Source organism: Lactococcus nasutitermitis (assembly GCF_018403765.1).
Classification (GTDB): domain Bacteria; phylum Bacillota; class Bacilli; order Lactobacillales; family Streptococcaceae; genus Lactococcus; species Lactococcus nasutitermitis.
Genome location: NZ_BOVQ01000001.1, coordinates 57,672 through 115,342, shown reverse-complemented (window position 1 = coordinate 115,342; position 57,671 = coordinate 57,672). Strand labels below are relative to the sequence as shown.

Genomic DNA, 57,671 nt, shown 5'->3' with positions numbered 1-57,671 from the left:
ATCAGTTACATTTAAATACAACAGCAGCAAGTCTACAACATAAAATTAAGTTGAGTACAGAGACAAATTCTCAAGTAATTACACTATCAGTAAATGATAAAAGTAAATTTGTAGCGAAAGATATTGCAAATACGACCGTTGATGTTTTTAAGACAGAAGTTACTAAGATTATGAATATTGATAATGTGGTGGTTTTAGCTCCTGCAATTGTTAGTGAGAACACAGCTCCAATAACCCCAAATAAAAAAATAAATTTAAGTATAGGAGCGTTTGTTGGGCTTGTGATAGGGCTGATTATAAGTCTCTTGCGTTATTTTTTGGATACAACTGTAAAATCATCAGAAGATATTGAAAAACTCGTTGAGTTCCCCATTTTGGGAGAAATACCAGTTATTACTATGAATGAAATGGAGAAATAAGATGTTAAACAAAAATAAGCAGCAATCAACTCGTAGAGGGAGGGACAAACGTTTGATTGCATATATTAATCCAACTTCTTCCATTACAGAGCAGTATCGTTCTCTAAGGACAAATATTGAATACACGCAGATTGATAGAGAGCTTCAGACAATAACAATAACTTCGGCAGGTCCTTCTGAAGGTAAAACAACAACGATTGCTAATCTTGCAGTAATTTATGCTCAGCAAGGAAAAAAAGTTCTTATGATTGATGCAGATCTCCGAAAGCCTAGCTTAGAAAAGATATTTAGAAAGGATAATGTTAATGGATTATCCGACGTCTTAATGAAAAAAATAGATATAGATAAAAGCATACAATCTGTTCAAGAAGCTCAAGGGTTATTTATAATGCCAGCAGGTTTTATTCCTGTTGATCCTTCTAGGCTACTTGGTTCACAATCAATGTGTGATTTAATTTCTATGTTAAAAAGTTCCTACGATATTATCCTTATAGATACACCGCCTATTTTGGTTGCAACGGATGCACAAATTATTGCAGCTATTTGTGATGCAACAATTTTGGTGGTAAAATCAGAAAGTACAGAGAATAAGGGACTTGTTCAATCTAAAAAAAAGTTATTACAGGTTAATGCAAATGTGATTGGTGTAGTACTAAATCAGATAAAAAAAGTAAAAAACAATAGCTATTATCAGTATAAATAAAACCAACTAGACCTAATACTGCCAAAAATAAAAATGGAAGAGAATAATATCATAAATGATTGATTTACATTGTCACATATTACCAGGGATAGATGATGGGCCAACAAATCAAGAAAATAGTTTGATTATGTTAAATCAGGCCGTTAAAGAGGGAATAGATACAATTGTAGTTACACCACATCATAATAGTAAGTATAAAGCGACTGTGGAACAAATTATTTTAAATAGAGATACACTGCAAAGCATAATATATGATAATAAAATTCCAATCACATTATTACTTGGACAGGAAATTCGAATTTATGGTGAACTACTGGAAGATTTTTTGTCGGGAGAACTTTTTAGTGTTAATAAATCGAGTCGATATATACTTGTGGAGTTTCCTACTTCTGATGTACCTTTATATTCTGAAAATTTATTTTATGAAATGCGATGTGAAGGCTTGGTCCCCATTATTGTTCATCCAGAAAGAAATATAAAAATAATGAAACATCCAGAGCTACTTTACCGTTTTATAGAGAATGGAGCTCTGTCTCAAGTAACGGCTTCAAGTATTACTGGACATTTTGGAAAAAAGATACAAAAATTTACATACCAATTATTAGAAGCTAACTTAGCACATTTTGTTGCCAGTGATGCACATGATGTTTCTTATCGTGATTTTCGTATGAAGGAAGCTTTTAAATTGTTAAGAAAGAAGTATGGTTCCAAATATACGAAGGAACTTGATGATAATGCTAGATCTATTTTATTAAATAAAAAAGTTTATGTGGATAATCCTCATGCAATATCAATAAAAAAATTTTTCTGGAAAAGACTAAACAAAAAATAGTAGGTAGAGAATAATTCATTAATGGAGTTGTCCCTATAAAACTGGACTAAAACTCAAGTAATATTATTGCTTGAGTTTTTTGTTATTGTATCATTTTTAATTGATATTCGGTTATTTAACCATAATAAAACTCCCCATATTTTGGATATTTAGCCCAGTTTATGGAGAGCACGATATCAAAAGTCTAGCTTTGGGATGCCTGCCAAATAGTTCTTGAATATTTTTTATTTACCGCTCAATTATACAATCAATTTTTGAATTGCATATTATTTTGAATTTTTTTAATAGGAGTTTAAAATGATAATATAAGTTTCAGATAATTTAAGAAAGGAAGAATTTAATTGTCAATATTTATTCGTGGAACCCCTAATATTTTATAGTTGACGTTTTTAATACAAGCAAATGAAAAATTGAAAGGGAAATATAATGAGTACTAACTATAATTTAGACGATGAACAAGATTTTGAACAAATATTTGATATAGTAAAACCAACTATTGTGAAATCTATGAAGCAGTTGAAACTTCACTTATGGGATTATGATGAATATCTTCAAGAGGGACGTATTATCTTATTTGAAATTTTACAGAATGGATGCAAAAAAGAAAAACTGTTGGTTTATTTTAAAGTAAGATATCGTCAACATCTTATTGATGAACTTCGACATATCAATACTCAAAAACAAGCAATGAATTGTATTCCTTCTGCGCTTGATGTTTATGAACAAGCAGATGTTTTAAATGGTAATTACACAACCCCAGAGGATGAAACACTTTATCATTTATTGGATAGTGAGTTAGCACAAAAATTATCACCTAGCTATCAGCGCTTATTGCGTTATCAGTTAGAAGGAAAGAAATTGACACGAATGGAAAAATACCGATTAAAAGAAAAAATAAAGGAAATTCTTTACGGTGATGAATAAAATAAATAATTTTTTGTGACAATTTTACGTAAATTTCGTATATAAAGATAGAGAGATTTATCTTTCAAAAATAGTAAATGAATGAAAAAGATGAGGAAAAATTAAATGTATAATTATCAGGCAGATTTTGAAGAAATGTTTCATAAAGTAAAACCAATTATTATAAAATCCATGAGTCATGTTAAAATTCATTTTTGGAAGGATAATGATTATCTTAAAGAGGGACGAGTAGTATTACTTAAACTTTTACAAATTGAATATCCCAAAGAAAACTTACTTATTCATTTTAAGTTGAAATATCACCAGCATCTCATGAATGAACTACGTCATTTCAATTCTCAAAACCGAATGCAAAGTTGTATGACTTATACTTTATTTGCATTAGACACTCAGGAACGAGAAAACAAAAGAAATTCAGATGATGATTCAGAACCAATGAATGGAAATTATCCTTTACCAGTTTAAACAAATAGTTTCATTGATTTATAGTGAGATTCTGAGTAACAGATTTTAAGAAAAAAAGTAAAGCAGAACTGCTTTACTTTTTTATGTATAAACGGATATAATATTAAAGAATATCGTTTTAATATGCTTTGAAACATGGTATAATAAAAAAATTGAGATAAGGATAAATCGAAAAGATAAAAAGTTGGAAAAAATGAGGGAGAAAATAAAAATGAAAATTGCGGTTGTAGGAACAGGATATGTTGGATTGTCTATTTCAATACTTTTAGCACAGCATCATGAGGTAGTCGCATTAGACATTGTAGCGGATAAAGTAGCATTGATTAATCAAAAAAAATCTCCTATTTTAGATAAAGAAATTGAAGATTTTTTAGAAAATAAAAAACTTAATTTATTGGCAACAACAGATAAAAAAGAAGCATTGGCTGATAGTGATTTTGTAGTTATAGCTACACCTACAAATTATGATGATGAAAGAAATTATTTTAATACGAATTCAGTTGAAGAAGTTATTCAAAGTGTTATGGAGATAAGTCCTCAAGCAACAATCATCATTAAATCTACAATTCCTGTTGGTTTTGTAAAATCAATGCGTCAAAAATTTTCTACAGATAATATTATTTTTTCTCCAGAATTTTTACGAGAAGGACGAGCTTTATATGATAATCTATACCCTTCACGAATTGTTGTGGGAGAACGCTCAGAACGTGCAGAAACTTTTGCCAATCTTTTAATTGAAGGAGCTATTGAAAAGGATATTCCTTTGCTATTTACGAATCCAACAGAGGCAGAAGCCATTAAACTTTTTTCTAATACCTATCTTGCTTTACGTGTAGCGTATTTTAACGAACTAGATACTTATGCTGAAATACGTGATTTAGATACAAAACAGATAATTGATGGTGTCGGACTTGACCCACGTATTGGTAATCATTATAATAATCCTTCTTTTGGTTATGGTGGATATTGTTTGCCTAAGGATACAAAGCAGTTGTTAGCAAACTACGATGATGTTCCTGAAAATATCATTGAAGCTGTAGTTAATGCAAATAGAACTAGAAAAGACCATATCGCAGAAATGATTTTAAAACGTCGCCCAACAGTAGTTGGTATTTACCGTTTGACGATGAAATCAAATTCAGATAATTTTCGTTCTTCATCTATCCAAGGAATTATGAAAAGGATTAAAGCCAAAGGAATTGAAGTAGTAGTTTATGAGCCTTCATTACAGGAAGAAGAATTTTATCACTCACGTGTAGTACGGGATTTGACAGAATTTAAAGCTATTTCTGATGTTATTGTTTCTAATCGTTATGTACACGAACTTGATGATGTTAAAGAAAAAGTTTATACTCGAGACTTATTTGGGAGAGATTAAAATTTTTGCATATCATTTTAGAAATCAGAAAGAAAATAGTATAATAAAAATGAAAAAAAGAAATATTTATAATTCATAGTGTTATTAGGGATATTAAAAGTTGGTTATAGAAAGAGCGAGGTATTACAGACTTCGCTCTTTTTAGAACTTTTTAACTCAAGATGAAGAACATCACTTTTTTGCAATTTTTGTGAAATAGTGATAAACTAAGAAAGGAATATTTTCGGTGAGACTGAATGGCAGCCTCTTTTATCTCACTATTCGTGAGAAATAAATAATTTAAATGTGCTTTTTGCATGAGCATGTTTTAGAATTTAATAATAAATAAAATTTGATTGAAAAATGTCCCACTCGACCGATTATCGAGAGTGAATAAGGCAAATAACAAACAAGTACAAAATACTAACTCATCAAAATAGAGTGTTTTTTGTGTTGGAAATTAACAAGAGAAAAAGAAAGGTCAAAAAATATGATAAAACTTAAAGTGACAACTCTAGGAGGAGTCCGCGAATTTGGGAAAAATATGTATATAGCAGAAGTTGATGAACAGATTTTTGTTCTTGATGCTGGACTGAAATATGCGGAAACAGACATGCTAGGAGTGGATTTTGTTATTCCTGATATTACATATTTAATTGAAAATGCAGATAGAGTTGCAGGAATTTTCTTAACGCATGGACATGCAGATTCTATTGGAGCATTGCCTTACATCATTTCTGAGTTACAAGTGCCTGTTTTTGCCAGCGAATTAACAATTGAACTAGCAAAAATCAATGTTAAAAATTATGAAGGAAGCCGTAAGTTTAATGATTTTCATGTTGTGAATGAAGAAACAGAGATTGATTTTGGTAGTACTGTCGTATCATTCTTTACGACAACTCATACTATTCCTGAAAGTCTTGGAATAGTGCTTTCGACTGCTGGAGGAAATATTGTTTATACAGGTGATTTTCGTTTTGACCCTGCTGTGACAGAAGGCTATCGAACAAATATGCGTCGTTTGGCTGAAATTGGTAATAATGGTGTGCTTGCTTTACTTTCTGCATCACCAAATGCTTTATCAATGAACCAATCAGCAAGTGAACATGAAATCTATGATAAAATTTATGATTACATTGATGATTGTGAAGGACGTGTTATTGTTGCGTGTAATGCGGGTAATCTTGGACGTATTCAACAGGTTATTGATGCCACAATCAAATGTGGACGTCGTTTAGCATTTACTGGCGAAGATATGGATCAAATCATTGAAACTGCAACACGATTGAAGAAGTTACACATCGTAGATCAGAAATCAATCATTAAACCAAAAGATATCAAAGAATTTGCAGATGATGAACTGGTTATTCTTGAAACAGGACGTATGGGAGAACCTCTGAAAGTTTTAGGAGATATGGCACACCACCGACACCCTCATGTTCAAATTAAGGACGGAGATCTCATCCTTGCTGTGACAAGTCCATCAGTTGCTTATGAAACAACGATTGCTCGCATTGAAAATGATATTTACAAAGCTGGTGGTGTTATGAAAATGCTATCTTCAGATTTAAAAATTTCAGGTCATGCGAATGCTCGCGATTTGCAATTTATGATTGATATTTTACGTCCTAAAAATCTGATTCCAATTCAGGGAGAGTATAGAGAATTACGAGCTCACGCAGAATTGGCAATGGATATGGGAATTTTGCCAGAGCATATTTTTATTGCAAAGCGTGGGGAAAGCGTTGAATTTGAGGGTGAAGATATGCTTCCTGCTGCTACTGTTCCTGCAGATAATGTCATGATTGACGGCTCTGGAGTTGGAGATATTGGTTCGATTGTACTTCGAGACCGTAAAGTTCTTTCTGAGGATGGTATTTTTATTGCTGTTGTCACAATTAATAAAAATGAACATAAAATTGTTAGTAAAACAAGAGTTCATACACGTGGTTTTGTTTATGTCAAGGCATCACGTGATTTGATGAGAGAAGCATCTGAATTAGTAAATACAACAGTTGAAAAATATTTGGCAGGTAAAGAATTTGACTGGGCTGAGATAAAAGGGACAATTCGTGATGTTTTAGGAAAATTCCTGTATGAGCAAACACGTAGAAGACCAGTTGTTCTACCCGTTGTCATGGAAGCTCGGGCACCTCAAAGCCTTAACAATAGACGACATGGAAAGAAATAATTTATAATATCTGAACAGTTCTAAAATAAGAACTGTTTTTTATTTTAGAAAATGTGACATTTGAAGAAAAATCTCGTATAAAAATATAGGAGGATTTTTCATGTCAAAATATATGGCACCTAAAATTGTTGTGGGATTGGGATTGTTAACCCTACAAACTTTTCCTGCTGGAAAATGTAACTGCGGTTTCACACCACTCATAGCACACGCGGCAAGTAATACAAGTAGTTATACAGATAGTCAAAATGTAGTTTATACGCTTGATTTGACAGGAAAAACGGCGACTGTTTCTTCTTATACTGGAGAAGCAGGAGCAAATATTGTTATTCCTGATAAACTTGTAGTTAATGGAATTGATTATTCAATAACATCAATAGGAAGTTACGCTTTTTCAAATACAGGTATCCAATCGGTTATTATTGGAAATAATGTCACAGATATTTCTACCAGTGCTTTTCAAACAACAACAGCTTATCCCAATTATTATAAGCAAGCACTGACAAAAGTTATATTAGGTCAAAATGTTCAAACTATAAAAACAGATGCTTTTGCAGGGAATGCCATCACACAGATTGAATTTCCAAAAGGTTTAACCAAGATAGCTACGAGAGCATTTGCTAATAATTTTCTTACAGAAGTTTCTTTTGGCTCAAACTTGATAGAGATTTCTTCTAAAGCCTTTCAGAGCAATACAATTCAAAGAATAACTTTTGCAAATGATGCAAATACACTTATTAATTCTGAAGCTTTTTCTGGAAGTCCAGTAATATCATTGACTCTTGGTGCAGGTGTTACTTGGACAAGTGATGCGCTTAATAAAGTTAGTCCGTTTTTTAATCAACTTTCAGATATGCCAGCAACAGGTATTCGTATAGTGAGTATTGACAGTAAAGGAATGATACAAAAAAGTTGGATTAATTCAGTAACTACAGGAGAAACAGAGCAAGAAAATGTAGATACGTCCAGTGGAACTGAGAGTTTCTCTGAGAATGATAATCAAGTACCACAAAGTGATGCAAATTCTCCTACTTCTGAGTCATTAGAAAATACTAGCGATGTGAGTAATTCAGATAATCCAAATACATCAGAGATATCTGATACGGTGAAAAATATGGATATGCCGGAGGTTTCAGATACGTCAGAAATATCAAGTGGGCCAGAAGGTTCAGATACGGCGGAGGTTTCGGATACAGAGAAAGCTCCTGATACAACGAAAAGTTCAGATACAGTGGAAGTTCCAAATACGTCGGATAATTCAGATATTACGGAAGTTCCAGATACAGCGGAAATTCAGGATACAGTGGACATTCCAGATACGTTAGAGATCCCGAATGCGGCTGAAACCTCGGATATGGAGGAAATTCCAAATACGTCGGATAATTCGGATATTACGGAAGTTCCAGATACAGCGGAAACTCAGGATGCAGTGGACATTCCAGATACGTTAGAAATCCCGAATATATCTGAAACCTCAGATATGGAGGAAATTCCAAATACGTCGGACACCTCGGATATTACGGAAGTTCCAGATGCAGTGGACATTCCAGATACGTTAGAAATCCCGAATGTGGCTGAAACCTCGGATATGGAGGAAATTCCAAATATGTCGGACAATTCGGATATTACGGAAGTTCCAGATACAGCGGAAACTCAGGATGCAGTGGACATTCCAGATACGTTAGAAATCCCGAATATATCTGAAACCTCAGATATAACAGAAATCCCAAATGTGTCAGACAACTCGAACACAACGGAAGTTCCAGATATAGTGAATATTCCAGATACGTTAGAAATTCCGAATATATCTGAAACATCGGATATGAAGGAAATCCCAAATATGCCAGACAATTCGGATACAACAGAAGTTCCAGATACAGTGGAAATTCAAAATACCTCGGATAATTCAGAAATCCCAAATATGCCAGACAATTCAGAGACCACGGGAATTTCAAATACAGTGGAAACTCCGGATACAGTGAGAAATCTGGAAATGCCAAACAATACAGATATGACGGAAGCCCCGGATATATCTGAAAACTTAGATATACTGGGACTTCCGAATATGGTAGAAAATACAAATATGGCAAAAGTTCCAGAAGTGGTCAAAGATTTGGAAATTATAAGTAGTGATACTTTTGGTAAGAAGGACATCACTTTACCAAGGGAACGGATTTCTGATAAAGCTGTTGATAGTATAGTGTTAACGAAAGAAACAAAATTCATACCACAAAAGAAAGTAAAGAAACAAGATGGTGATATTGCTACTACGGTGATACGTGGAAAAAATGATATAAAGAAAAATTATACGATACAAATAATCTCATGTAAGTATTTTAAAATCGTGAAAGATAGTAAACTAAGGAACTTTCAAATTTTTCATAAGGAAAAACTAGGAAGCAAGTATATACCAGAACAAAATTTGGATAATAAATCTTTTTTATCTTTCCAAAATAATAAGACTACCAAAATGGATAATAACCAAATGGAAAAATCAAATGATTATGTAGGAAAGGGAATTTCTGGAGTAAATCAAAATGAAAAAAATGGAGGAACAAGTGGATTAAAATCTCCTCATAAATTGAGTAAACAAAATTCTCATAAAAAATTTAATATAAATGGTAAATTACATTCAGGTAAAAAGGCTAAAACAAGTAAAATAAATGTATCACTTGTTTTTGGAGGAATAACATTTATTTTGGGGATTCTATTAGGTAGAGTAATGCAAAAATTTTCTAAAAATAAGAAAGAAATATGAAAAATCATACTTGAGCTTGATTTTATTTTACTGGAAAAAATGCTATAATAGAGCGATATAAAAAATGGATTAGGAAAAATTATGGCATTTGAAAATTTAACAGAACGTCTGCAGAACGTTTTTAAAAATCTGCGTGGAAAACGCAAAATTACTGAAAATGATGTGTTAGAAATCACGAAAGAAATTCGTGTTGCATTGCTTGAAGCTGACGTTGCGCTTCCTGTTGTTAAAAAATTTATCAAAGCTATTCGGGAACGTGCGATTGGTACAGAGGTTTCTGAAGCTTTGAATCCTGCACAACAAATTATTTCTATTGTTAATGAGGAATTGACAGTGATTTTGGGAGGAGGAGAGGCTGAGCTATTAAAGTCTCCTCGTATTCCAACAATTATCATGATGGTTGGGCTTCAAGGCGCTGGTAAAACAACTTTTGCGGGAAAACTGGCAAAAAAACTTAAAGAAGAAAAAAATGCACGTCCTTTGATGATTGCAGCTGATGTTTATCGTCCTGCGGCAGTTGAACAATTAAAAACTTTGGGAGAACAGCTTGATATTCCTGTTTATGATGAAGGAACAGCTGAAAATCCTGTTAATATTGTTCGTAATGGTCTGGAAAAAGCGCGTGAAGAACGTCGGGATTATGTGCTTATTGATACAGCTGGTCGTTTAGAAATTGATGATAAGTTGATGGATGAACTTCGTCAAATCAAGGAACTTGCAGAACCAACAGAAATTTTGCTGGTTGTTGATGCGATGACGGGGCAAGTTGCGGCACAAGTTGCAAAAACTTTTGATGAACAGTTGGATATTACAGGTGTTATCATCACAAAACTTGATGGTGATACACGTGGTGGTGCGGCGCTTTCTATTCGAGAGATTACGGGTAAGCCGATTAAATTTACTGGTACAGGTGAGAAACTGACAGACTTAGAAGTTTTTTATCCTGACCGTATGAGTTCGCGAATTCTAGGTATGGGCGATATGCTTACCTTGATTGAAAAAGCTCAGGCACAATTTGATGAGGAACAGTCTGTAAAACTTGCTGAAAAGATGGCAGAAAATCGTTTTGATTTTTCAGATTTTGTGGAGCAGTTGGACCAAGTGCAATCTATGGGACCGATGGAAGAAATCATGAAAATGATTCCTGGGATGAGTAATGTACCTGGTATGGACAAGGTAAAAGTTGATCCAAAAGATGTAGCACGTAAAAAAGCGATGGTATTATCAATGACGCCTGCCGAACGTCAACTTGAGGTTGAACTTTCTCCCGCACGTCGTCGTCGGATTGCTGCTGGTTCTGGGAATACTTTTATTGAAGTGAATAAGTTCATTAAACAATTTAATCAGAGTAAAGATATGATGCAGGGAATGATGAATGGTGATATGAATGCAATGATGCAGAAAATGATGGGGGGAGCAGGTAATGGTAAAATGCCTAATCTACCAGGAAGAATGCCAGATATGTCTGCTATGGGAGATTTACAAGGTATGATGGACGGTGCTGGAAATCCTGATATGTCTGCAATGTTTGGTGGAGGACTCAAAGGAAAAGCCACAGAATTTGCTATGAAGCAGGCAATGAAACGTGCACAAAAGAAAATGAAAAAAGGACGCAAGAAAAAATAATCTTGCTCATAATTGATATACTAAAAAGAGAAGTGGATTGTTTATTCATTTCTTTTTTTCTGATACTTGTAAATTGTAGAATAAAAAATTATAATAATTAGTAACTAAAATTCAGAAGATGATGTAAAAATATGAATGATATTCTCAGTTTTCGGCAAGGTGTTCGAGATACTTTGCCTACAGTTTTTGGCTATATTGGTATTGGCTTAGCTTTTGGTATAGTAGGACACGCCGCGGGGGTAAATGTACTCGTGATTTTTTTACTTTCTACGATTGTTTATGCTGGTTCTGCACAATTTATCGCGGTTTCAATGTTGGCTGTATCTAGTCCAATTTTGTCAATTGTTTTATCTGTTTTTTTGGTAAATTCACGAATGATTTTGATGTCAATGACTGTGGCATCTTATTTTAAAGAGGAGTCAATTTTAAAAAATATTTGGATTGGGACTTTGTTGACTGATGAGAGTTTTGCATTGGGAATGTCAAAAAGAAATACAACTGGGAATAAATTGAGTGTTTCTTGGTATAGTGCTTCAAATGTGATGGCATACATTGCATGGGGAATTTCGAGTGTGCTTGGTGCGCTTTTAGGAGGTTTGATTCCTAATTCAACGAAGTTTGGACTTGGTTTTGCAATTACTGCGATGTTTATTGGGCTGTTATATTTACAAATCAATGCGGATAAATCTCTTTCTCAAAGATTGCAACTTATTATGGTTCTTGTGACACTTGGTTTAGTATTTGTTGGGATGATTTTTATTCCTTCAAGTATTTTGGTGCTTGTTGTGACACTTATTGCTTGTGGTTTGGGGGTATGGTTGAAACGTGCTTATTTCTAATTATCAGATTTTAACGATTGTGGGGTGTATGCTGGTGACTTGGTTATCAAGAATACTTCCTTTTGTCTTGCTTAAAAAATTTACTCTTCCCAAATCTTTGGTGGAATATCTGAGTTTTGTTCCTGTTGTTATCATGTCAGCACTTTGGTTTTCTAGTCTTTTTACGCAACATTTGGGACATTTGCCGAGTGTTAATGTTGAGAATTTATTGGCTTCGTTTCCTACAGTAGTTGCAGCTATTTTGTCTAAAAATCTTTTTGTGATTGTTATTGTTGGGATTTTTTCTCTTGCTTTGATACAGCTAATTTTTTGAAAAATTTTGCTTGCGATTTTGGTAAAACTTTGGTAGAATAATAGACGTTGTTTTGCTTGAAATAGCGATAATCCTCAGGACTTATAGCCTTTGCCTGAGCATATTAAACTCGTGGACGGATAGTCACACGATAAAGGAGATATTTTGAAAAAATTGACTGCTTATGATTTGGCAACAATCGCTCTTGTTGCTACGCTTTATGTTGTTCTGACAACACTTCCTGTGTTGAGTGCAATTAGTTATGGTCCGATACAATTTCGGATTTCAGAGATGCTGAATTTTCTTGCTTTTTATAATCGAAAGTATATTATTGCTGTGACGATTGGTTGTATGATTTCTAACTTTATGAGTTTTACAATCGTGGACGTGATTGTTGGTGGTTTATCAACATTGGTGTTTTTAAGTCTTGGTATTTGGTTGTTTGACCGTTTTAAGAATGAGTACTTTTTTAAAGGGGTGTTAAATAAAGGATTTTTGTTCTTCTCGTTGTTCTTTTCTGCAAGTATGGTGACGATTGCGATTGAACTTGTAATTATTGAGCGTTTGCCATTTTTTGCTACTTGGCTTAGTTTGGCAGGAGGAGAGTTTGCTTCGTTGATTATTGGTTCAATTATTATTGATAAATTGAGTAAACGCGTTTCTTTTGCTCGATAAAATATAGTTTGACTGGGATTAAGAATTTTTTTGACCCTAGTCGAACTTTTTTGTTATAATAAATTGAATGCGATTACAGAGAGAAGAGGAGTAAATGAAAAAATATATTTTAGCTATTGACCAAGGGACAACGAGTAGTCGAGCGATTTTATTTGATAAAATGGGTAAAAAAGTTGAAGTTGCCCAAAAGGAATTTACTCAATATTTTCCAGAAAATGGTTGGGTAGAGCATGATGCAAATGAAATATGGCAATCTGTACAATCTGTGCTGGCAGATGTTTTTATCCAATCAGATGCAAAACCAGCGGAAGTTGCGGCGATTGGAATTACGAATCAGCGGGAGACAACGGTCATCTGGGACAGGAAGACAGGATTGCCGATATATCATGCGCTTGTCTGGCAATCACGACAATCTGCTGAAATTTGTGAAAAACTTATTTCTGATGGTTATGAGGAATTTTTTCATGAAAAAACGGGACTTGTCATTGACCCTTATTTTTCTGCAACTAAAATTCGATGGATATTGGATTGTATTGAGGGCGCTCAGGAACGTGCTGAAGCTGGTGAACTTTGTTTTGGCACGATTGATACTTGGCTTGCTTGGCGTTTGTCTGCGGGGGAAATTTTTGCGACAGATGTCACGAATGCAAGTCGGACAATGCTGTATAATATTAGTGAGGGTTCATGGGATAAGGAAATTTTAGAGTTATTAAATATTCCTGAAATAATGTTACCAGAAGTGAAGGGAAATAGTGAAATTTATGGTTACACAAAAAGCTTTCATTTCTTTGGGGAGAGAGTCCCTGTGGCAAATCTGATTGGGGATCAGCAGGCGGCCTTGGTTGGACACTTTGCTTTTGATGAGGGAATGGTTAAAAATACTTATGGTACAGGTTCTTTTTTGGTAATGAATACTGGTGAGAAACCACATTTTTCAGAGCATAAGTTGTTGACAACTGTCGCTTATCAACTGAGTGGAAAAGTTACGTATGCTTTAGAGGGTTCAATATTTATTGCTGGGTCAGTTGTTCAGTGGTTGCGTGATGGTTTGGGGATTATTCGGAAATCTTCGGAGACGGAACAGATGGCAAAACTTGCTCAAAGTCATGAAGATATCTATTTTGTTCCAGCATTTACGGGGCTTGGCGCTCCTTATTGGGATTCGGAGGTGCGAGGTGCAATTTTTGGTCTCACCCGAGGAACGAGCAAAAATGAAATTGCAAAGGCTGCCTTACAGGCGATTTGTTACCAAGTTAAGGATGTTCTGGATACTATGGTTGTAGATACTCAAATTGATATTCCACGTTTAGTTGTTGATGGTGGGGCAACGAAGAATGATTATTTGATGCAATTTCAAGCGGATATATTGCAGACTTCTATTATTCGACCTTTTGATGCTGAGGCTACTGCGTGGGGAACTGCAATGTTGGCTGGACTTGCTGTTGGTTTTTGGGAGGATTGGTCCGTACTAAGAGAACTTCATCAGAAAGAAATGATAGTCTTTGAACCCAAAATGGAAGCAGGAGAGCAAGAACAACGTTATCAAAATTGGCAAAAAGCGGTAGAAGCTAGTCGTATTTTTAAAGTGTAGTCCAATCAAAAGTTGGACTTTTTGATTAGCAAAGAGAAATTATTTTAATACAAAAGTAATTTAAAGAATACGAATGTGTAATGTATTGACGAGAAAAAAAGGTATATAATAGGTGAAGAGTGTAATAAATATGTATTTTTCAAAAAGGAAGCTTCCTTTGTTCTCTGTTGTTTACAACAGAGAATATTTGTTTGTTTAGAAAGTCTCTATGGATAGAAAAACTTCTCGTTATATAAAAACGTTTTTGATGTTATTACTTTGCTTTATCATCATATTTACTCCAAATAGTTCTATTTTGAGCTTTTTTGTGCCTGTTACAAAAGTGGCTAAGCAGGTTTTACCAGATGAATTAAATCCTTTTAAAGAATTAGGAAAAAGTGCGTTATCAGCTGGAAATAGAGTTTATGCTGCAAGTGATTTTCCAGCAATGACTTTGGCAACTAATAGTTTTGGTTATGCTAATTCGATAAATAGTTTGAACTTGCCAAGTTCTGGTTTAGCGGTCATTTCTGGAACGACTGTAACAGCTGAAACGAGTATTTCAGCAGCAGTGAATGCGATGACGTCTGGAACAACGGATTATGTTATTTATCTTGCTAGTAACTATAATCTGTCTGCTGCGGATGTAAGTGCGCTTTCGTCAGTTACAAGTGCAAAATCAATTACTTTTGTAGCGGACAATAGTGATAATCTGTCTACTCCGTCAACGCAAGATAGTTCTGCAAAAACTCTGACTTTGTTTAGCACTTTAACTGTTAATGTACCAACTGTTTTTCGTAATATTAACTTAGCTGGAACTGCGACTATCTATGCTAATGGTAAAAACTTTGCTGTTCGTGGTGGGGCTTATTTTACAGGAAATGTTAGTCTTTATGGAGGTTCAGCGACTGGAACGGTTACGTCAACAAATCTTTGGATTGGCTCAACGGGTTCTGGAACGTTGACTATTTATGGTGGTGGAGCCTCTGGAACTGTGGTTTCAGAAAATACTGCGGTAAATGTTAGTAATACATCAGGGAATACTGTGACTGTTTATGGTGGAGGAAATGGTGGCACGGTATCTGGAAATACTAATGTTGCTTTTGCAAGTTCAGTGGCTGGTGGGATTTTTGCTGTCTATGGTGGTGATGCAAATAAGGGAAAGGTGACAGGTGCGACTTATGTGGATGTAACTGGCACGAATGGTGGAACACTTACTCTTTCAGGGAACTCAACATCAGGAGCAGTGAGTGGAAATATAAATTTGGGATTATCTGGTCTATCAGCGACAACAACTGTGGCTACTATTTATGGTGATGCAAATAGTATGGCTCCTGCGCTGGTGGCTGGAAGGCTTATTACTGTCACTGTGAACTGTCCAGGGGATACATTTCAAAATCCAATCGTTGCAACGGCTTATAAACTTGCTACAAGCGCAGGATTAGTGGCTTCAACGGTTATGAATATCAATGTTGGTACTGTTCCATTTATTTCTGGTGGGACGAACGGTGTGGATGCTTTTACAAATGCTAATACGACAACGACAAATGCGAATACTAGTAGTTTGGCTAGTAATCCACCTGTTAATTCAGCGGTGCTGAATTTGGGTTCTACGACAGCGAGTTCAAGCAATGTTGGGAGTTTGAATTGTAGTCAAATCTATAACTTTACAACTTTAAATCTGGAACCTAATAATCAGCTGACGATGTCTGCTTCTGGAAGTTATAATGGTTATATCTATAATTCTGGCGTGGTGGCGACAAATAGTGGTTCTGGTCCGTATGCAAATTATCAAAGTAACTATTCGACATTTGGAAACATTAATCTTTGGGAAAATAGTGTGCTTGATTTAAATATTGGTGTGGGAGATACAGGAAATAGTTCTTATAATGGGACAAGTCCGCTTATTCAAGCTTCGACATTAACGGTTTCTCCAAACTGTGATTTGGAAACGCCTTTGTTTAATTATAATTCTAGTAATTTGAACCCTGGTTGGAGTCCAAGTAATACTTTTTGGATTACTTTGTCGGGATTTATTTTGGCGAGTGCTGACCAGTCGGGAACGAGTTATACAAGTGTTTCTAGCTTAACTTGGGAACCAAATACGGCTCCAAGTAATAATAACAATACATCTTATCAGGGAACTTGGTGGGGAGCTGGAAATCAGGCTTATCCTATCATGATTTTGGTGCCTTCTACTTCTGGAAATACAAAACCGAATATTACTCCTGCAAGTATTCAGGGGTATTCGTCATCAAATGGTTATGGATTTATTTCGGATTATTATTCTTTAAATGTTAATCCGAGCAATGCAAGTGATATGGGTTCAGTTGTTTATATGCAGTATGGGGGGATTCGTCAGTTTGAATTTAATGGGAGTAATAGTACAGATGGTTCTGGTACTTGGAACTTAAATGGAGAAACAGCGGGAGGAACTGTTGCACCAAGTGCAACTTATGCGGTCAATGGTGTCAATGTTACAACGGGGATTTCTGGAAGCTCGCCAGCACCTGCAGGAGCGTTATCGGCTTATGCTTCTTATTTTAAAAATACGGTTAATGGAACAACTTTTTATAATCTTGCCTCGCTTATCTATCCCACAAGTGCTTGGAGTGGAAAAACAGATATGAATCCTGGATTTTTCCAAACAATTGGCTCAACAAACTATATCACGCACGCAGATGTTCAGACGCCAGATGTTTTGGGACAAAGTACTTATATTCAGTGGGAATGGCCTCAATCTAGTACAAGTCCTGGTGGAACACAAACGACAAAGCCAGTGACGCTTGCGAGTGACCCTGCAAAGCTTAATACTAGTACAAGCTATACAGATTATGCTCCCGGTTCAACAGCGACAGCTGGCTATGTGCCAGATAGTGCGACAGGAACAGGTGCTTGGCCTTATCCTAATCTTGGATTTGGTGGAATGCCAACAACTGGAAATTATGGGTTTTTTCCTTCGAATTATTTTAATGGAACAAATACAATCAATTATAGTCAGGGCGCTTTGAATGAAATAAATTGGACAAGTAGTCCGTTGAATTTGTCTGGTAATGCGCCAAGTTTTCTGGTTTATAATACGGCGACTTACTATACAAATGATGATGGTTCTACGGCTTCACCTCCGTTGACTTCTGCAACTGGGAGTGTGTCAGGTGGTGGAATTACGGTGCAACAAGAAGCGGAGATTGCTGCTGCTTCAAGCGCTAATCCATACAATGGTGCAACGGATACTTATCTTGCTTTGAGGGCTATTTATGCGCCTACTTCGACTCTTGGAAATGGTGCGGCGACAATGACACCAGCGGAGATTGTTATTGCTAATGGTTCAAGTAGTGTGACGGTTTATTATAATCAGACGGGAACAAATACGGCAACGGCGATTTATACATCAACGGAAGCAGACTTTGCGAAGGCAGTTTCGACAACTTTGTCTAATAGTAGTTATGCGACGACTGGGACGACGATTTCAGTGACTTATCATTCGTCTAATGGAAATGATTATTCGGGGACAATTTCGGTGCAGTCGGGTTCGCTTACTGCATCAAATGCAACGACGGTCACTTCGGTTGTGAATGCTTATGCGAGTGATATGGCAAGTGGGCTTAATGCTGGTAATACGGGAAATCAAATAGCACAAGATTTGATTGGACTTACTGCTGCGAGTGCAACGGATGTGAATAATATGAGTCAAAATTCAAATATTTTGATTACAGGCTGGAATGATGGCACGCAATATAGTGTTTCTTCAAGCTATACGAGTACGCAGCTTTATCAGCAAATCATCACGGATTTGTCTCAGAGTTCGATAGCTCCGGGTATGGTATTTACAGTGACTTTCTCTGCTCCTAATGGTTTAGGTGGAACAAATACGGCGACTGCTCAGATCACGATTATTCCGGGGACAATCTCAGCAGAAAATGTGACCTTAACGATGGCGCAAGCGGTAGCCATCTTGAAAAATGATACAACAGATGTGGCTCTTGCGAGTGATTTGATGGCAAGCCCGACTTATACGAATGGTGTGCCAAGTAGTTATCCTTTGACTTCGGTAGGTGCTGTGGGGGCTAATGTTTCAGCGACTATTGGAACGGATGCGGCTGGCAATCCTATTCCTGCTGGGACGCAACTTTCTGCTTCTACAAGTATTAGTAGTGATGGAAAAACATTGTCTGCTTCAACGAGTATTATGAGTTCTTTGAATAGTTTGATTGCGGCGGTGAATAATACGATGCTTGCTCAAACATCTACGATGACTTTTTCGACAATCAAATATGGAATTGCTACGACGGTTAATCTGACGGTAATGGCAGCTGGGACGTTGAGTTTGCAATCGGTACCTTCTAATATTGACTTTGGTTCTTATAGTTCAGTCAATCCACCGAATTGGTCAGATATTCCTGAGAAGATGAATACAACAAGTGTTGCGGTTATTTTGGATACGCGGGCAACGGCTAGTCCATGGGAATTGACAGTTTATGATGATACGAGTGGTGGGATTGCTGCTGCTGGGGGGACACTTAATTTGCTTGGTTCGACAGCTCGTTCGGATAGTAGTGCGGAACTTTCTGATGAACTTGAAACGAATGGTGAAACTATCATGGGAGCTAAAGAAGCTGCTGTTGTGTATAACTATGCGACACCTTTGGGAAGTAATACATCCAAAGGTGAGGAGACGGTGACAATTAGTCCTGAGTTTTATCTGTCATTTCCGGCGACAGGATTGACAAATAGTGTGTCCAAGGCGACAGATACTTTGCATTGGACTTTGGAAGATGTACCAACGAATTAAGAGATTTCATTAAAAAAAGGAGGAGAGTTTGAAACGTGTAAGAAAGATAAGACGACTGCTTGTTTTGATGAGTTTTCTCCTTTTTGGAGGAAATGCGGTGCATGGTTTTGCGACAACTTATGGTTCGGATACGGGGACGGCAACTTTTACTTATTTGGCTGCTTCTAGTATGCCGACGGTTAATAGTGGTAATCCAATCATTGAGGGAACAAGCTCGGTAATCGTTAGTGGTGTCGCAAATTCTCAGGTTGTTGTGAGGGTTTTAGCGAGCGATGGTCAGACAGTGCTAAATACTGTTACAGCTTATTTTGATACGAGTGGAAATTATGTTTATACACCTAGTATTGTTTTGCTTGCAGGGGAAACAGTGACAGCTGTTCAGACAACGGTCGGAAATGGGGCTTCGCAGACTGCAAGTGAGCCTGTTGTGGCGAAGGGATTGGTGAGTAAGGGTTCTAATCCTCCTGTTATCAATCCTGTGAAAGCAAAGGATACAAGTGTGACGGGAACAGCTGATTCGGCTGGGGCGACGATTACAATTACTTTGCCTAATGGTATTGTGGAGCAAACTGTGGCGGATACAAGTGCGGATGATAATGGGCTATATGATTGGAATTTATCTGTGCCAGCTACACAAATGGTTTTGACTGCTGGACAGATAATCAGTGCGACACAAACGAATCTTCCAACGGATACGACACTTTATACTGTAAGTGATGCTACAAGTTTAACAGTGCTGTCTGATTCAAGTCAGGAAACACAACTTGCGACACCAAAATTTGATGATGTATACGCTGGGGATAGTCAGATTTCTGGTAGTGGAACGGCGGGAAGTACGGTTAGGGTAACTTTTGCTAATGGTTCAACGGCTAGTGCTGTTGTTGATAGTGATGGAAGTTGGGTGGTTAATGTGCCAACTGTTGTCACTTTGAGTAAAGATGATACTTTGACGGCTGTTTCTACGGAGACGGGGTATTTGGATAGTGAGTTAGCTACGACTACTGTATTGGCGAAGGAGACAGGAATTAAAATGCTTTTGCCGTTTACTGGTGGTCGTGGGAAGTTGATTGTGCTGAGTTCAGCTGCTGCTTTGTTATTGCTTGCTTTTGTGCTTAGAGTTTTGCGTTTAGGTAGAAAATCTGATTAAGTTTGGTTAAAAATGAGAAAGTGCTACATGTTTTGTGGTGCTTTTATTATTTTGATTTTGATGTGGGGATAGTGTGTATTGACTTGTGATTGTCATGCTTTTCCCCGTTTGAGATGATTTTTTGATATAATAAAGAGTAAAAATAAAAAGGAGTATTATATGGATAAGCTTCAAGAAAAACTCAAAAATGAATTTGAAATTGTCTTTGATGATGATGAGTTGTTACGTAAAGCTTTTACTCACTCGTCTTTTACCAATGAAGAACGCTTGCCAAAAATTGCAAATAATGAACGTTTGGAATTTTTGGGAGATGTGGCTTTGTCACTCGTGGTATCAGATTATTTGTATCGGACTTACCCTGAGAAGTTGGAGGGGGAATTGTCGAAGATGCGGAGTTCGATTGTGCGGACGGAATCTTTGGCGAATTTTTCACGTGTTTGCGGTTTTGGCGAATTTTTGAGATTGGGACATGGTGAAGAAAAAACAGGTGGGCGAAATCGAGAGACGACGCTGGAAAACTTGTTTGAGGCTTTTTTGGGTGCTTTATTTTTGGATCAGGGAATGGAAGCGGTGAAAAAGTTTATCTATCAGGTGGTTATTCCTCATGTGAAGGCGAACGATTATGTTAAAGTGGTGGATTATAAGACGGAACTGCAGGAAATCTTGCAGACTAATGGTGATACTTTGATTGAATATCGGATTATTGAGGAATCAGGTCCAGCGCATGAACGTGCTTTTATAGCGGCTGTTTATAACAATGGTGAGGAACTTGGGCGCGGTGTTGGAAAATCAAAGAAAGTTGCTGAGCAAAATGCGGCGGAAGATGCAATAAAGGGTCAAATTCATGTATCTTAAGAAAATGGAAATTGTCGGTTTCAAGTCTTTTGCTGACCGAACGAAGATTGCATTTGACCAAGGAATTACAGCGGTGGTTGGTCCGAATGGTTCAGGAAAATCAAATATTGTCGAAGCTTTGCGTTGGGTTTTAGGCGAGCAATCGGCGAAAGCTTTACGTGGCGGAAAAATGCCTGACGTGATTTTTTCTGGTACGGAAAAACGGCGTGCGCTGAATTATGCTGAGGTTATTGCGACTTTTGATAATCAGGATAATTATTTGCTTGGACATGATGACGATGATGAGGTTGTGATTTGTCGGCGTTTGTATCGGACGGGAGATTCGGAATTTTTGCTAAATGGTCATAAATGTCGTTTGCGTGATATTCATGATTTGTTCACGGATACTGGGCTTGGTCGGGATTCTTTGTCGATTATTTCTCAAGGACGGATTGAGTCAGTATTTAATTCGAAAGCTGAGGAACGGCGTGCGATTTTTGAGGAAGCGGCCGGTGTACTGAAATATAAAAATCGAAAGAGCGAGACGGAGTCTAAATTGCGAGGAACGCAGGATAATCTGGACCGATTGGAAGATATTATCTTTGAGTTGAATGGTCAGCTTGTGCCTTTGCAGGCGCAGCGTGATGTGGCTTTGCGTTTTCGTGAATTGGATGGACGACGTGAAAAATTGGCACTTTCTGTTTTGGTGGGTCAGTTAATTTCCGAAAAAGAGAAGTATGAGCAGACGAAAATTTCGCTGTTAGAGGTTTTGGAAAGTTTGACAGAACTGTCAAAACGGCAGGAGACTTATGATGCGGAATTGACAGGCTTGCGGACGAGGCGTGGAGTTGTGGAAGATGAGCAGGAAAAATTGCGTGCGGAATCGTTGGCTTTGACGGAATTAAAAGCAGAACTGACGCGGAAAATTGAGCGTTTTGATTTGCAAAAATCTTCTTCGGAAAAATCGGAGACTGAGCGTTTGGAACGTGTGTCAGAGCTGAATCAGAAGCTTTCTGACTTGGAAAAATCCTTGGCTGAGGCTGAGAAAAATTTGACAGAACTGTCAAAAGAAAAATTGACTGTTGATGATGAAATTGAGCGTTTGACAGCAGTTTTGACAGATTTGTCAGAAAGTCCTGAAGTGGCGATGGAACGTTTGCGTGAGGAATTTGTCCGTTTGGTCGCTGAGGAAGCGGAATTGTCCAACCAAATGGTGCGTAATAAATCTGAGGCTGAAAATTTGACACGGCAGTTGGCAGAACGGGACGAAAATTCACGTGAACGTTCTGAGAAATTGACTACAGTCAGTCAGGAATTAGCAGAAGCTGAGGCAGAATTGGCAGAGTTGGAAGCTGAGATTTATAAGCTCTTGGCAGAATTTGATAAGAAAACGCAGGAAGAAAAAAATCTAGCTGTTCAAGAAAAAACGGCGCAGGATACAATGTATGCTCAGATGAATGAATTGAGCACGAAAAAAGCGCGGTTGAGCAGTTTGGAGAATATTCGCGATAACCATAGCAATCTTTATCAAGGTGTGCGTTCAGTCATGCAACATCAAGCGGAACTTGGTGGTATCATTGGCGTAATGGCAGATTTGCTGACTTTTGACACGAAATATACGGTGGCGATGGATATTGCGCTAGGTGGCGGAAGTCAAAATATCGTGACTGAAGATGAAAATGCGGCAAAAGGAGCGATTGCCTACCTGCGACAAAATCGTCTGGGACGTGCAACTTTTCTGCCTTTGACGACGATTAAGGCGCGTGAATTTAATGCTTATCAGCGTTTGCAGTCGATGACGGGATTTGTGAATTTGGCGATAAATCTTGTGAACTTTGATAAACGCCTTTATAATGCGGTTTCTAGCCTACTTGGCTCGACGGTAATTGTTGACAGCGCAGACCATGCGACAGCGATTGCGCGCGAGATGCGTTACAGTGTGCGGATTGTGACACTCGACGGAACACAGATTAACCCTGGTGGTTCCTATGCTGGTGGGGCTGGTAAGCGAAATACAACGACTTTCACTTCGGCGGAAATTGAAGCGCTGACTGGGCAAATTGCTCAGGCTGAAAGTCAACTAAAATCGGCTGAACAGGCGGTTCAAAAGGCACAAAACGCACGGAAATTATTGACAGACGATTTATCAAATCTCCGTGAATTGGGAGAGGACAGACGCTTCGCACAAAAAACAGTTGCGCTCAAAGTAGAACAGCTGTCAGAAGAAAAAAATAATTTGACAGAACTGTCAAAAATATCTGCTGGCTCAGAAAATGCAGAAATTTTGATAGAATTGACAAATAGCAATGAAAAAATCACTGTTCAACTGGCAACGATTGCCCAGCGTAAAATAGAAATTGACCAGCAACTTGATAGCATCAAGAGCGACAGTCAAGCGCAAAATGAACTCAAAGTGACTAAGCAAAATCAGCTGACACAAGCGAAACTTCGTTTGTCAGAAATCACGAGCGCACTCAGATTTGGCAATCAGGAAAAAACGCGTCAGCAAGAAGAATTTGCTCAACTGACAACTGAAAAATCACGTCTCGATATTTTTGACAGTTCTGTCAAATTTGATGAAGCAACGCGGACAAGTCTGTCAGAACAACTCACGCAAGCAACAGATAAGCTACAAGCGGTCAATGTGCAACTGGTCAGTCTGAAATTTGAGCGAGAAGATTTGACAGCGCAAATGGAAGATTTTGAGCAACATAATCACGAATTTATTGCCCAAAATCAGGATTTGAACACACAAAAAACACGTCTTGAAATGCAAATTGAACAGTCAGAAAAATTGCTTCATGACAAGCAAAATCAGCTCGCAAGTGATTACAATATGAGTTTTGAAGAAGCAAAAAATCAAGCAAATATTGCACAAGAAGCAGATGAAAATATAACTGATGGACAAATTTCTCTTGCAGATTTGTCAGAAGCAGAGCAGCAACTCAAACAGCTAGAACGCCAGATTCGCGCGCTCGGAGCGGTCAATTTGGACGCAATTGAGCAGTTTGATGAAGTCAATACACGTTTTGAATTTTTGACGAGTCAAAAAGAGGATTTGACAGAGGCAAAAAATCTCCTGCTTGCCACGATGGACGACATGAATGACGAAATCAAAATTCGCTTTAAATCAACATTTGAAGCCATTCGTGTGAGTTTTCAGACAACATTTTCACAAATGTTTGTTGGCGGACACGCAGATTTAGAGTTGACAAGTGACAATCTTCTCGAAGCAGGTGTTGAAATCAATGTTCAGCCACCAGGAAAAAAACTCGCTAGCCTCAATCTGATGAGTGGTGGAGAAAAAGCTCTGACAGCTTTGGCGCTGATTTTTGCAATTTTGCGCGTGCGCACGGTCCCCTTTGTCGTTCTTGATGAAGTTGAAGCCGCGCTAGACGAGGCAAATGTCAAACGTTTTGGCGACTATATGAACCATTTTGACAACAGCAATCAGTTCATTGTTGTCACGCACCGTCGTGGCACAATGGCAGCAGCAGGAACCATGTATGGCGTGACCATGGCAGATGCCGGAGTTTCAAAAATTCTCTCTGTCAAACTTGAAGAAGCATAAAAAATTTTTGACAGAACTGCCGTAGGGGCTAGAGAATTTATTCTCAGTCTGTCAAAAACATAACTTATCTCACATTTTCATAATTAAGTCAGATTTAAAAAAATTATGGTAGAATTAAGCCATAGATAAAGACTAGATTTGCGACTTGTAAAAGTCAAAAATTTAGCGTATAATTGTAACTTATTAAAAATTATCTAACAAGAATAAGCCACTTATTTTTAGCTAGACTAATGACTTTAGTAGTGTATATGTGCTTTGCTTTTAGCCAATGCACCTGAACATTTATTGAATAAGTTACTATTTTTTTTAATAGGAATTTTCATTAAAAAAATTATCAGAAAGAAGATTTTTGCAAATCAGAAATCTGGTATAGGTTTTAAAAATGAAAGAAATGCAAAACACAGCACAACTTTCTATAAAAGTATTGATTTGAGGTTTATCATTGAAAAAATTACTTTCTGCCTTTAACACTCGTATAGGCTTATTAGGATTTCTAGTCTTCTTTGTTTGGGTCAAAACGATGATTGCTTATTTTGGCGTTTTCAATCTCCAAGCATCTGGACCAGCAGAAATTACATTGATGATTGTCAATCCGATTGGTTTTACCGCCACTTGTTTTGCAATCCTTCTTTTTATCCGCAGAACATCTTTGTTCTATCTTGCGACACTCGTTTTATCAATTTTGGCAAATTTTCTGCTCTATTTAAATATTCTTTATTACCGCGAATTTACTGATTTCATCACTATTGATACGATGACTGGTGGCGCAGGAATGTTTCAGCATGGTTTTGATTTTGGTTCTATTCCTTTGCATCTGATGGACTGGATTTACTGGATTGACCTCGTTGTTATCATTATTTTGATGATTACCAAAAAGATAAAACTTGACCAGCGTGCCATTCCAAAAGTGAAAGCATTTACTATCTTTTCTTTGGGATTAGCATGGTTTGGGCTTAATTTCTGGGCGGGAGATTCTCTCAAACATCAACTTATCTTACGTCGTGCGCAATCAAATAAAACATACGTTGTGCGCTATCTTGGCTTAGGACCGTGGATGCTGACGGATACTTATTATACCGAACTTGCCAATCAGCAACGTAAAGATGCGAAACCACAGACAATGACCGAAGTTCAAAAGTATATTGAACAAAATCGTTATCTTGCCCCAAATGTCAAAATGTTTGGTACAGCAAAAAATAAGAATGTCATCGAAATTCACTTGGAATCTTTCCAACAAGATTTGATTGACCTGAGTATCAAAGGGACGGACGGCAAAGAACACGTTGTTACACCATTCCTAAACTCGCTCTATCATTCGCAACAAACTTATGCTTTCAGCAATTTCTTCAATGAAGTCGGACAAGGAAAAACGTCAGATGCAGAAAATATGCTAGAAACATCAACTTTTGGTTTGCCAGCAGGGTCACTCTTTGCAAAACTTGGCTCAACGCAGACTTTCCAAGCCATGCCAGCTATTTTAAATCAAACGGAAGGTTACAGTTCAGCCGTTTTCCATGGTAATGTCGGTGCTTTCTATAACCGTCTGAATACTTACAAACAGATGGGCTATCAAAACTTCTTTGACCAGAGTTTCTATGATAATTCGCAGGCTAATATGTCGCCTTGGGGAATTAAAGATAAGCTTCTCTTCCATGACTCTGTTCCAGAATTAGAACAGCTACAACAGCCATTTTATGTGAAATATCTGACGGTTACCAACCATTTGACTTATACAATGGATAAAGAAGATGAAGACCCGAACTTTGCAACAGTTGACTCAGGAGATAAGCTCGTAGATGGTTATTTTGAGACCGCTCATTATCTTGACCAGTCCGTACAACAGTTCTTCGCTTATTTGAAACAGTCAGGACTGTACAATAAATCAATTATCGTTCTTTATGGTGACCACTATGGTATTTCTGGTTCAGATTTGAAATATTATGCGCCCTATATTGGGATTGATGCAAAAAATTTCAATGATTTTGATGATACAATGCTTCAACGTACACCATTCATGATTGTTGACCCAGATATAAAAAATGGGCATATTAGCAATACTTATACAGGTGAGATTGATGTTATGCCAACATTGGAACATTTACTTGGTATCAATACGCAAAAATATATCCAGTTTGGACAAGATATGTTTGCAAGTGGCAGACAAAACTTCGTTGCTCTACGAAATGGAGGCTTTGTAACGCCAAGCATAACATTGACCAGCCTCAATGCGAAAAATTATTATAATACGCAAACAGGACAGCCAATTCAAGAGCTGACAACAGAGCAAAAAGCTTATGTCAAAGAAATTGGGGATAAAGTTTCAACAATGCTTTCAATGTCTGATAAGCTCAATAATCAAAATCTCTTGCGTTTCTATACACCAGTAGGATTTACACCAATCAATGCCAAAAACTACAACTATTCTGTGAAGCCAACTGAAAAACGTTTGGCAACAGAAAACAAAGAGTTAGCAGCGAAATCGACAAGTTTATTGTCACAAAATGATGGTAAATCAACGCTGAGTGATTATACAAAAGATATCCCTGAAATCGCTAAAGGACAAGATAAACTAAAATCTATTCTTGACGACAGATAGCATTTAAACAGAAAATGAACGCTTGTCAGTCATTAACAAATGGCAAGCGAGAATTTTCGGATAAAAAAACAAATAAACGAGGAAACAAATGAAATCAGGATTTTTTCTCCCCTTTTCAAATGGTTATAAAATAGCCTGGATTTGGTGTGTAATAGTATTTTCTTTTGAACGAATCATTTTTTATGAGTTAAATAAACATGGCAACTGGTTTTTAACCTTGTTGACATTCATTGTTTATGTGACTGTTGTGGTTCTCATCTGGCCTCATCGCTTTTTTGTAAGTGATGGACATTTAAATTTTCCCACTTTTCCAAGATTGAAAATGCGTGATTTTGACTTGAAATATGTGACTGCTGTGCGCAAAACTGTCTTAGGTTTAGAATTTAGTTATGCTGGGAAACGTTATCAGTTTATTACTTTTGGTAAATCAAAAGCAATTCTGGCAGGACTTGAGGAGAATAAACATGAAGAAATGGCGCAAGTTAAAGCCTAATAAAAAATGGACGGCAATTTTTGCCGTTCTTTGGCTATTATCAAATATAATCGCGATTGTGTTGACTGATAATTGGAATACAGACCATATCGTAGGACTTTTCTTGGGAAATCTGATTTTTATAGTCAGTCTGCTTTATTTTACCCTGCTTTTTCGACTGATACAAAGACTTTCGCTATTTACGGTAGATAGGGTGAAACATTTTTATCGCTGGAGTTTTTGGATTTTAGCTGCTGTGATGTTCTTGCTTCCTTTCTTCTTTATTATTCATGTACCAGATAGTGCGCATAATTGGGATTTCTTTGTTATTTTTGATAGTACGACGCTACTTCGTGGTAGATCTTTTAGTCATTTGCCGATGACGGTTTCACGTTTAGGATATTTCTTACGTTATTCAAACAACCAGTTCTTTGGAATTTTGTTTAATCAGTTTTTTGCTCCTTTTGCAGGCAATATTCAGCTAAAAATATGGGTTATGACGGCTGTATCATCATTTTTTACAAGTGCAAGTGTTCTTGGTGGTTCGCTCATTACGAAAAAAATGGCAAGTAGGAAGATTGCTTTGCTTTATAATGCAGCAGCTGTTGGTTTTATTCCTTTTTATTTTTATGGAGCGCAACTTTATACAGATACGATGACTTTACCTTTTGTTATTTTTGGACTTTTATTTGCGATTTATGCTCTAAAAGCTGAAAATTGGCAAAAACGTGTTTTCTGGTATTTTCTATCATGTCTTTTTATCGTGATTGGTTATGAATTTAAGCCGACGGTGGCAATTATCTTGATTTCTGTATTGTTTTTTCTCTGTATCAATCGAAAATGGAAACAAGTGTTGTTGATTGTTCCGCTCTTTGCAGTCCTTTTTCTTGCTGGACATGAAGTAGTAAAAACAACAGTAACAAGTGAACCAGCTTTTTCTCAAAAGGCTAATAATGCGCATAATTTACCGCTGATGCACTGGATTGCGATGTCTTGGGCGCCAGAAAATAAAACAGGTGGATTTGATGTGAAAATCAGGAAGTATTCGGCTTCATTCCCTACTTATGCAGCAAAAAATAAGGCTGATAAAACATTATTTTTGAATAATTTAAAGAAAATGGGACTTGTGGGGGTTCTAGTCCAAATAGGTCGTAAACTGGCTTATACATGGACTTTTGGTGATTTGAATAGTAGTTTTTATACTTATCATCATGAAAATCCTTTGGTTAATCGTTATTTTGATTATTTAGATATGGGTTCACATCGATATGAGGGAAATATCACAGGTTGGTTCATGCTCAAAGTGGCTGAAACACTTTATTGGATAGTTCTTGTTATTTTTATGTGGCGCGAGATTTTCCAAAGTCTACGTAAGAAAAATTGGGGAAATCCTTGGTTTATTCCAGCTTTGGCAATGCTTGGTTTAACTTTATTTTTAATTCTTTGGGAGGCAAATTCACGTTATCTGTATAATTTTGCACCATTGATGATTGCTCTGGCAAGTCTTGGAGCTTTTAGAACGCTGAAAGATAAAAGTGTATGATACTATGAAAAAAATGTTGAAAAAAATTATTTTTCCTATTTTGGCGGCATTATTTGTCTTTATTCTTGTGAATAATGACGCTTTTTTGTATCATTTACCAGTTGGAAAAATCATTGCGGTCAGAACCATTTCCAAAGAAGATGTGACGGATAATTTTAAAAATGAAGATCGTCAAATTACTCAGAAATTGACTGTGAAACTTCTTAATCGTAATAATGAAAGAGTGACGTTGGAAAACTCGGTAGTTCAATCACAAACAACGGGACAACTTTATCGGAAAAATGAGCAGATCATTTTGCAAAAAACAAGTGGAAATTGGCAAATTCAGACTTTAAAGCGAGATGCGCTTATTCTTAGTTTATTTACACTTTTTATTGGATTTTTGCTGAGTTTTATTCGTTTGCGAGCGAGTCTTTTATTGCTTCTTTCGCTTTTACTTAATCTGATTTATTTTGTGATTGTGATTGCTTTTAATGTTCAGTTCAATCCGCCTGTTATTGCACTTTTTGCGCTACTTTCGGTGATTTTTGCAGGAAGTTCGTTGTTGTTTGTGCTGGGGCGAACACGGCAGATGCTGTTTACTTTTTTGACAACTGTGTTGACTACGGCAATAACTTTTGTCGTGACTTTTGTTGTGCTTCATTTTACGGGAAATGCGGGCGTGCATTTTGAATATTTGAATTATGTGACACAAAATCCTTCACAATTTTTCTTTGTTGGTGCGATGGTTTCTGTCCTTGGTGCGATTATGGATGGAACGGGCGATATTGTTGCGGGACTTTTTGGACTTTATCGACAAAATCAACTGAACCATTTTGAAATGTCTTATAGAAACTATGTCTTATCTGGTATTTCGATTGGGCAGGAAATCATTGGTACTTTGACAAATGTTTTGTTTATGATTTTTATGGCTGAGGCTTTTCCGATGACTTTGTTACTTTTGAGAAATGGCAATACTTGGGGCTATATTGCGACGGTTGGGCTCAATCTGGGGCTTTTGCAGACGGTTATTTCAGCGATTGGAATTGTTCTTGCGGTTCCTGTGACAGCTTTTGTGACGAGTTTGGTGCTGGTTAATCATCATCAAGAGGAGGTCAAATCATGAATGCTTTATTGATTTTGTTGATTATTCTCGTTGTGCTTATGCTTTTGGTGGCGCGTGGCGAAGGTTTGCGTAATTTGATTGGTTTAGGACTGAATTTTATTGCGATTTTTGCGCTGATAACGTTGATTGCTTGGGGATTTAATGCGATTTTGGTGTTGATGATTTTATCAGTGATTATCTTGGCGCTGGCGATTTTTATGTCTTCAGATGAGGGGGAAATCACGGCTATTGCTTTTAAAACGAGTTTGATTGTTGTGTTTTCTCTCTTGATTTTGGTGGTTTTGGTGCAGGTGATTGGGCAATTTCAAGGATTTGCGGCGGAAGATGTGGATGAATTGGAAAATCTTTCACTTTCTGTGGGACTGAATTTTTCTAATGTGGCGATTGCTGTGATGGTTATTTCGATGCTTGGTGCGGTTGCGGAATCAGCTATGGCAATCGCTGCGAGTTTGTCGGAAGTGATTGAGCAGGATGAAGCGATGACTTTGCTGCAATTTCGTAAACAACGTGAGATTATTTCTCAGCAAATCTTGGGAACAGCTGTAAATACGCTCTTTTTTGGTATGCTTGGTTCATCTATTGGATTGATTTTGTGGTTTGTACGCTTGGATTATAGTCTTGCTGAAATATTGAACTCAAAACTTTTGATGGCAGATGTTGCTACGATGTTGCTGGGAATGCTGGGAATTCTTTTTTCAATCTGGTTGGCGGGACATTTTGTTGCCCAAAATTTTGAAAATAAGGATGAAAAGGAAAAATAAGCAGACGAAAGTCGGCTTTTTTGCAGGTTGGCAGAAAATACGATGGATAGTGTTGCTGCTCAATGACTTGTGGTATAATTAAATCATGAATTCTGAAATTAAATTGATTGCCCTTGATTTGGATGGGACAGTGCTGAACTCTGAAAAAGAGATTCCACAGGAAAATATTGATGCAATACAGGCAGCGCGTGCAAAGGGAATACACGTTGTGATTACGACGGGGCGTCCTCTGGTGGCGATTGAACATTTTTTAAAAACGCTTGATATGACTGGATTTGATGATTTTTCGATTACCTTTAATGGTGGATTGGTGCAGCGAAATACGGGTGAGATTATGTCGAAAAAACCATTTTCAATGGCGGAAGCACAGGATTTGAAAGAGATGACGATGGCGCTCGGTATGCCTTGTGATATTTTGAGTGAGCAGTATGTTTATATGACAAAAAGTGCGCGGGAATCGCTCTATCCGCAGTTGAATAAGCTGTTGACTTTTCGGAAGAAAGAATTGGTAGATTTGCCAGAGGATTTGGTAATTAACAAGATTGTTTCTTGTACTGATGGGGACTTTTTGGATACGCAAATTCCGAAAATTCCAGCTGAGTATTTTGAGAAATATAGTATTTTTAAATCACAAGCACGTTTGGTGGAATTTATGCCAAAGGGGATAAATAAGGCTTTTGGCTTGTCACAGCTGATTAAACTTTTGGACTTGAAGCCCGAAAATGTAATGGCGATGGGCGATGAGGAAAATGATTTGAGTATGATTTCTTGGGCTGGCTATGGTGTGGCGATGGGAAATGCGGTGCCAGCTGTGAAAGAAGCGGCGCGGATTGTTTCGGAGTTGACAAATGAAGAATTTGCTGTAGCAGATGTCATCAAACGTTATGTACTCTGATTTTACAACTTTTGGTGGAGTTTTTTTGTTGAAAAATGTGTTAAACTATTTTTGACAGCTTTGTCAAAAAATAATTGATAGGAAATGAAGATGAATTCAGAGAAAAATCAAGTGAAATCAGCTATTTTGAGTTTTATTTTTGCGATTATTTTGCCTGTTTTTGCTTATTTGGCATTGAAAATGATGGACTTTTCAGATACGCTTGCTTTGGGTGTGGCGTCTGCATTTCCAGTGATTTTGACTCTTTACAGTGGCTTAAAACGGCGCAAGATTAATCCGATTGGAATGGTGGCAATTTGTGGCTTTCTAATTTCGATTTTGGCGGTTTATTTGTCACATGGAAATGATATGGCGTTCAAACTTTGGCACCCGATTTTGACTGGAACGATTGGGATTGTATTGCTTTTTTCATTGGCAATCAATCGTCCATTGTTAGGGATTTTGAGTAAGACAAAAGCGATTGCGCAGGAAATTTCAAATGAAAATCCTGAAGAAATGCGGCTACTTTTCATGTTTTTGACGCTTTATACGGGGCTTATTTTCGCTCTTCATTCGACGTTGACGATTGTGCTTGCCTTGATTTTGTCAACGACGGAGTTTGTGGTGATTTCTAAAGGTGTTGATATTTTGGCAATTATTTTGTTGATTGCTGGGATTTATTTGATACAGAAGCGATTAGTTATAGAAGATTAGAAAAAAATAAATAGGAGATTAAAAATGGGACTATTTGACCGATTATTTGGTAATAAAAAGCAAGAAAAAGTTGAAACAGAAGAAGAAAAAGTTTTGACCGAACTGTCAGAAACTGAAAATAGTGCTGACGAAGCTGTCAAAAATAATGAAAATGTGCCGTCAGAAGAAATCACTGTCTCAGAAAATTTGACAGAACAAGCAGTAGCTGCGCAAGAAGCTGAAAGTGAAGATTTGCAAGAAAATTCTGTTCAGGAAAATTTGACAGGACTGTCAAAAAAAGAAAATGAGCAGACAGAAGCAATTTTACAGGAAAATTCTAGTTCAGAAGCTTTGACAGGACTGTCAAAAAATTTATCAGCAGAAAATGACCTTTCGAGCAATGAAAATGCGCCTGAATCAGAAACGAATGTAGAGCAAAAATACGAAAAATCACTTGAAAAAACGCGCAAAACATTTGGAATGCGATTCAATGAATTTTTGGCAAATTTTCGCACAGTTGACGAAGAATTTTTTGAAGACCTCGAAGATACGCTGATTATGTCGGATGTCGGCGCTGATTTGGCGATGACGATTTCACAAGAATTGCGCCAAGAAGCCAAACTTGCCAATGCGAAATCGCAAGATGCCCTGCGCCAGCTGATTGTCGAAAAAATCGTCGATAAGTTTGACGAGGATAAATTACCCTCAGAACTCAATGTTCAAGCAGGTTTGAGTGTCTTTCTCTTTGTCGGTGTCAATGGTGTTGGCAAGACGACAACGATTGGCAAACTTGCCGCCCGTTATCAAAAAGAGGGCAAAAAAGTGCTGCTCGCGGCAGCCGATACTTTCCGTGCGGGCGCGATTGACCAGCTCGTCGAATGGGGAAAACGTGCGAATGTGCCAGTCGTGACAAAAGCTGCCGGCTCAGATCCAGCGAGTGTCGTTTTTGATGCGATGCAAAAAGCGAAAGCTGAAAATGTGGACATTTTGCTGATTGATACCGCGGGACGCCTGCAAAATAAAGATAATCTGATGAAAGAACTAGAAAAAATCGGCAAAATCATCAAACGTGAATTGCCAGAAGCACCACATGAAACAATCCTCGCCGTTGATGCAACAACAGGGCAAAATGCGATTCAACAAGCCAAAGAATTTAGTCAGGTCACACCGATTACCGGAATTGCTCTCACAAAACTTGATGGTTCAGCAAAAGGTGGGATTGTCCTCTCGATTGTTCAAAGCCTAAAAATCCCCGTCAAACTCATCGGACTTGGCGAGCAAGTTGATGATTTACAAGATTTTGACGAAGAATTTTTTGTACGCGGACTTTTCAAAGAATTACTGTGATAAAATGTTTTTGACAGAACTGTCAAAAACATTTTTTTAGAAAAATCAGCTGAATAATTTATCCACACTTGAAAAAACAACAAAATCAAGGTAAAATAAAACTATCAAGAATGTTTTTGGACTTATAGAAAGGTTCTCATGTCGTACTCAAATTTGAAACTGTTTGCACTCTCTTCCAACCAAGATTTGGCAAAAAAAGTCGCCAAAGAAATCGGAATAGAGCTTGGAAAAGCGACCATCACCACCTACTCTGACGGAGAAACTGAAATTCACATTGACGAAAGTGTCCGTGGAGAGCATATTTTCATCTTGCAATCTACAAGCGCCCCTGTCAATGAAAATCTCATGGAACTCCTGATTATGATGGATACCTTGCGCCGTGCTAGTGCTGCCTCAATCAATATTGTCATGCCTTATTACGGTTATGCACGTCAGGACCGCAAAGCCCGCGCGCGCGAACCTATCACATCAAAACTCGTGGCAAATATGCTTCAAATTGCTGGAGCTGACCGTCTGATTACCTTTGACCTTCATGCGCCACAAATTCAAGGATTTTTCAATATCCCAGTGGACCATTTGATGGGCTCACCACTGATTGCTGACTACTTCAAGCGCCACTTTGTATCAGCAAGCGATGATGTCGTTGTTGTTTCACCTGATCACGGCGGCGTTGGACGTGCTAGAAAATTAGCAGCTTTTCTCAAAACGCCACTTGCGATTATTGATAAACGTCGTCCACGTGCCAATGTCGCAGAAATCATGAATATTATCGGCGATGTCAAAGGGAAAAAATGTATCCTGATTGATGATATGATTGACACTGCAGGAACGATTACTCTTGCGGCAAATGCTTTGAAAGAACTCGGAGCAACAGAAGTTTATGCTTCATGTACTCACGCAGTGCTTTCAGGCCCAGCGATTGACAGAATAAATGCCTCAGCAATCACAAAACTCGTTGTGTTGGATACCATCCAAATTCCTAAAGAGCGTCAAAGTGATAAAATCGTGCAACTCTCGATTGCTTCACTCCTTGCTGATGCCATTATCCGCATCCACGAAAAGCGACCATTGTCACCACTTTACGAGCTTCGTCGTCCTGCTGAAAATATCTAATCCCTATCAGCTTTAGTTCATACAAAATGCTGATTATCAAGCGGCCAGCGGTCGCTTTTTTAAAAAATGGAAACAGAAAAACTAGAAAAAATTCGTAAACTCTACGAAAATGTAGCAATTTCAGAACTTACTGAACGTGAAAAACGATTAAAAAAATTATTAAGTGCTGAAAATCATGATAATTTTAGCGCACTTCCTGCAGGTAGCTATCGAATTTTACAATTTGAAAATTCTAATTTCCCAGAACTAAGAAATACATTAGAATTACTCTTACCAGATTTTGTAACTGCCAACAAAGAAGAAAAATATGTCGTTGAACGTTTTTCAGGTGATAATCTGACAAAATCAGAACTTTTTGACGTCCTTCAAACCTTGTCGCAAGATATGGCACAGGAAATTTCCGCCTACATAGGATTTTTTGTAGAAAAATCAGAGTTGAACAAGATGTACCAAGAAGAACGAAAAGCTTTCAGTAAAAAACAGACTTTCAGCGAATTTATCATCGCTCAATCTCTTGAAAAAAATGAAAGTACAATCCTGCAAAAAATCCGCAGCGCACTTCTTGCAGACTCAGAGAATATCGAACTTGTCCGAGCGCTCTATCAGACGAATGGGAATCAAGCGCAAGCCGCAAAAATTCTCTACGTTCATCGCAATACCCTTCTAAACAAAATCAAGAAATATGAGCAAAAATACAGTTTGCAACTTATAGGAAGCGATCTGATACTCGCTTACAATTTGCTCTGAAAAATGCTATAATATTAGAAAATAATTAGGAAGTCAAAAATGGAATACAATCACAAAGAAATTGAAGCCAAATGGCAAAAATACTGGGCAGAAAATCATACTTTTCGCACAGGAACAGATAAGACAAAGCCTAAGTTTTATGCGCTGGATATGTTCCCATATCCTTCTGGCGCTGGACTTCACGTTGGACACCCCGAAGGTTACACAGCAACAGATATTCTCAGCCGTTTCAAACGTGCGCAAGGATACAATGTCCTCCATCCAATGGGCTGGGACGCTTTTGGCTTGCCTGCTGAGCAATATGCGATGAATACTGGACATGACCCAGCAGATTTTACCGCTGAAAATATCGCCAATTTTAAACGTCAGATTAACAGCCTCGGATTTAGTTATGACTGGGAACGCGAAGTCAACACCACAGACCCAAGTTATTACAAATGGACACAGTGGATTTTCACGAAACTTTATGAAAAAGGACTTGCCTATGAAGCACAAGTGCCTGTCAACTGGGTAGAAGAACTCGGCACAACGATTGCCAACGAAGAAGTTCTGCCAGATGGCACGAGCGAACGTGGTGGTTTCCCTGTTGTCCGTAAACCCATGCGCCAGTGGATTTTGAAAATCACAGCTTATGCTGAGCGTTTATTGAGTGACCTCGATGATTTGGATTGGTCAGAATCCATCAAAGAAATGCAACGTAACTGGATTGGAAAGTCTGTCGGTGCAGATGTCACGTTCAAAATTGCCAATACAGACAAAGATTTTACTGTCTTTACGACACGTCCTGATACACTTTTTGGTGCGACTTATGCTGTCCTTGCGCCTGAGCATGATTTGGTTGATACTATCACAACATCAGAACAAGCGCAAGCTGTCGCTAATTATAAACGTCAAGCCAGCTTGAAATCTGACCTTGCTCGCACCGACCTTGCCAAAGAAAAAACAGGTGTTTTCACAGGTGCTTATGCAGTCAATCCTGTCAATGGCAAGGAAATTCCGATTTGGATTGCGGACTATGTGCTTGCAAGCTACGGACACGGAGCAATCATGGCAGTTCCAGCGCACGATACACGTGACTGGGAATTTGCTAAAGTCTTTGGGCTGGAAATTATTCCTGTATTAGACGGTGGCAATGTCGAAGCAGAAGCTTACACCGAAGATGGTTTGCACATCAATTCTGAATTTTTGAATGATCTGGACAAAGCTGAAGCGATTGAAAAAATTCTTGCTTGGCTCGAAGAACATCAGGTTGGTAAGAAAAAAATTACTTATAAACTCCGCGATTGGCTCTTTAGCCGTCAACGTTATTGGGGTGAACCGATTCCAATTATTCATTGGGAAGATGGCACGTCCACAGCTATTCCAGAAGAAGATTTGCCACTTATTTTGCCAAAAACAAAGGATATTAAACCGTCTGGCACAGGCGAAAGTCCATTGGCTAATCTGACAGATTGGCTCACAGTTACGCGTGCTGACGGTATCAAAGGACGTCGTGAGACCAATACAATGCCACAATGGGCAGGGAGTTCATGGTATTATCTGCGTTATATTGATCCGCACAATGACAAAGCGCTTGCCGATCCAGAATTACTCAAACAATGGTTGCCAGTTGATATTTATGTCGGTGGGGCAGAACACGCTGTGCTTCACTTGCTTTACGCGCGTTTCTGGCACAAGGTGCTGTATGATTTGGACGTTGTGCCAACGAAAGAACCTTTCCAAAAACTCTTTAATCAGGGAATGATTTTGGGGACAAGTTATCGCGATAGCCGCGGTGTACTTGTGGCGACAGATAAAGTTGAAAAACGTGATGGCGGATTTTTTAATATTGAAACAGGCGAAGAACTTGAACAAGCACCGGCTAAAATGTCGAAATCATTGAAAAATGTTGTTAATCCTGATGATGTCGTTGAGCGCTACGGTGCAGATACCTTGCGGGTTTACGAGATGTTCATGGGACCACTTGATGCCAGTATTGCTTGGTCTGAAGAGGGACTTGAGGGCGCACGGAAATTCCTTGATAGAGTTGTTCGTTTGATTGATTCTGACAAGATTTCTAATGAAAATGATGGAACGCTTGATAAAGTTTACAATGAAACCGTGAAAAATGTGACAGAGCGCTTAGATGATATGCTCTTTAACACGGCGATTTCTCAGCTGATGATTTTTGTTAACAGTGCCAATAAGGCAAAAAATTTGCCAGTTGACTATGCGAAAGGTTTTGTACAGCTTTTAGCACCATTTGCGCCACACATCGCTGAAGAACTTTGGCAGACTTTAGGCAATGAAGCAGGAATTTCTCATGTTGCTTGGCCTGAATGGGACGAAAGTAAGTTGATTGAAGATGAAATCGAAATAGTTGTTCAGGTAAATGGAAAACTCAAAGCAAAAATCACCGTTGCCAAGGATTTGCCACGTGAAGAACTGGCTGCTATTGGACAAAAAGCGGTGACAGTTGAGGGAAATATTGTCAAAGTGATTGCTGTACCAAATAAATTGGTCAATATTGTAGTGAAATAAGATGATAAGTTTTATAGCTGAAAAGGTTCAAAAATTAAATGAATTAGAACATCTGGCTTTTGATTTTATCTTGCAACATACAGATGAAGCACAAGCAATGAGTGTTCGAGAATTGTCTGAAAAAGTACACGTGTCAACGGCTACGGTCATGAGAATGACGAAAAAGTTAGGTTTCAGTGGCTGGTCAGAACTTTGCTTTTATTTGAAGAACAAAGAAGAAGAACTTCAAGATTTGCCAGTAAGTTATCATGAAAATCTCTTACAGTTGAATATTTTTCTAAAAAATATATCTGAAAAGGATTATGCAAAAAGACTGGAACAGGCTATTTCCTTGGTTAAAAGGGCACAACGTCATGTTTTTATCGGTGTCGGGACGTCAGGCTCTTTGGCTGTCTATGGAGCGGGATATTTTGTGAATAGCGGCTTGGAAAGTTATGCTATTACAGATTTGCATCAGTCGATGAGAGGAAAATCAGCTGATGGGAGTTTGATTATTGTGCTTTCTGTGTCAGGAGAAACGGAACTCTTGATTAAGTCACTTTTAGTTCTAAAAAGTGAAGGAGCAAAGATTATTTCAATCACTAATCATGAAGATACAACGATTTCCAAACTTTCGGATATTAATCTTTCTTATAATTTTCAAGATAGATATTCTGACTATGATATTCAGGAAAATCTTACGTCACAGCTTCCTGTGGTTGCTTTGATTGAAATGCTGGCACAAGAAGGCGTGAAAAAATAGCTTATTTTAATAAAAAACGTAACAACTCTTGTTATTTGTAACAGAAACTTCAAAACCACTTGTATTATTTGATACTTGTGGTATTTTTGTATTAGAAATAAAATTTTGAAGGAGGTTTATTGATGAACGAGTTCATGAATAACAAGGTGTTGACACCAATTATGAAATTTGTCAATACCAAGGCGATGACCGCTTTAAAAAATGGGATGCTTTATGCGATGCCCTTTATTATTGTCGGTTCTATTTTTCTTATTTTAGCTAATATTCCGATTACTTCGGTTGCAAATTGGCTGAGTGAGAATGGTTGGTCTGCTGTCTTTAATCAGGCGTTTTCTGTTTCTTTTGGTATTATGGCGATTTGGGCGGTGGTAGGAATTGCTTATTGTTACGTAAAAGAAGAAGGCTATGCAGATGTATCACTTTCAGCAGGTTTAACTGCTTTGGCTGCTTTTCTGATTGTCCAGACACTGTCAGTCGTTAGTCCTATCACCACAGCTTTGGGGGCTGGAAAAGGGGCTTCTGGGATTGGAAGTCTTACTGGAAATCAAGTCAATACTGCTTTTGATAAATTGCCCGAAGCAATGCAAGTTTTTCTGAATAATCCTGTGACAGGTGTCATCAATCTTTCTTGGCAAGGCGGTCAGGGAATGATTGCGGCGATTTTGATTGGTTGTTTGACAGGTTGGGCTTATAGTGCAATGATTAGAGCGGGCTGGAAGATTACATTGCCTGAGCAAGTACCTTCTAATGTTGCGAATCAGTTTACTTCGATGATTCCAACTGGTGTGATTTTAATTGGAGCAACAGCGATTTATGCTTTGTTCAATAAAGTGGGTCATACAGATTTGCTTTCTGAGATTTATCGTGTCTTGCAACAACCTTTGCAACATCTCGGAGATTCTTTCTGGGGAATTACGATTATTGCTTTACTCATTCCGTTTTTCTGGTTCTTTGGTGTTCATGGTGGAATTATCATGGGAGCAATCAGTTCAGCTTTCCTTATCCCGAATACTTTTGAAAATGCACAACTTTATGCGGATGGAAAATTGAGTTTGGCTAATGGTGCGCACATTGTAACCAATGAATTTTATAATAATATTATTCAGATGTCGGGTTCTGGTGTGACTTTTGGCTTGATTATTTTTACTTTGTTTATTGCAAAATCGCAACAGATGCGCTCAATTGGGAAGATTGAATTGGTGCCAGGTTTGTTTAATATCAATGAGCCTTTCCTGTTTGGTTTGCCTTTAGTGCTTAATCCTGTGATGGCGGTTCCATTCTTCTTGACACCTGCGATTGTAGGAGCAACAGCTTATGCGGCGATTGCTTGGCATATTGTTCCACCAATGAATGGTGTGGCTGCTCCTTGGACGACACCACCGATTATTTCTGGCTTTTTGATTGGTGGTTGGCAATATGCGCTGTTACAAATGGTTGGTTTGCTTGAAAGTGTTATCATTTATTTGCCATTTGCACGTCGCTATGATAAAATTTTGCTAAATCAAGAGCAAGAAATGGCAGCAGAAGAAGCAAAATAAGTGGTTTAGAAAGTTGGAATTATGGTTGAAGCATTAAAAAAAGATTTTTTCTGGGGAAATTCGTCGTCGTCGATGCAGACGGAAGGTGGCTGGAATGAGGGCGGAAAAGGATTATCAGTTTATGATGTGCGTCCTGAGACGGTGGACAGTATGAATTGGCAGGTCACGATTGATAATTATCATGATTTTGAGACGGATTTTGACTTGATGCAGGCGATGAATATGAACATGTATCGTTTTCAGATTTCCTGGTCGCGCGTTTGTCCGGATGGCGATGGTGCGTTCAATGAGGAAGGAATTGCCTTTTACAGTCGAATGATTGATGCGCTGATTGCACGTGGAATTGAGCCGATGATTTGTTTGTATCATTTTGATATGCCACTGGCGCTGGCTGAGAAATATGATGGATTTTTGAGTCGCCATGTGGTGGATGCCTTTGTGCGTTATGGTAAGGAAATGATGCGCCGTTTTGCTGGACGTGTAAAATATTGGATTGTTTTTAATGAGCATAATCTGTATTTTACAAGTGATGCTTGGCGCTATGCAGGTGTTTTGCGGGAGAATTTAACGCTGTCAGAAATTTATCAGATTTTTCATCATACGATGTTGGCACATTGTCAACTGACAGACTTTATTCACGGTTTTGACAGTTCTGTCAAAATTGGTGGGATGCTTGCTTACACGGAAATTTATCCAGCCACGACATCGCCTCAGGATAATTTGGCGGTGCGGCGGCAGGAGGAATTTTCCTATCTTAATCTTTGTGATGTCTATGTTTACGGACATTATTCGCCTGCGGTGCTGACTTTTGTCAAAAATCAGGGAATTGATATGGATTGGCGAGAGGAAGATTTGACAGTTCTGTCAAAAGGTATTTCTGACTTTTTATCCTTTTCTTACTATCGTTCGGGGCTTTTGTCGGCGGAAAATTTGACAGAAAATGATGCACCTAATCTCTATCTGGATAAGGGATTTCAGCAAAATCCGCTTCTTGAAAGAAATGAATGGGACTGGGCGATTGATGCAACAGGTTTTCGTAATATTATCACGCGACTTTACAATCAATTTGGCTTGCCAGTTTTTCCGATTGAAAATGGACTTGGCCTGCGCGAGGACTGGGACGGTGAGCATGAGATTGAGGATAATCAGCGTATTGACTATCACCGTGCGCATATTGAAGCATTGAAATCAGCAGTAATTGAGGACGGTGCAGATGTGCTTGGCTATCTCGGTTGGGGCTTGATTGACATTCCAAGTTCGTCAGGCAATATGGACAAGCGCTACGGAGCGGTTTACGTCAATCGAGATAATCATAATCTGCGTGATTTGCGACGCGTTCCGAAAAAATCATTTCACTGGTTCCAACAAGTTTTTGGTTCAAATGGTAAAAATATGTGAAAATTATAAGAAAAAATTTGTCAAAACTGACAGATTTTTTTGACAGAACTGTCAAAAATATTTTTCAAGTAAAATCAAGAAAAATCAAGCCTGTCAAAATTTGTGATAAAATAAAAAATGAAGAAGGAGCAAAAAATGGCATTTTTCACAACAAATGATAAGGTAAAAATCAATTATCATAGCTACGGCGCGCCTGATGCACCAACGATTGTGCTGGTTAATGGCTATTCGGCAAGCGAAATCACTTGGCTCTGCCAGATTGAGCCATTTGTGGCGGCTGGTTTTCGTGTGATTACTTACGACCATCGCGGACATGGATTGAGTGATAAAGTCAAGTATGGCTTGACTTTGGCACGTTTGGCAACAGATTTACATGAACTTCTCGTTTATTTAGAAATTTTTCATGTAATTCTCATAGGACATTCGATGGGGGCAGCACTTATCATGGCATATGAGGAACTTTTTACAGATAAAAAGATTGATTTAGTGATTACAGAAGACCAAGCACCTACTTTTTTGAGAAGTAGTGATTGGCTGGACGGCGATACAGGACGGACATTAGCGGAACTTTCGGACTTTATGGAGGAATTTCCCAAAACGCGACTGACACGAAAAAAGCTCTCTGACGATGTCAAACGTTCGCTTGGGAAATCCATGTATCCCTTTGATTTCAGGGCTTATCAAGGCTTATTGCGTAATATTATTACGCAAGATTGGCGAGCAAATTTGGCCCAAGAAACAAAAGCACATTTATTTTTGGCAGGAAGTTTATCCCCTATTTTTCCACCTGAACACGCTCAAGCTGCGCGAAATTTGCAAACTAATCCTAATTCACAGGCAATTATTTTTGAAGGCTGTGGACATTTGCTCCATTTAGAAGATGCAGATAAATTTAATCAGACGATATTAAAGTTTATTAAGAAAAATATAAGAAATTTATGAGAAAATAGTTTTGACAGAGTTGTCAAAACTATTTTTACTTTTTGATAGAACTGTCAAAAGAGTAAATTTGAAAATTATGAGATTTATATAATACGTATATCATTTTTTTCTCATTGAACATCATGATAAAATATAAGAGTAAAGAAAGAGAAATGTTTACAAAAATAACGAAACTCTGGAAAATTGCTTGCTTGAGCAAGAAAATGAAAGGAAACATTAAACATGAGACACAAACACATCAGCACGGAGGCGCACACAAATCACTTAAACAACACTGCGGAAAACAGTCCACAAATCGAAAATGCAGTGATGAAACTTGTCGTTGACAGTTATTTGCAGGGGGCACAAACTTGCGAGCTGCATGATGGAAAAGTTCTCGGTGTGATTATTCATCATGGCGATGTTGACAATATCCGTCTCTACATTGATAACAACCACAAAATCACAGTTGAAGTGAAAAATGGTAGCAGTCGCGTGAGCGATATGGCAAATAAAGACGAAGAAGATATGGCATATGTTCTCCCATTCACAAAGTGCTTGGGACTATCAGAAAGCATGATTATGAAGAACTACGCTGAAATTTAAAAAGCCGCCACAACAGTTTTGTCGTTCAGACAAAGCTGTTTTTTTATTGCTAAATAAACTTTGTGAAAAAATGCAACAAAATTTCACAAATTATATTATTCACAAGTCTTTACAAAGCGAAAACAAAAGGATATAATAGTGGTTGAACTATTTTATTATTACATATTAGGAGAAAAACCTCAAAATGGCTAAGAAGAAAATTGTAGTCATCGGTGCTGGTTTTGCTGGGCTTTCAGCTACTCGTAAACTTTCAAGTAAATTGAAAAACGACGTAGAAATCACGCTCATCGACAAACACAGCTATCAAACGATGATGACACAACTTCACGAAGTTGCGGCTGGTCGCGTTCCCTTCACAAACGCACAATATGACCTGCAAAGATTGCTTGGAAAACGCAAAAACATCAGTATTGTTACAGATAAAGTCGTCAACCTTGACAAAGAAAATAAAACCGTTGTTACAGAAAACGGTAGCTATGATTATGACTATGTCATAGTAGCAATTGGTGGCGAGCCAAATGACTTTGGAGTTCCTGGAGTCAAAGATTATGGCTTCACATTGTGGTCTCTCGAAGACGCCATGAAAATCAAACGTCAGTTGGAAATCATGGTTCAACTTGCATCAACTGAACGTGATGAAGCAAAACGCAAAGCTTTATTGACAATTAACGTTGCCGGTTCAGGATTTACTGGTATCGAAATGGTTGGTGAGTTGATTGATTGGCGCAAGAAAGTTGCTACAGACTGGAAACTCAATCCAGAAGAAATCACACTCAACGTGGTTGAAATGATGCCAACTATCTTGAACACACTTGACCGTAAACAAGCAGACAAAGCCCTTGCTTACCTCAAAAAGAAAAATGTCAATGTTCTTCTTAACCACGGTATCACAGCTGTTGAAGAAGGCCATATCGTTGTTAATGTTGGCGGACATGATGAAGAAAAAGTCCAAAAAGAAATTCCTTCATATACACTTATCTGGACAACAGGTGTGCAAGGAAATACCCAAGCACAACCTTACGAGCTCACAGAAACAGAACGCGGACATCGTCTCCTTGCCAATGATTACATGGAAGCTATCGGCTTTGAAGGCAAAGGCATTTATGTCGCTGGTGACGTTTCAGGCAATATGGACCCTAAATCTGGTCGTCCTCAACCACAAATCGTTGAAGCAGCAGAACAAACAGGACATACAGCAGCAGATAACATCATCGCTGACATCAAAGGTGGAGAAAAACATAAATTCGTTGGTAAATACCAAGGAACAATGGTTTCAGTTGGCTCACATTGGGGTGTTGCGATGGTTGGTAGCCTCCGCTTGACTGGTTTCTTCGCAATGGCAATGAAGAACTTTATCTACGTTCTTTACACTTTGCAGATTTATTCAGCTTATTATCTATTTACTTATTTGAAAAATGAAATCTTCCATACGGAAGACAATCGTAACTTGATGCGTGGTCATACATCACGTCGTGGAAATGTTCTTTGGGCTTTGCCACTTCGCTTGTTCTACGGAGTTATTTGGCTCCTTGATGCTTTGCCAAAAGTATTTGGTGGAGCAAATATTGGTGGAATCTTCGGAAAATCAAGTCAATCTTGGATGGGCGGACAATTAAAGATTACGACATTCTTGATTTCAAACCCTAAAAATTCCGGTTGGTTGAAAGACTTTTATTCTGTTGCCCACCCAGCTGCTGGTGCTTCAACGCATGAAGTAGTCACAAAAGCAACAGGACATTTTGCCTTTAACGCTTTCAATGGTTTGAGCTATGATTATGGTACAACACCAAATCCAATCACAAACGGTGTGCCTCACTGGATGCAAGCAATGATGAAGATTTTCATGCCAAATACACAAACTGGTTTTGATATTGCTTTGTTCTTGCAAAAAACAATGTCAATCGTTGAATTGCTCCTTGCGCTTGCAATTTTGAGTGGAACATTCACTTGGATTGCATCAGCTGCAACGGCTGGTTTAACACTCATGTTTGCGACAACAGGTATGTTGACTTGGGTTGGTCTTTGGTATATTCCAGTAGCTATCGCCTTGATGGCTGGTGCTGGACGTGCGTTCGGTCTTGACCGTTGGATTCAACCTTGGTTGCAAAAAATTCTTGGCAAACTCTGGTACGGAAAACCACGTTCAATCTATAAAGGACGTTAATATAAAAGCTCTCGGTAGAGAGCTTTTTTTGATTGAAAATACTGAAAATCTGCCGAATTTGTGGTATGATTTTAAAGGATAACGCAACGAGATGAGTTGATTAGGGTTGCATAAAAAAGAGGAAACATGGATAATTTAAGATATAGAAGTGTGTTTGATATTATTGGACCAGTAATGGTTGGACCTTCTAGCTCACATACAGCAGGCGCTGCGCGGATTGGCAAAATTGTGCGGTCGATTTTTGGAGAATTGCCAGAACGTTTGGAAATTCATCTCTATGAAAGTTTTGCGAAAACGTATCGAGGTCATGGGACAGATTTGGCGCTGGTAGCAGGTGTTTTAGGAATGGAAACAGATGATGAAAATCTTGTTCATGCACCAGAAATTGCCTTTCAACAAGGAATGGAAGTCAGTTATGTGCCACATCCAGAAGAACGCGCAGAACATCCCAATACAGCGCGTTTGATTGCTCAAAAAGGTGAGCGAATGATGACAATTACTGGAATTTCGATTGGTGGTGGTATGATTCAAGTCACGGAGTTGAATGGTTTTAACATTTCTATTTCGGCGGGCCAACCGACTTTTGTGATTATTCATGAAGATGTACCGGGAATGATTGCTAAAGTATCAAGTGTTTTGTCGAGTCACGCGATTAATATTGCCAAGATGAATGTGACACGCGAAGCAAAAGGTGAGAAGGCGATTATGATTTTGGAAGTGGATACGCCGAATGTCAGCGCCGCATTTGAAGAAATGCAAGAGATTTCTCATCTGCACGCGGTGAATTTCTTTGATTAGGAGATGAAATGTTTACAACAATACAAGAATTGATAGAAATGGCGCAGGATTATTCGTCTGTGGCTGAGCTGATGATAAGCTTGGAGATTGAGCAAACAGGGCGCTCTCGTGAACAAGTTTGGGCGCTGATGGAGCGAAATTTGCAAGTGATGCTTGCCTCTGTTGAGAAAGGATTGCTTGGTGAGAAGTCGTTGACAGGCTTGACAGGTGGCGATGCGAAGCTGATGAATGCTTATATCGCAAGTGGCAAAGCTCTGTCGGGCGATGTTATTTTGGCTGCGGCGCGCGATGCTGTGGCGGTCAATGAAGTCAATGCACAGATGGGCTTGATTTGTGCGACACCGACAGCAGGTTCAAGTGGCTGTTTACCAGGCGTTTTACGAGCTGCCACAGAAAAATTATCTTTGAGCCATGAACAGCAAGTGGAATTTCTATTTATGGCTGGTGCATTTGGCTTGGCGATTGCTAACAATGCGACGATTTCTGGGGCTGAGGGCGGTTGTCAGGCGGAAGTTGGTTCGGCAGCGGCAATGGCGAGTGCAGCATTAGTACTATCAGCTGGTGGGACATTGGAAGAAGCAGGGACGGCGATTGCCTTGACCTTGCAAAATATGCTTGGTCTCATCTGTGATCCTGTAGCTGGACTGGTCGAAATCCCCTGTGTACACCGCAATGCGATGGGCGCATCACAAGCATTTATCTCAGCAGACATGGCGCTTGCTGGTGTGAAAACAGTCATTCCAGTTGATGAAGTCGTGACTTGTATGTATAATGTCGGGCGAACTTTACCAGCAGCCTTTCGGGAGACAGCAGACGGTGGATTGGCACAGACACCAACTGGACGGCGTGTAATGTCAGAAGTTTTTAGTGAAAAATGAGATTTGACAGTTCTGTCAAATTTTTTTGTGACAAATTATTTTTTTATAGTTCTGTCAAAAATTTTTTTCTTGACAAATTTAATTTACAGTTGTAAACTATAGATGTAAAGAAAAGAATTTGACGAAAGGAGGCAAAAATTATCGAAGTAGAATTCAATATTTCAAACGCAGAATTACATATCATGCGCGTGATTTGGTCGCTTGGAGAAGCGCGTGTTGACGAGGTTTACAATCAAATCTCGCTGATGGATTGGAGCCTTGCGACAGTCAAAACTTTGCTTGGACGTCTGGTTAAAAAAGAAATGCTCAGCACGGAAAAAGAAGGACGAAAGTTTATTTATCGCCCACTGATTGATGAAAATGATGCGATTGACAGAATGTCGCAAAATTTGCTGAAAAAGGTGTGTGCAACTAAGCAACGCAACGTTTTAGGACAGATGATTGCCAACAGCGAATTAACAAAATCAGACATAGAACAGTTGCAAGAAGCTCTGTCTGAAAAGGTAGCAGTCGCTGAAGTTCATTGTAATTGCCTAGAAACTGTTGGTGCTTGTGCTTGCAAACACGAAGCAGAACACATGGAAAAAATGTAACAAAATTTTTGACAATTCTGTCAAAAATTTCACAATAGAAAAGAGAAGAAAATGGCTACAAAACAAACATTGAAAATCGAAGGCATGACTTGTGATATGTGCGTCAAACACGTGAGTGAAGCACTTGAGAGCGTTGATGGCGTAAAATCCGCCAAAGTATCACTCAAGAAAAATGAAGCCCAAGTCAAATTTGACGAACCAGCAACCCTTACTCAAATGAGTACAGCAGTCGCAGCTGCCGGCTATAAAATCGTTTAAAAAATTTTTGACAGGGTACAAACTGACAACTTCGTTATAAGTTCACTCTGTCCGAGAAGGCTGAGAATAAATTCTCTAGTCCCTACGGCAGAACTGTCAAAAACTAAAATCTCGTTCAAGAGATTTTTATTAAAAGTTTATAGTTTACAAATGTAAACCTAACAAAGGAAAAATCATGGAAGCAATCAATAACAATCCAGTACGCACACAGAATTTTGTCATCACAGGCATGACTTGCGCCAACTGTGCCCACCACATTTCCAGCGCCTTAAAAGCTACAAAAGGTGTCAAAGAAGCTACGGTCAACCTTGCCACAGAACGCGCGCGTGTGCTTGTAGATGACAATCTGACAGACGAAGATATCATCAAAGTTGTCCAGTCGGCAGGTTACGGCGCGATTGTCAACGATAAAAAGCACCAAGAAAAAATCCGTGCCGAGCAAAAACGTTTCACACAGAGAATGCGAATTGACTTTATCATTTCAGCGATTCTCACAGCGCCCGTTCTCCTAGCCATGTTCACAGAAATGCTGGGATTTCATGGACTCATGATTTTTCATAATGAATGGGTACAGCTCATTCTAGCAACACCTGTTCAATTCATCATCGGCTGGCGTTTTTTCGTAGGTGCCTACAAATCTCTGCGTGGAAAATCTGCCAATATGGATGTCCTTGTCGCTCTTGGCACGCTAACCGCCTATCTTTCCAGCATTATTTTGGGAATGATAATGGGAATTTCGAGTGCGATTGATTTTGAAGCTTCTATGTCCGTGATTACCCTCGTTCTTCTTGGGAAAGTTCTTGAACATCATGCCAAAGAAAAAACAGCAGATGCACTGACAAGTCTCATGAGTGCGCGTGCGACAAGTGCTCATACCTCAACAGGCGAACGACAAATTGAAGAAATTCGTACGGGAGAAATTATCCAAATTTATCCGGGAGAAAAAGTTCCTTTAGATGCAAAAATCCTCTCAGGCAGTGCATCATTTGATGAAAGCAATCTGACTGGCGAATCTATCCCAATAGTAAAAAGCGAAGGACAGACACTTTTTGAAGGAACAGTGAATCTTGACGGACAACTGACAGCCCAAGTTGTCCACGAACTATCTGACTCAACCATCTCAAAAATGGTGGAAATGATGAGCGAAGCTCAGTCTGCCAAGCCTGATATTCAAAAGTTAGCCGACCGTATCTCAGCGATTTTCGTCCCAGTCGTTATTGGAATTGCGCTTGTCACACTTGCTTTGACCCTCCTTTTGACAGGAAATTTGATTATTGCCATCACGCACGCTGTTGCCGTCGTTGTTGTTTCTTGTCCTTGTGCGCTGGGCTTAGCCACACCGACCGCTGTTATGTCAGGCACAGGTTTAGCCGCAAAAAATGGAATTATTGTTAAAAATGCCTTGGTTCTTGAACAAGGGCAAAAAATCCAAACGATTTTCTTTGATAAAACAGGAACTATCACGACAGGTGACTTCCTTCTCTCAAGTTTTACAGGATCTGACAATGAAATGCAAATTCTAGCCAGTCTTGAAGCAAAAAGTAAACATCCGTTGGCACAGTCACTTTCGCTTGAAAGACTCAGCGAAATTACTGACTTTTCAGAGACATTTACCAGCCTCCTAGAAGTTTCCGATTTTACAGAAATCGCAGGACGTGGCGTTTCAGGAACAATAAATGGTGAAAAATATTTTGCAGGAAATGCCAAACTGATGGCTGATATCCATGCAAAAGTGCCAGAAACCAGTGATACAGTCGTTTATCTGGCACAGGAAAACGAATTTATCGCCACAGCAACTTTTACCTCAGAAATCAAAGCAGGCACGAAAGCAGTCATCACAGAACTTCGTGCGCGTGGCATAAAAACAGTGATGTTGACAGGGGATAATCTTGCCTCCGCCAAGAAAAACCAAGCAGAAGTAGAGCTTGACGAAGTGCAAGCCAATCTCACACCCGAAGAAAAAGCAAAGATTGTCAGCCAAACGGAAAATAGCATGATGGTCGGAGATGGCATCAACGATACGATTGCAATGGCAGCAGCAACAGTCAGTGTTGCGATGGCTTCTGGTTCGGACATCGCTATGGAAGCTGGTGACGTGACAATTATTGGCAATTCCCTAGGGAAAATCCCTACTGTCCTAGATATTTCACACTTAACTATCCGAAAAATCCGCCAAAATTACTTTTGGGCATTTATTTACAATACTATCGGCATTCCGCTCGCAGCATTTGGCGTACTCAGTCCCATTTTTGCAGCTGCTGCAATGAGTTTATCCAGTGTTTCCGTCATCACAAGTTCGCTTCTTTTGGCTCGACGTAAACTAGAGATGAACATAAAAATATGATTTTTACATATTTTTTTGCTCGTTTCTTCACAAAATAATTGAAAAAAGAAAGAAAAGGTGCTATAATTTTCTTTGTGAAGGGAATAACATAAATGTTAATCTCCTAAGAACAGCTTGATATTTTATCAAGGCTGTTTTTTGTATTTTTAAAAAGACGAAAGTGTGATAAAATAAAAGAATGAAAAAAAGAAGTATTGGAATTATAGCTGCTGTGTTTATCGTGATTTTTGCATTTTCAGGCTATTTTTATTTTAAGAAACAAGAGGTTACTCTTGCAAAGAATTTATCAAGTAATCAGGTGCCTAAATGGACAGCTTCTACAAGTCCATTGATGAATCAGAAAGATTGGGAAAATAAAGTTTTACATCATCATATTAAAAAAGGAACAACAGTGAAGGATGCTGTTATTCCTGGTTTGCGTGGCGCTTGGTCTATCAATCCTAAAACAGGAAAAGCTGCTTATGCGAGTAAGTGGACACCACAAGGTATCACACAAACGGATAAATACACACTTATATCTGCTTATGATGGCAATCATCAACTGGACTCACTGATTTTTGTTTTGAATAAAAAGACGGAAAGATATGTGAAAAGTTTGATTATCCCCGCTGTTTCTCATCTGGGTGGTTTGGCTTATGACCCAGTTAGAAAAAATATCTGGCTATCAAATGATACAAATATTGCACGTTTATCGGTACTCAAAGAAAGAACGATTGATAATTATAATGCTAAAATTTCAAAGCAAGCCATCAAAATAGATGAAAATTTCAAACTTCCTTGGATAAAAGCAACGTCAACGATTGCGCTGTCGGATAATGCACTAGAAATTCCATATTTCTCTGCAAGTCAGACCTCCTCAGTTGTCACCATTCCGCTAGTAAATGGGAAAATCGAGCTCAATCGTTTACCTAAGAAAAAGATTAATACAAGTAGCACAGGAAAAATGCTGGCTGATTTTAAAAAATCAGGTGCTCTGAATTACATTTTTATCTCGCCAGCTTTTAAAAAAATGCAAGGTCTTGCTCTTTATCAGACAGCGGCTATCTTTACTTCCAGTTTTGGGAATAAAAACTCAACGGTAACTTTTGCCAATGTCAAAAAAACTGCAAATTTGGCGAATACGGCAACCTTTAATTATAAATTTAACAAACTTGGTAGTCTTTCTGTGCTGCCTTACTTGGAACAAGTCAGTATAAATCAAAAAGACAAAAGTTTAAGTATGCTTTTTGAGTCGGGTTCGATGAAATACCGCGGGAAAACACCTTATGTGATGGACCGTTTGTTAATTATGCCAGTTAATCTTAAAAATCTTTCAGCCGTTGCAGCACAGTAAAAACAGCCTGACATCATCATATGTCAGACTGTTTTCTTTTAAGTCGCCAATCATAAAGTACAAAAAGGAAAATTCCCAAGATAAAGCAGAAAATCCCAATTTTTAAGCCCTGTGGGAAGAAACGCAAGTTCAACTGATGCTTTCCTTTAGGAATATTGACTGTCATGAAGCCATTTTGAGCTTTATGAATTTTGACAGATTGTCCATCAAGTTTTGCTGACCAGCCTTTGTCATATGGAAGTGTTAAAAATACTTGTCCGGCTGATTTTGCGTCTATTGTAGAGTTCACACCATTTTTGACAGTTCTGTCAAAAACTTTATTTTCTTTCAATTTGTTTATGACAGACTGATAAGTTACGGTATCAAGCGCCCAGAAAGAAGTCGTATCAAAGGAAACTTGAGAATTATTTGGAAAACTCAAAGTCACTGAAAGCGACGTTGCTTTATCATAATAACCAAGATTGAACAAGCTTCCCGTATCTTCGGTAGCAACAGAGTAAGTCGCAATCGGTGCGATAACTCCTGCTTTACTTGTATTACTTATCGTGATCGTCGCATTCTGAAAATTCGTGCTGATATAGCTAATATTTGGCACTGAAAGATAAGCTTGACTATGTGCAGGCGCAGTAATGCCATAAGTCACAGAAACATCATTTGTCGTGTCCGTTGCTTTTTGGGTCAAGGTCACACTATTGCCTGTACCTGTGATTTTATCATCTGTTTTTTCACTTGTCGTGTAAAATTCTTTGAAAAATTGATTCTGTGTTTTAGCAAGCGCATTGACAAATTTAGTTTGATTTTCCAAACTACTATTGTTTCCTGTGGTAAATTTGACATTTTTATAGCCACCAGGAACGAAAATTCCGAGAGACAGGGCATTTTTATTTTTTGACAAGTCTGTCAAATTTCCTAGCGTGCTAAAATCATATTTGTCAGGCTGTGATTGATTGATATTATATTTGACAGCAAATATTGAATCCATCAAAAGACTATTTTGCGGATAGCGCAAATTCAAATAAGTACTATCTGTGTGAAAACCAAGCTGATTCATGACCGCACTTGTATTACTATTTCTTACTGATGAAAATTGAGCAATAGCATTATAACCATATTTCATCCCATCATTGGCAGTATCAGGCGATGTATTATCTGTCCGCGCAAGGTTAGAACTCGTCAAATTTTGCACCTTTGTAGCCAAAGGTTGGAGGAGTTTCGCCTGCTGATTATAATAAGTTCGACTCGCAAAATTCCAATTTCCCTGAATTCCCTGAATCTGATAAAAACCATTGACAGCCACTTCAGTACTCATAAAAATAAAGAGAATAATGGCAAACAAATTAGAAGAAATCCAGCCCCGCTTTTGACTCAGCATCAGGAGCAAATAAGCCAGTCCAAACAAGGCAGTTAAAGCAATATTAACAAATTTCACATAATGATAATTTCCCCAAATTACCGTAGCAGCAAATCCGAGAATTAAAAATCCAACCACCAGCAAAATATGCCAGATTTTGATTTCCTGCCAACGAGACAAAGTTTCAGCAGCCAAAAGCACAAGCAGCAAAGAAAATAAGAAAGCGTAACGATGTAAAAACATATTTGGCGAGTGCATTCCCTGCCAAAACAAATCCAAAGCTTGCAAATAAAATGAAGCAATCAGAAAAGCGATCAGTCCAAGAAATGCTAATTTTGTACGTAAACGCACTGTTTGCGTTGTAAAAAACAACAAAGCCAGCGCAAGTGGCATTAAACCGACATAAATCATGGGTACAGCATTAAACTGTGTCGTATCATAAGAGCCAACCAAATTCTTTGAAAAAATGTCAAAAACATGAGAATTATCTGTGAAAATGCCAGTAACAGCCGACCAAGCATCCGAATTATTTGCCCGCAAATCCAAATACATCGGCAAAAGCATGATTAAACTCGTCAGACCAGCCAACAAGGAAGTAACTACAAAATCAAGAAGTTTTCTCCAAGACCATTTCGCCAAAGTCGAGCGTACTAAAAAGTAAAGCACCAGAAAAATCGCAATCATAAAGCCAAAGTAATAATTCTGGATAAATAAAATCGTCAAACTGATAAAATAAAGCTTGCGCCGTCCAAAATCCTGTAAAGAATGCAAGCCCCAAACAATCAAAGGTAACCAGATAAAAACATCCAGCCACATAATGATTTCAATCTGGCTCATCAAAAAACTCATCAAAGAAAAACTGACAGATAAGGCTAAAACAGGTAAAACCGCCAATTTTTTATACATATTTTTTAAAGCCACAAAACTAGATAAACCAATACAAGCAAACTTCAACAAGGTAATTAAGTACATCGCATCAGGCATATTATGAACATTAAAGAAAAATGTGAGAGGCATGAGAAAACTTCCCATATAATAAGCCGCAAAAGCATATAAATTCAGGCCCAAACCACTTGTAAAAGTGTATAAAAATCCCTGTTGGCCACCAGAATGCAAGATATTCCGGAACAATGATAAAACCGCCACATATTGATGATAAGCATCGCCAGCAAGTAAAGAACGCCCGCTTCCCCAATAAATACCGTTTGTAGCAAGAACGACTAGAACAAGTAAAAGAGGCACAAAAAAGCTTGCCAATAAAGCCCATTTATAATTTTTAATAAATTTTAACACAGAAAAAGCCATCCTAACTTTCTAATCTATATTGAACTGAAAAATCAAGTTTCAACAAAATTTTACAACAGTTCCCTTAAATCAGCCGCAATTTGTTCCAAAGTCTCCAAACGATTGACCTGAGGAAGTTTGTAGCCAATAAAATAAGGAGATGTAATAAAACGTGGCACAACCTTACAAATATAACGTTCATTTACATGATAGAAAAATAAATTATAAGAATCACACCGACCATTCATATAGTCATTGAGCAAATAATGTGTGGTGCTATGAACAGCATCCGCCAGCTCATTTACCTTTTTTAAATCATCAATAATCACATTAAATTCAACAAAGCCCATCATTGGTTTTGTTGACAAAGTAACGTTGATACCATTTTTCTTAATTTCCACTCCCTCAAAATTCTCAGGCGAAATATGTGCGTAACCGTCAGTTTCTTCCAGACCAACCACTTGCAAATGTGGGTGACGCAACGTTCCACCAGAATGAGGACCAAAGTTTTTAAACATCAAGACAGAACGATAATCTCCGCTTGAAATCAATTCATCCCAACAATCAAAAGCAAAACGAAAGACATCACGATTTTCCGCGAGAGAATAAGTGGAAATATCTCCCAAATGTTCATCAGACTCAATAATAACCGTCATCAAAGATTTCTCAATCGTCGAAAATTTATTCTTTAACCAAATCTTATTCCCATCTGTCCTCAAAATACCAGACAAATTTTTTACATCACAAAAAGGACAATGTTGCACATTTTCGCCAGCATTAGCGTATTTCACTTTATTCACAGCAGTATTAAAAATCAAAGGATTATCAGTATGTTCAATCATACTATAAATTATACACAAAAAAGCAATCAAAAGCACCTTGAAATAATCAATAAATTTGATATAATAAGACGTTACCTATTATTGCTTCAGCCTTCAACTGAAAGTAGCAAAAATCAGCCTTCAACTGATATTTTGTGTAACCGAGCATTCGCCTATTTTTTTGACAGTTTTGTCAAAAATTTTTAGCGTCTTCTCAAATCAAAATAGAAAGAGATGGTGAACAAATAATGGATAATAGTAAAACAAGAGTAGTCGTTGGAATGTCAGGCGGTGTCGATAGCTCCGTCACAGCATTGCTCCTCAAAGAACAAGGTTATGACGTCATTGGCGTCTTCATGAAAAACTGGGATGACACGGATGAGTTTGGTGTTTGTACAGCAACCGAAGACTACAAAGATGTCGCAGCCGTCGCAGACCAGATTGGAATTCCTTATTATTCTGTCAACTTTGAAAAAGAATATTGGGATAGAGTTTTCGAGTATTTTCTCGCAGAATACCGCGCAGGACGCACGCCAAATCCAGATGTTATGTGCAATAAGGAAATCAAATTTAAAGCTTTCCTTGATTATGCTATGGAATTAGGCGCAGATTATGTTGCCACAGGACATTATGCACAAGTTACAACAGATGAAGATGGCACTGTTCATATGCTTCGTGGGGCAGATGGAAATAAAGACCAAACTTATTTCCTGAGCCAACTCTCACAAGCACAACTAAAGAAAACGATGTTTCCTTTAGGAAATATTGAAAAACCAGAAGTTCGTAAAATCGCCGAGCGCGCAGGACTTGCAACAGCTAAGAAAAAAGATTCCACAGGAATTTGCTTCATTGGCGAGCGCAATTTCAAAAAATTCCTTGGCGAGTATCTTCCAGCACAACCTGGAAAAATGATGACTCTTGATGGTATCGAGATGGGAACTCATGCAGGGCTAATGTATTATACTATTGGACAGCGCGGAGGTTTAGGAATTGGCGGACAACACGGACAAGCAACATCAGACCCTTGGTTTGTCGTTGGAAAAGACCTCACAACAAATACACTGTACGTTGGACAAGGTTTCCACAATGAGCATCTCTATTCAACAGAATTAACAGCCAGTCAACTCAGCTTCACACATGAAATGCCAGCAGAATTTGATATGCACTGCACAGCAAAATTCCGTTACCGCCAGACTGATACAGGTGTAACGATTCATGTGAAAAATGATAAAGTAACGGTTGAGTTTGATGAGCCAGTTCGTGCAATTACACCAGGACAAGCCGTCGTTTTCTACGATGAAGAAGAGTGTTTAGGTGGCGCATTGATTGACTTTGCTTACAAAAACAATCAAGTCATGCAATATCAATAATATAAAAAATGAATTTCCCTAGGAAGTTCATTTTTGTTTTGTTTCTCATAATTTTATTATTTTGTTATAATATTTTTATAATCAATAGACTACATTGTTGAAAGAGTAAAATTATGAAGAAACATCGAAACATGACATTCTATACATTTTTAGTCATTATAAGCCTCAGCTGCTTAGGAATTTTATTTTTTACACACTGGACAAAACCAACCACAGCTAGATTTTATGATTCATTTCATAAGTTAGAAAAATACAACCAAAAAGAAATACAAGATATTGAGCTTGCACAACTCATGAGAGGTGATTTTTCGAGCATTCAAGGAAAATGGCACAACGAAGAAAAGAAAGAAACAAAATATATCATTGATGGAAACCTTCTTTTAACGAATAACAAACGTTATTATCTAAGTATTGGAGGATTGCTCACGACAGGCGCACCATATATAAAGATAAATTCTGAATCTGAGCAAGATTTCATAAATACAGCTCCTCTTAGCGTTTATCCAGTA

General features: G+C 38.1%; 44 protein-coding genes and 1 riboswitch (2 of these 45 cut by a window edge). Of the genes, 42 read left to right on the top strand and 2 right to left on the bottom strand.

Annotated elements, in window-relative coordinates; translation table 11 throughout:
* The 40 genes from KJS36_RS00470 to KJS36_RS00275 all read left to right on the top strand — a co-directional run.
* Nucleotides 1–419 carry the 3' portion of a YveK family protein gene (locus KJS36_RS00470; protein WP_213533186.1) on the top strand. The gene continues 283 nt to the left of window position 1, outside the view, so the window shows 419 of its 702 coding nt (coding positions 284–702); its start codon lies beyond the left edge, outside the window; it ends in the stop codon at nucleotides 417–419.
* A gap of 1 nt (nucleotide 420) precedes the next feature.
* Nucleotides 421–1,122: a CpsD/CapB family tyrosine-protein kinase gene (locus KJS36_RS00465; protein WP_213533184.1), complete on the top strand. Its 702-nt coding sequence runs from the start codon at nucleotides 421–423 to the stop codon at nucleotides 1,120–1,122.
* A gap of 55 nt (nucleotides 1,123–1,177) precedes the next feature.
* Nucleotides 1,178–1,954, top strand: coding sequence for a tyrosine-protein phosphatase (locus KJS36_RS00460; RefSeq protein WP_244842499.1), 777 nt, complete (start codon nucleotides 1,178–1,180; stop codon nucleotides 1,952–1,954).
* 426 nt (nucleotides 1,955–2,380) lie between these two features.
* The gene (locus tag KJS36_RS00455) at nucleotides 2,381–2,878 is read left to right on the top strand and encodes a sigma-70 RNA polymerase sigma factor region 4 domain-containing protein (protein WP_213533182.1); all 498 of its coding nucleotides are present in this window, start codon (nucleotides 2,381–2,383) and stop codon (nucleotides 2,876–2,878) included.
* A 105-nt stretch (nucleotides 2,879–2,983) separates the two neighbouring features.
* A complete protein-coding gene (locus KJS36_RS00450) occupies nucleotides 2,984–3,343 on the top strand; it encodes a hypothetical protein (protein ID WP_213533180.1) in 360 nt (119 codons plus the stop codon).
* 211 nt (nucleotides 3,344–3,554) lie between these two features.
* Nucleotides 3,555–4,721: a nucleotide sugar dehydrogenase gene (locus KJS36_RS00445; protein WP_213533178.1), complete on the top strand. Its 1,167-nt coding sequence runs from the start codon at nucleotides 3,555–3,557 to the stop codon at nucleotides 4,719–4,721.
* Between the two features lie 469 nt (nucleotides 4,722–5,190).
* On the top strand, nucleotides 5,191–6,891 hold the full coding sequence (locus tag KJS36_RS00440; RefSeq protein WP_213533176.1) for a ribonuclease J: 1,701 nt from the start codon (nucleotides 5,191–5,193) through the stop codon (nucleotides 6,889–6,891).
* A gap of 100 nt (nucleotides 6,892–6,991) precedes the next feature.
* Nucleotides 6,992–9,646 carry a leucine-rich repeat protein gene (locus KJS36_RS00435; RefSeq protein WP_213533174.1) on the top strand — a complete coding sequence of 885 codons (2,655 nt, stop codon included), beginning with the start codon at nucleotides 6,992–6,994 and terminating at the stop codon, nucleotides 9,644–9,646.
* Nucleotides 9,647–9,727: 81 nt separating this feature from the next.
* On the top strand, nucleotides 9,728–11,272 hold the full coding sequence (gene ffh, locus KJS36_RS00430; protein ID WP_213533172.1) for a signal recognition particle protein: 1,545 nt from the start codon (nucleotides 9,728–9,730) through the stop codon (nucleotides 11,270–11,272).
* Nucleotides 11,273–11,403: 131 nt separating this feature from the next.
* The gene (locus KJS36_RS00425; RefSeq protein WP_213533170.1) at nucleotides 11,404–12,111 is read left to right on the top strand and encodes an AzlC family ABC transporter permease; all 708 of its coding nucleotides are present in this window, start codon (nucleotides 11,404–11,406) and stop codon (nucleotides 12,109–12,111) included.
* Nucleotides 12,098–12,424 (top strand): AzlD domain-containing protein, encoded by a 327-nt coding sequence (locus tag KJS36_RS00420; RefSeq protein ID WP_213533168.1) that lies wholly within the window; start codon nucleotides 12,098–12,100, stop codon nucleotides 12,422–12,424. The genes KJS36_RS00425 and KJS36_RS00420 overlap by 14 nt, the downstream gene beginning before the upstream one ends.
* Before the next feature lie 28 nt (nucleotides 12,425–12,452).
* Nucleotides 12,453–12,571, top strand: a riboswitch (PreQ1 riboswitch).
* The gene (locus KJS36_RS00415; RefSeq protein ID WP_213533166.1) at nucleotides 12,569–13,078 is read left to right on the top strand and encodes a QueT transporter family protein; all 510 of its coding nucleotides are present in this window, start codon (nucleotides 12,569–12,571) and stop codon (nucleotides 13,076–13,078) included. It overlaps the preceding riboswitch by 3 nt.
* A gap of 94 nt (nucleotides 13,079–13,172) precedes the next feature.
* A complete protein-coding gene (gene glpK / locus KJS36_RS00410; RefSeq protein WP_213533164.1) occupies nucleotides 13,173–14,669 on the top strand; it encodes a glycerol kinase GlpK in 1,497 nt (498 codons plus the stop codon).
* Between the two features lie 307 nt (nucleotides 14,670–14,976).
* Nucleotides 14,977–19,440 carry a beta strand repeat-containing protein gene (locus tag KJS36_RS00405; protein ID WP_213533162.1) on the top strand — a complete coding sequence of 1,488 codons (4,464 nt, stop codon included), beginning with the start codon at nucleotides 14,977–14,979 and terminating at the stop codon, nucleotides 19,438–19,440.
* A gap of 28 nt (nucleotides 19,441–19,468) precedes the next feature.
* Nucleotides 19,469–20,587 (top strand): Ig-like domain-containing protein, encoded by a 1,119-nt coding sequence (locus tag KJS36_RS00400; protein WP_213533160.1) that lies wholly within the window; start codon nucleotides 19,469–19,471, stop codon nucleotides 20,585–20,587.
* Nucleotides 20,588–20,746: 159 nt separating this feature from the next.
* Nucleotides 20,747–21,442, top strand: a complete 696-nt coding sequence (gene rnc / locus KJS36_RS00395; RefSeq protein WP_213533157.1) for a ribonuclease III — start codon at nucleotides 20,747–20,749, stop codon at nucleotides 21,440–21,442.
* Nucleotides 21,432–24,992: a chromosome segregation protein SMC gene (gene smc, locus KJS36_RS00390; RefSeq protein WP_213533155.1), complete on the top strand. Its 3,561-nt coding sequence runs from the start codon at nucleotides 21,432–21,434 to the stop codon at nucleotides 24,990–24,992. The genes rnc and smc overlap by 11 nt, the downstream gene beginning before the upstream one ends.
* Before the next feature lie 442 nt (nucleotides 24,993–25,434).
* Nucleotides 25,435–27,588: an LTA synthase family protein gene (locus tag KJS36_RS00385; protein WP_244842497.1), complete on the top strand. Its 2,154-nt coding sequence runs from the start codon at nucleotides 25,435–25,437 to the stop codon at nucleotides 27,586–27,588.
* A gap of 88 nt (nucleotides 27,589–27,676) precedes the next feature.
* Nucleotides 27,677–28,081, top strand: a complete 405-nt coding sequence (locus KJS36_RS00380) for an EbsA family protein (protein ID WP_213533153.1) — start codon at nucleotides 27,677–27,679, stop codon at nucleotides 28,079–28,081.
* On the top strand, nucleotides 28,053–29,603 hold the full coding sequence (locus KJS36_RS00375) for a glycosyltransferase family protein (protein WP_213533151.1): 1,551 nt from the start codon (nucleotides 28,053–28,055) through the stop codon (nucleotides 29,601–29,603). Before KJS36_RS00380 ends, KJS36_RS00375 begins: the two co-directional genes overlap by 29 nt.
* Nucleotides 29,604–29,607: 4 nt before the next feature.
* Entirely contained in the window at nucleotides 29,608–30,708 is a 1,101-nt protein-coding gene (locus KJS36_RS00370; protein WP_213533149.1) for a YibE/F family protein, read from the top strand.
* Nucleotides 30,705–31,469, top strand: a complete 765-nt coding sequence (locus KJS36_RS00365; RefSeq protein ID WP_213533147.1) for a YibE/F family protein — start codon at nucleotides 30,705–30,707, stop codon at nucleotides 31,467–31,469. Before KJS36_RS00370 ends, KJS36_RS00365 begins: the two co-directional genes overlap by 4 nt.
* 85 nt (nucleotides 31,470–31,554) lie before the next feature.
* The gene (locus KJS36_RS00360; RefSeq protein ID WP_213533145.1) at nucleotides 31,555–32,364 is read left to right on the top strand and encodes a Cof-type HAD-IIB family hydrolase; all 810 of its coding nucleotides are present in this window, start codon (nucleotides 31,555–31,557) and stop codon (nucleotides 32,362–32,364) included.
* Between the two features lie 90 nt (nucleotides 32,365–32,454).
* Complete coding sequence (locus KJS36_RS00355) at nucleotides 32,455–33,057, top strand: VC0807 family protein (protein WP_213533143.1); 603 nt, start codon at nucleotides 32,455–32,457, stop codon at nucleotides 33,055–33,057.
* 24 nt (nucleotides 33,058–33,081) lie between these two features.
* Entirely contained in the window at nucleotides 33,082–34,383 is a 1,302-nt protein-coding gene (ftsY, locus tag KJS36_RS00350; RefSeq protein ID WP_213533141.1) for a signal recognition particle-docking protein FtsY, read from the top strand.
* Between the two features lie 138 nt (nucleotides 34,384–34,521).
* A complete protein-coding gene (locus tag KJS36_RS00345; protein WP_213533139.1) occupies nucleotides 34,522–35,496 on the top strand; it encodes a ribose-phosphate diphosphokinase in 975 nt (324 codons plus the stop codon).
* Between the two features lie 66 nt (nucleotides 35,497–35,562).
* A complete protein-coding gene (locus KJS36_RS00340; protein ID WP_213533137.1) occupies nucleotides 35,563–36,243 on the top strand; it encodes a helix-turn-helix domain-containing protein in 681 nt (226 codons plus the stop codon).
* Between the two features lie 39 nt (nucleotides 36,244–36,282).
* Nucleotides 36,283–38,763: a leucine--tRNA ligase gene (leuS, locus tag KJS36_RS00335; RefSeq protein ID WP_213533135.1), complete on the top strand. Its 2,481-nt coding sequence runs from the start codon at nucleotides 36,283–36,285 to the stop codon at nucleotides 38,761–38,763.
* Between the two features lies 1 nt (nucleotide 38,764).
* On the top strand, nucleotides 38,765–39,505 hold the full coding sequence (locus KJS36_RS00330) for a MurR/RpiR family transcriptional regulator (protein ID WP_213533133.1): 741 nt from the start codon (nucleotides 38,765–38,767) through the stop codon (nucleotides 39,503–39,505).
* Nucleotides 39,506–39,627: 122 nt separating this feature from the next.
* Complete coding sequence (locus KJS36_RS00325; protein WP_213533131.1) at nucleotides 39,628–41,043, top strand: PTS sugar transporter subunit IIC; 1,416 nt, start codon at nucleotides 39,628–39,630, stop codon at nucleotides 41,041–41,043.
* A gap of 21 nt (nucleotides 41,044–41,064) precedes the next feature.
* Nucleotides 41,065–42,441, top strand: a complete 1,377-nt coding sequence (locus KJS36_RS00320) for a glycoside hydrolase family 1 protein (RefSeq protein WP_213533129.1) — start codon at nucleotides 41,065–41,067, stop codon at nucleotides 42,439–42,441.
* A gap of 135 nt (nucleotides 42,442–42,576) precedes the next feature.
* Complete coding sequence (locus KJS36_RS00315) at nucleotides 42,577–43,383, top strand: alpha/beta fold hydrolase (RefSeq protein WP_213533127.1); 807 nt, start codon at nucleotides 42,577–42,579, stop codon at nucleotides 43,381–43,383.
* 222 nt (nucleotides 43,384–43,605) lie between these two features.
* Entirely contained in the window at nucleotides 43,606–43,968 is a 363-nt protein-coding gene (locus KJS36_RS00310; protein WP_213533125.1) for a hypothetical protein, read from the top strand.
* A 184-nt stretch (nucleotides 43,969–44,152) separates the two neighbouring features.
* A complete protein-coding gene (locus tag KJS36_RS00305) occupies nucleotides 44,153–46,132 on the top strand; it encodes an NAD(P)/FAD-dependent oxidoreductase (RefSeq protein ID WP_213533123.1) in 1,980 nt (659 codons plus the stop codon).
* Nucleotides 46,133–46,258: 126 nt separating this feature from the next.
* Nucleotides 46,259–46,930 carry an L-serine ammonia-lyase, iron-sulfur-dependent subunit beta gene (gene sdaAB / locus KJS36_RS00300; RefSeq protein WP_213533121.1) on the top strand — a complete coding sequence of 224 codons (672 nt, stop codon included), beginning with the start codon at nucleotides 46,259–46,261 and terminating at the stop codon, nucleotides 46,928–46,930.
* Between the two features lie 8 nt (nucleotides 46,931–46,938).
* Entirely contained in the window at nucleotides 46,939–47,808 is an 870-nt protein-coding gene (gene sdaAA, locus KJS36_RS00295; protein WP_213533118.1) for an L-serine ammonia-lyase, iron-sulfur-dependent, subunit alpha, read from the top strand.
* Nucleotides 47,809–47,945: 137 nt separating this feature from the next.
* Nucleotides 47,946–48,401, top strand: a complete 456-nt coding sequence (locus KJS36_RS00290) for a CopY/TcrY family copper transport repressor (protein ID WP_213533218.1) — start codon at nucleotides 47,946–47,948, stop codon at nucleotides 48,399–48,401.
* Nucleotides 48,402–48,452: 51 nt separating this feature from the next.
* Nucleotides 48,453–48,659 (top strand): copper ion binding protein, encoded by a 207-nt coding sequence (locus tag KJS36_RS00285; RefSeq protein WP_213533116.1) that lies wholly within the window; start codon nucleotides 48,453–48,455, stop codon nucleotides 48,657–48,659.
* 175 nt (nucleotides 48,660–48,834) lie between these two features.
* A complete protein-coding gene (locus tag KJS36_RS00280; protein ID WP_213533114.1) occupies nucleotides 48,835–51,003 on the top strand; it encodes a heavy metal translocating P-type ATPase in 2,169 nt (722 codons plus the stop codon).
* Between the two features lie 178 nt (nucleotides 51,004–51,181).
* The gene (locus KJS36_RS00275; protein WP_213533112.1) at nucleotides 51,182–52,336 is read left to right on the top strand and encodes a hypothetical protein; all 1,155 of its coding nucleotides are present in this window, start codon (nucleotides 51,182–51,184) and stop codon (nucleotides 52,334–52,336) included.
* Between the two features lie 16 nt (nucleotides 52,337–52,352).
* Here KJS36_RS00275 and KJS36_RS00270 read toward each other — a convergent pair whose 3' ends face one another.
* Together KJS36_RS00270 and KJS36_RS00265 are read right to left on the bottom strand one after the other, a co-directional pair.
* Nucleotides 52,353–54,980, bottom strand: a complete 2,628-nt coding sequence (locus tag KJS36_RS00270; protein WP_244842493.1) for a YfhO family protein — start codon at nucleotides 54,978–54,980, stop codon at nucleotides 52,353–52,355.
* A gap of 62 nt (nucleotides 54,981–55,042) precedes the next feature.
* Complete coding sequence (locus tag KJS36_RS00265) at nucleotides 55,043–55,813, bottom strand: DUF4931 domain-containing protein (RefSeq protein WP_213533108.1); 771 nt, start codon at nucleotides 55,811–55,813, stop codon at nucleotides 55,043–55,045.
* A 227-nt stretch (nucleotides 55,814–56,040) separates the two neighbouring features.
* Here KJS36_RS00265 and mnmA point away from each other — a divergent pair, with 227 nt between their 5' ends.
* A complete protein-coding gene (gene mnmA, locus KJS36_RS00260) occupies nucleotides 56,041–57,162 on the top strand; it encodes a tRNA 2-thiouridine(34) synthase MnmA (protein WP_213533106.1) in 1,122 nt (373 codons plus the stop codon).
* Between the two features lie 113 nt (nucleotides 57,163–57,275).
* Nucleotides 57,276–57,671 carry the 5' portion of a hypothetical protein gene (locus KJS36_RS00255; protein WP_213533104.1) on the top strand. Its footprint extends 150 nt past the window's final position, so 396 of the gene's 546 nt are visible here — the first part of the coding sequence; its start codon is at nucleotides 57,276–57,278; its stop codon lies off the right edge, out of view.

Excerpts from the sequence above, each read along its gene's own strand:
- KJS36_RS00465 (WP_213533184.1), top strand. The coding sequence starts at position 421 with ATGTTAAACAAAAATAAGCAGCAATCAACTCGTAGAGGGAGGGACAAA.
- KJS36_RS00460 (WP_244842499.1), top strand. The coding sequence starts at position 1,178 with ATGATTGATTTACATTGTCACATATTACCAGGGATAGATGATGGGCCA.
- KJS36_RS00455 (WP_213533182.1), top strand. The coding sequence starts at position 2,381 with ATGAGTACTAACTATAATTTAGACGATGAACAAGATTTTGAACAAATA.
- KJS36_RS00450 (WP_213533180.1), top strand. The coding sequence starts at position 2,984 with ATGTATAATTATCAGGCAGATTTTGAAGAAATGTTTCATAAAGTAAAA.
- KJS36_RS00445 (WP_213533178.1), top strand. The coding sequence starts at position 3,555 with ATGAAAATTGCGGTTGTAGGAACAGGATATGTTGGATTGTCTATTTCA.
- KJS36_RS00440 (WP_213533176.1), top strand. The coding sequence starts at position 5,191 with ATGATAAAACTTAAAGTGACAACTCTAGGAGGAGTCCGCGAATTTGGG.
- KJS36_RS00435 (WP_213533174.1), top strand. The coding sequence starts at position 6,992 with ATGTCAAAATATATGGCACCTAAAATTGTTGTGGGATTGGGATTGTTA.
- ffh (WP_213533172.1), top strand. The coding sequence starts at position 9,728 with ATGGCATTTGAAAATTTAACAGAACGTCTGCAGAACGTTTTTAAAAAT.
- KJS36_RS00425 (WP_213533170.1), top strand. The coding sequence starts at position 11,404 with ATGAATGATATTCTCAGTTTTCGGCAAGGTGTTCGAGATACTTTGCCT.
- glpK (WP_213533164.1), top strand. The coding sequence starts at position 13,173 with ATGAAAAAATATATTTTAGCTATTGACCAAGGGACAACGAGTAGTCGA.
- rnc (WP_213533157.1), top strand. The coding sequence starts at position 20,747 with ATGGATAAGCTTCAAGAAAAACTCAAAAATGAATTTGAAATTGTCTTT.
- smc (WP_213533155.1), top strand. The coding sequence starts at position 21,432 with ATGTATCTTAAGAAAATGGAAATTGTCGGTTTCAAGTCTTTTGCTGAC.
- KJS36_RS00380 (WP_213533153.1), top strand. The coding sequence starts at position 27,677 with ATGAAATCAGGATTTTTTCTCCCCTTTTCAAATGGTTATAAAATAGCC.
- KJS36_RS00375 (WP_213533151.1), top strand. The coding sequence starts at position 28,053 with ATGAAGAAATGGCGCAAGTTAAAGCCTAATAAAAAATGGACGGCAATT.
- KJS36_RS00370 (WP_213533149.1), top strand. The coding sequence starts at position 29,608 with ATGAAAAAAATGTTGAAAAAAATTATTTTTCCTATTTTGGCGGCATTA.
- KJS36_RS00365 (WP_213533147.1), top strand. The coding sequence starts at position 30,705 with ATGAATGCTTTATTGATTTTGTTGATTATTCTCGTTGTGCTTATGCTT.
- KJS36_RS00360 (WP_213533145.1), top strand. The coding sequence starts at position 31,555 with ATGAATTCTGAAATTAAATTGATTGCCCTTGATTTGGATGGGACAGTG.
- KJS36_RS00355 (WP_213533143.1), top strand. The coding sequence starts at position 32,455 with ATGAATTCAGAGAAAAATCAAGTGAAATCAGCTATTTTGAGTTTTATT.
- ftsY (WP_213533141.1), top strand. The coding sequence starts at position 33,082 with ATGGGACTATTTGACCGATTATTTGGTAATAAAAAGCAAGAAAAAGTT.
- KJS36_RS00345 (WP_213533139.1), top strand. The coding sequence starts at position 34,522 with ATGTCGTACTCAAATTTGAAACTGTTTGCACTCTCTTCCAACCAAGAT.
- KJS36_RS00340 (WP_213533137.1), top strand. The coding sequence starts at position 35,563 with ATGGAAACAGAAAAACTAGAAAAAATTCGTAAACTCTACGAAAATGTA.
- leuS (WP_213533135.1), top strand. The coding sequence starts at position 36,283 with ATGGAATACAATCACAAAGAAATTGAAGCCAAATGGCAAAAATACTGG.
- KJS36_RS00330 (WP_213533133.1), top strand. The coding sequence starts at position 38,765 with ATGATAAGTTTTATAGCTGAAAAGGTTCAAAAATTAAATGAATTAGAA.
- KJS36_RS00325 (WP_213533131.1), top strand. The coding sequence starts at position 39,628 with ATGAACGAGTTCATGAATAACAAGGTGTTGACACCAATTATGAAATTT.
- KJS36_RS00320 (WP_213533129.1), top strand. The coding sequence starts at position 41,065 with ATGGTTGAAGCATTAAAAAAAGATTTTTTCTGGGGAAATTCGTCGTCG.
- KJS36_RS00315 (WP_213533127.1), top strand. The coding sequence starts at position 42,577 with ATGGCATTTTTCACAACAAATGATAAGGTAAAAATCAATTATCATAGC.
- KJS36_RS00310 (WP_213533125.1), top strand. The coding sequence starts at position 43,606 with ATGAGACACAAACACATCAGCACGGAGGCGCACACAAATCACTTAAAC.
- KJS36_RS00305 (WP_213533123.1), top strand. The coding sequence starts at position 44,153 with ATGGCTAAGAAGAAAATTGTAGTCATCGGTGCTGGTTTTGCTGGGCTT.
- sdaAB (WP_213533121.1), top strand. The coding sequence starts at position 46,259 with ATGGATAATTTAAGATATAGAAGTGTGTTTGATATTATTGGACCAGTA.
- sdaAA (WP_213533118.1), top strand. The coding sequence starts at position 46,939 with ATGTTTACAACAATACAAGAATTGATAGAAATGGCGCAGGATTATTCG.
- KJS36_RS00285 (WP_213533116.1), top strand. The coding sequence starts at position 48,453 with ATGGCTACAAAACAAACATTGAAAATCGAAGGCATGACTTGTGATATG.
- KJS36_RS00280 (WP_213533114.1), top strand. The coding sequence starts at position 48,835 with ATGGAAGCAATCAATAACAATCCAGTACGCACACAGAATTTTGTCATC.
- KJS36_RS00275 (WP_213533112.1), top strand. The coding sequence starts at position 51,182 with ATGAAAAAAAGAAGTATTGGAATTATAGCTGCTGTGTTTATCGTGATT.
- KJS36_RS00265 (WP_213533108.1), bottom strand. The coding sequence starts at position 55,813 with ATGATTGAACATACTGATAATCCTTTGATTTTTAATACTGCTGTGAAT.
- mnmA (WP_213533106.1), top strand. The coding sequence starts at position 56,041 with ATGGATAATAGTAAAACAAGAGTAGTCGTTGGAATGTCAGGCGGTGTC.